We start from the raw sequence: 57,671 nt of genomic DNA on the forward strand, positions 1-57,671 counted from the left end.
GCCTGATGATCCGCCCGGTCCTGGGCGCAGATGTAGACCGTGGGACGCGCGCAGATTTCGCCACGTTGGAACACCGCTTCAAACTCATCCACATAATCGTCGCCAAAGAACACCGTGTGGTAGCCCAACGGGAATCCCTCCGGTCGGCCGACGGCGCTCAGCGTAATCGCCGACAGCGTGTAGCCTTGTTCGGTTCGCGGTTTAGCTCCCGACACCACGCCCCGGCCCAGCAAGCCCTCCACCAGTGCCTGGCTATCGCCATTAAACACCACCGCGTCAGCGGCAAGCTGCGCACCATCTTTGAGCGTGACCCCCGAGATACGGCCACCATTGGAATCGATCGCGGCAACCTCTGCCTCGCAGCGTACTTCGCCACCCGCGCTAGCCACCGCCGCCGCCATCGCGTCAGCCACGCGCTGCATCCCGCCGCCCACCAGCCAAACTCCCCGCCGCTCCGCCTCAGCGATCAGCATCAGCGTTGAGGGGGCAAGAAACGGACTGGAGCCGCAGTAAGTTGAGTACCGGCCAAATAGCTGGACCAGCCGCGGATCCGAGAAGATCTTGCTCAGCTCTTTCCACAGCGAAACGAACGGATTGGCGGCCATCAGCCCCGGCAGCCCTCGCAGGCCAACGCGAAGCCCGAGCTGCATCGCGTTGGGCCGGGACGCCCGCATGAAGCTCTGATCCAGCGTATCGAAGGTCTTGGCCGACTTGGCGACAAACTGGTCGTAGGCCCGCGCCTCGCCGGCGCCGGCAAACTCGGTGATCGCGTCGCGGCTGCGTCCGCTGTCGGTGAACAGATCCAGCCGGCTGCCGTCCAGCCAGCTGTGCCGAGCCAGGAGGTTCGAGCTGTTGAGCTCTACGTGCTCAGAAAACTTGAGGCCTGCGCGGGCGAACAGGTCGTCGAAAACCCAGCGCATGGTCATGACGGTGGGCCCCGAATCGATGGGCTGGCCGGCGACGGTCACCTCGCGCATCTTGCCGCCAGGGCGGGCCTGGCGTTCCAGCAGCGTGACTCTGGCGCCTGAGCTCGTGAGGTCCAGGGCTGCCGCCAGGCCACCCATGCCAGCGCCGATCACCACCACGTGCGGGGCGGTCATGCCCGAAGCCTCACGCGGCAGGCGATCTCTTTGGACGGGCGCGTTGTCAGGCGCGCCACGGGGCGAACCTCCGCAGGGTTTTCCGGCTCGAAGTCATAGCGACGAACGAGGCTTGCCAGAATCAGGCCGCTTTCGATCGTCGCGAACGCCGCGCCGATACAGACCCGTGGCCCGAGACCAAACGCCAGGAAGGTATTGTCTTTTTCCGCCTGCTCGCCGCCGCCGAGAAATCGATCGGGAACAAAGCGGTCCGGGTGGTCCCAGAGCAACGCATTTCGATGAGTGGTCCACGGCGAAATCATCACCATGGCGCCACGCTTGATGCGTCGACCAGCGATGGTCGTACTTTCGGTGGCGACCCGAGGAATAAAAGTGATCGGCGGGTACAGCCGCAGCGCCTCGCGAAACACGCTGCGCACGAGCGCCAGCTTCTTCACGTGCTCGAAGCGTACCGGGCCCTCGCCAACCACCTCGTCCACCTCCTCACGCAGCCGGGCCACCGTATCAGGCTGCTGCGACAGCATAAAAAAGGTCCAGGTGAGCACGCTGGCGGTTGTTTCATGGCCGGCAAGAAAAAACACCCCGATCTGATCGATCAGCTCCTCACGGGTAAACCCTTGACCACTTTCCTCGTCGCGGGCAGCCATCACGGCGCCGACGATGTCGTCCACCGGCTTAGCGTCCGGCGCCAGGCGAGGCGCCAGCATCTCGCCGATATGGCCGCGGATGCGTTCACAGGCGTCCAGCACCTGCTTGGGCTGGTCGACATGATCAAAGGCTTTGCCAAAGATCAGCCGACGAATTTCGACGCTCGCTACGGCGCGCTCAAACGCGGTAAACGCGTTGAAGACGTCTTTGGCGCGCTCGGACTCCAGCGACTGAGAAAAAATGGTGCGGCAAATGACGTCGGCCGTGAGCTGACTCATCGCAACGTCCAGCGACAGCGGTTCGCCGGTGGCGGCGTGCCGATCGAGCGTTTCCTGGTATTCCGCCACCGCGTCCGCCATCGCCGGAAAGGCCAGGTTGATCCGCATATGAGAAAACGCGGGGTCGATCATGCGCCGCTGGCGACGCCAGGTTTCGCCGCTGCTGACAAAGATCGAGTCACCCACCAGCGGTTCGAGGGCACCGACAAACAGATCGTTCTTGGGAAAGATCTCCAGCGGATCGGTCATCACGTCGCGAATACACTGCGGATCGTTGATCAGCACGATCGATCGTCGGGAGTATCCCAGCGGCGTGATCCGTTCACGATACGCTGCCTTGGGCACCAGGCTGAGCAGGTTGCCGTCCCCTTCGCCCATCACCCGGAGCAGCGACCGAAGGGGGCTCATAGGTATCGGCGCCGGCGGGCGGTACAACGAATCAGTCACTCAACCGCCTCCGTCGGCCCGGTCCATTCGATATCCCAGGTTGCTGCCTCGCCAAAGCTCATGTTCCCAAAAATGGTCCGCGACAGAATGGACCAGGCGGTGAACGGCAGCAAGAGAAAGGGCAGCGGGTCGCGAAGCTGGAAGCTCACATCTTTAGCGCGCAGCAGCTGGCCAAGCTTTTGTCGAAAGTGATCCCGGCGAAACAGGGACGCCTGAGTCTCCGTCAGGCACGGGTAGAACTGCTGAAACAGCCGCTGGCGCCGAAAGCGCAGCCCGCTGCAGCCAGCCGGCTCGAGCAGCGCCGCTGCAAGGTCCTTGGACTCAAAAAAATGAACGCCGCTCGTGGCGCGCGGATTACACTCCAGCCCGAACACGCCGCCGTCGGCATCCACCATCAGGTCCAGGCCGATAAACCCGCTTAAGGCCCCACCCTCGACAAACCGCTCAACCCAGTCAACCACCTGCGGCGGCGGGTCGATGCGCTCAAAGCAAACCGCCACCGTGCCCGACACGACCGTGCCCCGATAGACAACCGTCGCCAGCGCTCGGCCCTCGTGAGCAACCGTAAAGCTGCAGAGCTCTTCGCCCGCCACGCGCTGCTGTACCAGCCACTCCTCCGGGGCCTCGCGCTTTGGTAACGGCGCCCCCGCTGACACCTCCTCGAGCCCAACGCCGGCACAGGAAAACTCTCGTTTAACGATGACCGGCTGGTCGCGATTGAGCTCAGCGGCCTGGGGGTCACTGAGACGGGCCGTGGCGGGAACCCCGAGATCAAGTCGCTCGCAGAGCTCAACAAAAGATCGCTTCCCGTGCACCTGAAGCAGGCGCTCCAGCGGCATCGATCCAATTCGAACCTTCGGATCCAGCCGCCCGTGAAGGGCGGCCACGTGGAGGATTTCCTCCGATACCGGCAGCACCAGGTCCACGTTTTCCCGCTGAACAATGCGACAGAGCGCCTCGAGATAGGCTTCGGGTTCGCTGACAGGCGCAGGGACCTGAAAGCTTCTCGAAACCGCCCGCGAGCTGCCGCATAGGTGGCGCCGGCCCGGCTCCGCCACCAGCACGCGCCAGCCAGCCTCGGCCAGGCATCGAGCAAGGTCCAAGCCCTTTGGCAGGCGCCCCAGGGTGAGCAAAACGGTGCGAGATGGCGTCACGATGGCGGGCTTCGCCCATCTCCTGGCGCGCCGGCGGAGGCGCAGCCGCGGTGTCGAATCAACGGGATCCTGCCGACAGCTGGAGCGTGCATCGGGTTATCCTATCGGACTTGCAGCCATTTGAGCAGAGCCGCGTGTTTGCCCAGTTTGACAATACCTACCGCCAGCTGCCCGAAGGCTTCTTCGCCCTGCGATCACCGCGCGCGCCGGCAGCGCCGCAGCTGATGATCTTTAACCAGGACCTGGCGACCGAGCTAGGGCTGGACCTGTCTCAGCTGGACTCAGACCAGCTCGCAGAGATGCTTTCCGGTAAGCGTCTGCCGGACGACGCTGAGCCCCTGGCGATGGCTTACGCCGGTCATCAGTTTGGCCACTTCGTGCCGCAGCTGGGAGACGGTCGTGCGCTGCTGCTGGGTGAGGTTGTGTCGCCGGCCGGTGAGCGGCGGGATATTCAGCTCAAAGGCGCTGGGCCAACTCCTTTTTCCCGCGGCGGCGACGGGCTCGCCGCCATGGGGCCGGTGCTGCGGGAGTATCTGCTGAGCGAAGCGATGGCCCGGCTCGGCGTTCCGACCACGCGGGCGCTGGCCGCCGTGGCAACCGGGGAGCCGGTTTATCGAGAGCGCGGGGCGGAGCCCGGCGCGGTTCTCACGCGGGTGGCATCGAGCCACGTGCGGGTGGGGACGTTTCAGTATTTTGCCGCCCGCGGGGATAGTGCGGCGCTCAGCACGCTGCTCGACTACGTCGTTCGCCGCCATGACCCGGAGCTTGCTGGGGCAGATGAGTCAGACAAGGCGCAAGGCCTCATCAAGGCCGTGATCCAGCGGCAGGCAGCGCTGGTCGCCCAGTGGATGCGGCTGGGCTTTGTGCACGGCGTCATGAACACCGACAACTGCGCGATCAGCGGTGAGACCATTGACTACGGGCCGTGCGCCTTCATCGACCGCTTTGACCCTCGCACCGTGTTCAGCTCGATCGACCACCAGGGTCGATACGCGTACGCCAACCAGCCGGGCATCGCGCAGTGGAATATCGCCCGGCTGGCCGAAACGCTGCTGCCGCTGCTGGACACGGACGAAGAAAAGGCGCTGTCGACGGCCAACGAACTGATCACGGGCTACACCGAAGTTTGGCACGCCGCCTATCGCCGGGCGATGGGCCAAAAGCTCGGGATCAGCGAAGCAACGCCTGATGACGACAAGCTGATTGAGGATTTCCTGAGCCTGCTGTCCGACGGAAAACTCGACTTCACCGCCACGTTCCGGCAGCTCGCCGAGCTGACCGTCGAGACGGAGGAGGACGCGTTGCCGGAGACGATTGCGACGCGGGATGCGGGGCGTTGGAAACTGTGGCTGTCACGCTGGCGGCAGCGCTTGGCCGAACCCGCGGGCGCTGAATTCAATCGGATCACCGAGCGCATGAATCAGGTCAACCCGGCCATTATCCCGCGCAATCATGAGGTTGAGCTGGCGCTGACAGCGGCAGCCAGCGAAGGAAACCTCAAGCCGTTTCTGAAGCTGCACAAAGCGCTGCAAAACCCTTTTGAGAGCACGCCAGACAACCTCTGGCTGCAGAAGCTGCCTGTTGCGGGCCTGCCGCCCTATCGAACGTTCTGCGGCACCTGACGGGCACTGCGCCAGCGTCCGAGTGCGTCCCAGGCAAACAGCGCAACGCCACACCAGATCAGCGCAAAACAAATCGCCGTCGCCGGCGTGATGGGCTCGCCGAAATAGACGCCCAGCAGAAACTGAATCGTCGGCGCCATGAACTGCAGGAACGCAATAGCGGAAAGCGTCAGCCGCCGGGCCGCGACCGCAAAAAACAGCAGCGGCAGGACGGTCAGCGGCCCACCGAGCATCAGGCCGATGTTCTGGTTGGTGGCGGTGTTGAGAAACACCAGCTGTTCGCTGCTGACGAGCCAATAAAGGTAACCGACGGCCAGCGGCGCCAGCAGCAGCGTCTCGATCAACAACCCCGGCATGGCGCCGACAGCAACCTGTTTTCGGACGACACCGTAGACGGTGAAAGACACGGCCAGCCCGAGGGCGAGCCACGGAACCTGACCGCCGCTAACTGTCAGCACCGTGACACCGGCCGCCGCCAGCAGTACGGCCAGCCACTGCGGACGACCCAGCCGCTCGCCGAAAAACATCACGCCAACCAGGACATACATCAGCGGATTGATGTAGTAGCCGAGGGATGCCTGGAACACCTGTTCGCGCTGCACGGCCAGAATGTAGGTGATCCAGTTCAGCGCAATCACCGTGGCCGATAGGCAAAGCCATGCGAGCGTCGACGGCTTGCGCAGGATCCCAACAAGCTCACCAAGCTGCCGTCGAACGATCACTATCGCCAGCCCGAAAGGCACAGCCCAGACCACGCGATGGGCCAGCATCTCCAGTGCGGGCACAGTGACCACCCACTTGAAATAGAGCGGCATAAAACCCCAGAGCAGATAGGCTGCCACCGCCGCCGTCAGGCCGTCATTGGCCTGAGGCTGCTGAGCTGCGCGAGGTGTTGCGTTCAAAGCGAGAAGGTCCCGAGGAGGAGAGCGGGCACATTACCAGCTTTCGTGTGAATGCCCGGACAACAATTCGATAGCGCACGGCTGCCGGTGGACAGATCACGCTGAGCGCCAAACTGTGCTCGCGGTCACACGACGAGACAAAGGTCCTCGCTACCCTCGGAGATCAACGCTTGAGGTAAGCCATGCGCCTGACCCGGAATCGATCCAAGACCGCCGACACCCCCCGCCGCGCTCTAACTCCCTGGCCCGTCATACTGCTGCTGGCTCTACCCGGAGCCACGTGTCTCGCCGGCTCCACTTACGAACCGGGACAGCCAGCCACGATGGATCTGGCCGAAGTGGCCCAGGGGCTGGGCGACAACGGCCAGATTTTTCCTACAGACCTCGTGGCGTTCCCTGACGGCTCCGGCCGCCTGCTGATCAGCACACTGGGAGGCAGCATACGGTTAATCGACGGCGCGCTAACGGCCACGCCCTATATCGATACGGTCAGCGACGACACCATCAACGCGGAAAACGGCAACGCTTCGTTTGGCCTTACCACCGTGGCCTTTCACCCCGATTTTGCCAACGTGGGAACGTCGGGGTTCGGTCGCCTGTACACCGTTGAACCCGAGGTCACCCGGGCCAATCCACCGCCGGATTTTCCTGGTATTCGCAATGATTTTGTCGGCGGCAACAATCCGGCCCACGATCGGGTGCTCTATGAGTATCGGGCCGACTCGCTCGGCGCTAACGCGTTTGCCGGACTAAAGCGGGAGGTGCTGCGAATCCATGAGCATCGACGCGGGCACGACGTGAACGACCTGGCGTTTGACGCCGGCGGCTACCTGTACATCGCCGTCGGCGACACGGTGATCAGCGGCAGCGCCCAGGAGCTGGACAACGTGTTCGGCACCATTATGAGAATCGATCCGCTCGCGCCGGAGCAAACGCCAGGCAGCACCGATCCGGTGAGCGACAACGGCGCGTATCGCGTACCCGCCGACAATCCGTTTTTGAGCACCGCCGACGCGGTACCAGAGATTTTTGCGTACGGACTGCGCAACCCGTTTCGCATTTTTGTCGACCCGCTCACCGACGAACTGTGGGTCAGCAGCAACGGGGCAAGCTCACGCGAGTCGGTCTATCAGGTCAGCCTTGGCGACAACCTCGGCTGGCCGTTCTTTGAAGGAACGCGACAGAACAATCCGCCGCCAGCGGGGTTTAGCTACGTGCCTCCAGTCTTTGAATACACCCACAGTCTCGGGCAGTCCGTGACCGGTGTTGTTGTCTATAGCGGCAGCAACCTGTCGGGGCTCACGGGCCGGGTGGTCTTCAGCGACTTTCTCGGGAGCGGCTCGGGGGGCGCCCGCGTGTTTTACGGTGACCCCGAAACGGGTGTCTATTCCGACCTTGAGGCCAGCGGCCCGGTTGAGCTGCCCTCAACGCTTGTCTCCATCGGCCTGGACCAGGCGGGGGAGATGTACTTCCTCGGCGGGGACGGTCGCGTCCTGGGCACCAACCCGGACGGCCTCCTGTTTCGAAATGGCTTCGAAAGCAATTAACAGACTGCTGAAAAAGCCATCCATGGCCCATGTTTATGGAGATGGCAACGACGCCAAGTGAAAAATGCGATTTTCACTTGGCTCACATTTTCAATGGCTTTTAGCCATCGAAAATGTCGGCACATCCATGTGCCGAGCGCAGCACTCCGCGCGGCCCTCTAACGTTCGAGGCTGGTGCGACCGGGCTGGGTGCTGAAGGCTCCGGGCGACGGCCAGTGCGGCTGCCAGCTATCGCGTTTGGCGAGCAGCGCGTCGGACAGGAGAAAGCGAGGGTCGGTGATACGCGTCGGCATCAGAACCCCATCCAAGTGATCCAGTTCGTGCTGGAACACGCGCGCCGCAAAACCCTCCAGGCGGGCCGCGGCCGGCTCACCATGCGCGTTCAGCCCGCTGACCTCAATCTCCGCCGGTCGCGAGACCCAGCCTCGCAAGCCGGGCACTGAAAGGCATCCTTCCCAGGCCCAGCATGAACCGCTGCTGGTATCGATCACCGGATTGACCCAGAACTGAAGCGGAAACGCCTCCGCATCCGGATAGCGATCGTTGACGCCGCTGATTCCTAAACAAAACACCCGCGCTGCCCAGCCGACCTGCGGCGCCGCGATACCGATACCGCCGTAGGCATCCATACAGCGGGCCAGCGTGTCGAGACGATCAGACCAATCGTCTGCCGCAATGTCCTCCGCTGATACCGCCGGCTGCGGCTCCATCAGCGAGGCCTCACCCCAAAACACCAGGCCAGGCAGGTCCGGCGTCGAAGCTACCACTGAGCCATGTAACCCTGGCTGGGATTGTTTTGGCCGGCCAGCAGATCCAGATAGGTTTGGCCGATCGACTCGAGACCTTGCCTGACGGTCACCTCAAGCGCGCGACCGGCCAGCGGTAGAAAATCTTGCCAGGCGGTGGCTAGACGCCGCTGAAACTCCGCAGCGCCCCACTCAGCAACGCGACGTTCAACGTGATTGGGCGCAAACAGAAACTGCGGCTTAGGCCCGAAGGCGGGCGGCGTGTCGCTCCGCGACTGCCAGTGAGAGCCGCCGATGGCACAGCTGTACTTCAACCGGCTGTCCCACCGCTCATGAATCTGATCGCGCAGCGCGCCGTTCCCGGCAATGTCGACGTAAACCACCGGCATCTCCGAGTCCAGCGTCTCCAGCTCATCGTAGCTGACCACCTGGTCATAGCAGCCGAGTCCCTCGGTGAAGGCGACGTTGCCCGCTGACGTCAGGCCGATGCACGCCACCTCCGAGCGCGCCTGGAGTAGATGCGCAATGGCCATCGCGGTCTTGCTCGAGGCACTCGACAGTAGCACCTTTGCCGCCCCATAAAACTGCTGCTCGGCCAGAAAATCGTCCGCCACAAAAGCGGTGGCGAAAAGGGGTTTGAACAGCGCCTGCTGCGCCTCAAATTCGGGTCGGTAAAGCGGGTCGGCTGCTGTACGCATGTACTGGTTGTAAACCGCAGGGAGCTCGCGCCGATGTTCCGCGCCGTCTTCGATCATGGCGGGCGTTTGACGAAGCGGCGTCATCAGCAGGTGCGAGGACAGCGGGAAGAAGCCGAATAGGCGCTCCCCGGCAGCGATACCCTCAACCCGACTCTCCATCACGGTGCCAAACCCCCAGACCGGCAGCACGCCCCAGTCGTCGGCCGCGGGGAAAAACCGCCAGTAGCCGAGCGTCTTGCCGTGATCCGCGTAACTGATGTTGTTGGCCGTCAGCGCAAAGCGCTCAATGGTGCAGACCAGCTGACCGGCTTCGGGGACGGGCGCGGACGCACGATGCCATTGGGTCTTATCCAGCTGGCCTTGCTGGATCAACAGGGTGTTTTGGTTGCTCATAAAAGGGGCTTCGGGTGTTTTCGATATCTTAGCGTGCGCCGCCTGGCAGGGTAAGATAGCCGTAATCCACCAGGTTTTTTTGACATGTCATTGCCCCGCGAACTGAGCCCCGTCGAAGTACGCATCCTGGGTTGCCTGATCGAAAAACAGGCCACCACACCGGATCAATATCCGCTCACCCTGAACAGCCTGACCACCGCCTGCAATCAGAAGTCCAGCCGCCACCCCGTGACGTCTTACGAGATCGGTGAGATCGGTCATGCGCTCAGGCAGCTCGGTGATCTGCGGCTGGTCAGCGAGTCGCGAGCCTCCCGGGCCGCGAAATATGAACACCACTTTGCCGAGGTTGTTCAGGTCCTAAAAAAGGAGCTGGCGGTGCTGTGCATCCTGATGCTGCGGGGCGCGCAGACGCCCGGCGAGGTGCGGACCCGTTGTCAGCGGATCCACGAATTTGACGATCTCGATGACGTCGTTTATGTCCTGGATCGACTGATTGAGCGGGAGCCGGCGATGGTTCAGCGCGTGCCCAGGGGAGCCGGGCAAAAGGACGATCGCTACGTCCATCTGCTCAGCGGGGAGCCGTCTGCCGAGCTGCTGGCAGCGCCCGCTGCAAGCGCTACCTCGGCCGGCGCCCGAAGCTCGCTGGCTCAGCAGGTTGCGGACCTGACCGAGCGTGTCGAAGCGCTGGAGGAGCAGCTGGCCCGGCTAGGGCCGCGTCCGATGGACTAAGCACAGGGCGTTCAGGCGTGCCCGGACCCCGCACGGGGTCTGAATCTTCGGGCTTTCGGGAAGTCTGGCAGGCTAGCTGTCGTCGCAGGTCCAGCGCTCGAAGCGGCGGACGGCAATCTGGCTGCCCAGGTCGCGCTCGGTCTGGCTGATGTACTGGGCTACGGTCAGGGTATCCGATCGCACAAACCGCTGGCTGAGCAGCAGCGCATCCTGGCGCACCGGCCTTGCGTCGGGCCAGGCACGCTGCAGCGGCTCCATTTCAACCTGAGAAATACCAATCGGGTCCATGGCCGCAATATGGATTGCGAGATCGCGGGCCAGGGCGGCAAACTCTTCCGTGCGAGCGGTGAAATCATCGCTGGTTTCGAGCTCCACCAGCACCCCGATGCGGCCGTTGTGGACGTAGCTTTCGATGTAACGATACATGGCCCGATTGTGGCGTTTTTCGCCGCCGAAGCGCAATACCTTTGACGGGCGAAACGTATTCGTGAGCCGGGTCGGCGGTTAAGATTGGGCAGCGTCCAACAGGAGTCCACCATGGTTCAGTCAACCTCACATATCCACCGCGCCAAAGCTTTCTGGCTCGCCCAGCTGACCGTTCTGGCGGTTCTGGTGATCACCCAAGCGGCGATCGCCGCGCCCGTTGCCGAAGACGAGCGTATCGATCTCGATCTGCGGCGCACCACGCTGGTCGTCCGAGACATTGAGCAGTCCCTCAAGTTTTATCGCGACGCGCTCGGAATGGAGGTGATCTACGATCGGGATATCATCACGCCCAGCAGCGCCAAATCTGATGAAGAGGCTGAGCGAGCCCGGCAGCTCGTGTTTCTGCGCGCCAACGATGACTTCATCGGCGTGCTCGGACTGCTGCAATATCGCAAGCCGCTCAAGCAACCGGTCCACCAGGGTCTGGAGCCGTTTACGCCCGGGTCGATGGTGCTGCTGTTTAACACCGGCGATCTAAAATCCCGGTTTGCTGCCGCCGCTGCCACCGAGGGCACGCGGGTTTTGAGCAAACCCTCGCTAACCCGCTATCCGGGCTATGACGGTAGCGGCACGATTGAGGTCATGGTCAGCGTGTTAACCGATCCGGACGGCTTTGTGGTGGAGCTCAATCAGGTGTTGAGCGGGCTTTAAGCTAAACGCAACCCAAAAAGGATTCAGCCGTCCGCCAGATCGTTTTCGATGTCCTGGAGCATGCTGTTGAGCTCCTCCAGGCGCTGCTTGCCGAGACGTTTCTCAAGCTGGCGATAGATCTCGGACGAATGCGGCGCCACGGCTCGGTACAGGCGTTGCCCCTTGGCGGTCATCATGACCTGGGCGCGCCGTTGATCGACCCGCTGGGCGCGCTTTTTGACCAGCCCTTTGCTGATCAGGCCCCTTAAGATCCGAGACAAGCTGGGCGGCAGAATCACCGCTTCCCGAGCCAGCTTGGTCACGGTGATCTCGTCGTTCTCAATCAGCACGCGCAGCACCCGCCACTGCTGCTCAGTCAGCTTATGCTCGTGCAGCATGGGCCGGAACTCCGCCATACACGCTTCGCGGGCTCGAAGCAGCGTCATGGGAAGCGATTGTGCCAGCGGCCGGAGGTGGACCTCCTGCTCGGTGGACGACGGTTTTGGTGTGCGGGCCATAACGGCTAAACGGCCGGCAGGATCTGACAACGGACCTCACCGAAGCCGACGCGAACGCCGTCTTTTTCGGCGTGGCCCCGCAGGATCACGGTGTCGCCGTCCTCGATGAATTTCCGCTCCGACCCGTCTTTGAGGGGCACCGGCTTGCTGCCGGCCCAGGACAGCTCGAGCATCGATCCGTACTCGTGCGGCTCGGAGCCGCTGATGGTGCCAGAGGCCAGCATGTCGGCGACGTTGAGGTTGCAGCCATTGACCGTATGGTGTGCCAGCTGCTGACGCATCGACCAGTAAAGGTGCTTGAGGTTGGATTCGCTGACGCGAGTTTCGACCCCCGCGGGCGTTTCAATCCAGGCCTCCAGCGCAACGTTGTAGTGCCCGTCAGCGTCCTGCTGGAGGTATTCCAGCACCTTCGGCTCCTGCGTTGGGCCCGGGACAAGAAAGGGTTCCAGTGCATCCAGCGTCACCACCCAGGGAGACACGCTCGAACCAAAATTTTTGCCCAGAAACGGGCCGAGCGGGACGTATTCCCAGGCCTGAATATCGCGCGCGGACCAGTCGTTAAAGAGCATCAGACCGAAGATGTAGTCATCAGCCTCGGCCACCGAAATCGACTCACCCAGCTGCTTGCCGGCGAAGGTCACGAAGCCCATTTCCAGCTCAAAATCCAGCCGGGTGCTGGGACCAAAAAGTGGCGCATCAGCGTCCGGTGGCTTGCGCTGCCCTTTCGGTCGATGCAGCGGCACTCCGGAAGCGACAATGCTAGAGGCACGGCCATGGTAGCCGACGGGCAGATGCTTCCAGTTGGGCATGAGCGCGTTATCTGGATCACGGAACATGCAGCCCACGTTATAGGCGTGCTGTTCGCTCGCGTAGAAATCGGTGTAGTCGCGAATTCGCACCGGCATCAACAGATCCACGTGCTCGCTGGGGATCAACGCCTCGTTTCGCACCAGCTCCGCGCCACGCAGTTCGTCGTTTTCGGCGTTGAGCAGATCGGAGACTCGCTGGCGCAGCGCGCGCATGCCCGCCTTGCCCGCCGCCTGCATCAGCGCGTTGAGGTGCCGGGAGCCGTAGCAGGCTTTGGGGAACCCCAGCTCCCGGAGCAGGCCGTGGCTCGCCAGGACGTACAGATCGAGCACATAGTGACCAATCGCCACGCCGACCCGTGCGGTCTTTCCGGCGGGGCGGATGATGCCAAATGGCAGGTTCTGAATCGGAAAATCGCTGTTGGCCGGAACTTCAACCCAGCTTTTTAGTTCCGGGTTGTTAGCTGCAATCGTCACATCTGTTCCCCTTGAGTCCCCGTTTGAGTGGTGTTGTTGCGCCTGATGACTCCCCGGCGGCCGCCGGATGGGTGCAGCGCCAGCGACGGCACCGCACATGATACCCGGTCACCGTTGGCGGCCCAAACGCATCGCCGGGCGTTCGACCAGCCGAAACGAGGCATGCGCGAGGACAAAGACCACCGGCGCGGTTGCCGCCAGCGCCGCGAAACGCAGCGAGGCCGGCCAGCTTTCCGGTAGCACCCGAAGGACCAGGAGGATCACCGGCAGATGCCACAGGTAAACGCCGTAGCTCACATCCCCGAGCCAGCGCCACAGGCGCGAAAGCTTGAGCTCAAAAGAGCCATCGTGGGCTACATAGATCAGCGCCGCCAGCCCGACCGCGTTCACCGACTCCCATAGGTAAAGCAGCCAGCCGCCCTGCCAGTAGCTGTCCAGTTGCCAAAGCAGCAGATAATTCCACGCGACCAGCAGCGCCAGCGAGAGGAACAGCCAATACGCTCGCCCGCGGCTGGCCAGCCGGTGAGGGACCAGCCTCGCGGCGATCAGCCCCATCCCGAAAACGCTTAAGACGCCCGGCAGCTGCCCAATCAGGTTCGCAATCTCCGCGATAGAGCGGTCAGCCATCCCCGAAAAAACGGCCGCCCGGTAGGCGACCGTGCTCGCTACACACAGCACGGCAAACGGCAGTACGCCAAAACGGAGCACGAGCCAGCCCAGCGCCGGCAGAATCAGGTAGAAGGCAAATTCGATCGGCAGGGTCCACCAAACACCGTTGATCGGCTGTACGAACAGCGGCGGCAGGTGGAAGGCCATCACCACATGGGCCGCCAGAGCCCAAAGGTCGGGGAGCGCATAGAGCCCCCAGCCGAGGGCCAGCGCCAGCAGCAGAATCAGCTGGGCCCAGTACGCGGGAAAGATGCGCAGGAAACGTCGCCTCATGAAACCGCCGTAGCCGCCGGCCAAGCCGCCGCTGAAGTACTGATGTCCCAGCAGGAAAGCGGACAGCGCATAAAACAAATGCACGCCGTAGCCACCCAGCTGAAAGAAGCTGCCGCCGACCATCTCCGGCATGCCAGCAAAAAACCAGCAATGAAAGCTCATGACCCAAAGCGCGGCGAGCCCGCGCAGGGCGTGGAGTACGGGGAAGAACGTGTGGTTGGCTGGGGCAGCGGGCATCGGGCGCCATCTTACCGGACCGGGCGCGGCCGCCGACCCACCAAAAAAAAGACCGCCGGCAATCGCCGGCGGCCAGGTTCAGGCTTTGGGGGTCCCGCTAGCCTCGGGGAGCGCGGCGCTGCCGGTCTCCACGCTGGCGACCGATGGAGCGGCTGGCGCCGTTCTGCATGCGCGTCAGCGTCCGACGCTCATAGGGCACCACCTGACCATCGCGCTCAAAGCGACGCTCGGTGCGGGCAATGGCCCGCTGCTGACCCGCCAGCCGGGCGGACTCTGCGCGAGTCAGGCTGCCGTCGACAACCCCGTTGGTGATCCGCTGGCTCTGGATCTGCTGCCGGGTGTCAATTCGGGGGGTAACCGTGTCGGCGACCGCGACACCGGCAAACAATAGCGCTGCGGTAGCAATCCATACTTTCATCGTTCATCTCCTTGCATGATTGGGCGTTTCAATCATGACAACGCGCCGGCACGGACTTGGTTGACATGGGATTGACACGACGTGGCCCAACGGAGGGGCCGCCGCGCGGTCAGTCCTTGAACAGCGATGAAAGCTGGTCTAGCGCGTCCTGGGTGGCGTCACCGTCGGAACCCGCATACGCACCCTCACTGGGCGCAAAATAGTCGCAGAAGTTGGCCCGCTCAGTGCTGGACGGCGGCTCAGCCCGCTCCTCAGCGCACCACTGCTGACGGTTGGACCGATAGTGGATACACATCCGGCACACGTGGATCTCGGCGCCGCAGTTTCCACATTCCTCGCGCCGCGAGACCGGAAGAATCATGCCGGTAAGCGGGTTGCCACAGCGGTAACATTGATAGTCCATGGGCCTTCTCTGGGGTCTGGATTCACTGAACTGATCGGTTCAAACTGTCACTTTACCGTCACCGTCCCTATTCCTGGAACTTTTCATGGCCGCCATTTCCGAGTCCGACTTCATCCAGAGTGTTGCTGACGCCCTGCAGCACATTTCCTACTACCACCCCAAAGACTACATCCAGAACCTGGCCAAAGCTTACGAGCTGGAGGAGTCGACCCCCGCCAAAGACGCCATGGCCCAGATTCTGATCAACTCTCGACTCTGCGCCGAGGGGAAGCGTCCGATCTGCCAGGACACCGGGATTGTGACCGTGTTCGTGAAAATCGGCATGGATGTTCGGTGGGACGCCAGCAGCACGGTCACGGAGATGGTGAACGAGGGCGTGCGACGAGCGTACCTGCACCCAGACAACAAGCTGCGCGCCTCAATTCTCGCGGACCCGGCCGGCGCGCGCAAAAACACCGGAGACAATACCCCAGCTGTCGTCCATATCGACATGGTCCCGGGCGACACGGTCGACGTAACGGTGGCGGCCAAAGGCGGCGGCTCAGAAAACAAAGCCAAGTTTGTGATGCTCAACCCGTCTGACGATATCGTCGAGTGGGTCGTGAAAACGGTGCCAACGATGGGTGCCGGCTGGTGCCCTCCGGGCATGCTCGGGATCGGGATCGGCGGCACCGCTGAAAAGGCCATGGTGCTGGCCAAAGAGTCGTTGATGGATCCGATTGATATGGCGGAGCTAAAAGCTCGCGGGCCCAACAATCGTATCGAAGAACTCCGGATCGAGATCTTCGATAAGGTGAACGCGCTCGGGATTGGCGCGCAGGGTCTCGGCGGGCTGACCACGGTTCTCGACGTCAAGATCTTTGACTATCCCACCCATGCCGCTTCCAAGCCGGTGGCGATGATCCCAAACTGCGCAGCCACCCGTCACGCCCACTTTGTGCTGGACGGCAGCGGGCCGGCCAGCCTGGCCATACCCAGCCTGGAAGACTGGCCGGAGGTCACCTGGGAAGCGGGCGCCACCGCCCGGCGTGTGAACCTGGACGAGCTCACCCGGGAAGCTGTGGCCGATTTCAAGCCGGGCGAGACGCTGCTGCTCAGCGGCACGCTGCTGACCGGGCGTGACGCGGCCCACAAGCGACTGATCGACCTGCTGGACCGCGGCGAGCCGCTGCCGGTGGATTTCACGAACAAGATGATCTACTACGTCGGCCCGGTAGACGCGGTGCGGGACGAAGCCGTCGGCCCGGCAGGACCGACCACCGCCACCCGCATGGACAAGTTCACCGACCAGCTGCTCGCCAGCACGGGGCTGATCGGCATGGTGGGCAAGGCCGAGCGAGGCCCGGCGACCATCGAGTCGATATCCCGCCACGGCGCCGTGTACCTGATTGCGGTGGGTGGCGCGGCTTACCTCGTATCGAAGGCCATCCGTAAATCCACCGTTCTCGCGTTTCCGGAGCTGGGGATGGAGGCCATTCACGAGTTTGTCGTGGAGGACATGCCGGTGATGGTGGCCGTGGACACCCAGGGCGATTCGGTTCACACCAGCGGGCCCAGCAAGTGGCGATCCAAGATCGGTGACATTCCCGTGCTGGTGGAAAGCTAAGCCGCGAACGCACTGACTCGGAGCAGACCTTGAGCCGCAAGCCTTCGCCCAAAGCCGGCGCAGGCTGTCGAGTGGGCCGCTTGAAAAGAAAGGTGGGTTCAGTCGCCAGCTGGGCCTGGCTGGCAAGGCGCGAGCCGCCGCCAATGGCCGTAGCCCTTGGCAAGGCTTGCAACGCCGCCAGGCTGGCCCAGGTGGCGACCCGCAGGGCGAGCCCGTCATGCGCCATGCCGGCGTTGATCCGCCGCGGCCATAGCTACGGCTATGACCCCGACGAATCGCCTTGGCCTGACGCATGACACGCTCGCTGAACGTACCTTTCTTTTCAAGCGGCCCACTATGTCTGTTCGGCGGGGTCTTTGCCATCGCGGGTCTGGTGCCTGGCGGCATGGGGCTTCTCATGCTGTTCAACGCCTGGCAGGCCAGCAGCTGGACCGCAACGCCGGCGACCCTGACCCAGCTCGAGCTGGCGACCTCACGATCGGACGATGGCGGCAACACGTACACCCTGCGCGGCCGGTTCAGGTATGAGTACAACGGCCAGCGCTATGTCAGCGACCAGCTCGATTTCAGCCTCGGCAGTGACAACATCGGGGACTACCATCGGGATAACTACAGCCGGCTTCAGCCGAGCCTGAACGTTCCGTCCGGGGTGACCGCCTTCGTCAATCCCGACCGACCTGATCAAGCGGTGCTGCTGCGCGAGGTGCGCTGGGGCATGGTGGCGTTTCTGCTGATGTTCCTGGCCATCTTTGGGGGCGTTGGGATGACCATCATCGGTGTTGGCGTGGTGGGCGCACGCAAGCTCAAAGCAGAGCGGCAGCTCCAGCAGGCCCATCCGGATGAGCCATGGCGCTGGGAACCCGAGTGGGAGCACGGGGAAATCCATTGCGCCGGGAAGGCCCGGATGTGGGTGGCGGTGTCCATGGCCACCTTCTGGAACCTGATCAGCTCAGCGGTCTGGTTTTTTGTGCCGGAGGAGCTTGCCAAGGGCAATTACCTGGCGCTCATCGCGCTGCTGTTTCCCGCCGTGGGAATAGGCTTCATCGTCTGGGCAGCCGTTTCAGTCGCGCGCTGGCGCCGCTACGGCCGGAGCACGCTGGTGCTACCGGAACTGCCGCTGCGCCTGGGTGCCCGGCTCGAAGGTCACCTCAGGGTCAGCACATCGCTGAACGCTCGGCAGGTGTCGCTGACCCTGACCTGTGCTGAGGTGCGCACCTCAGGCAGCGGGAAAAACCGCAGCACCCACCGCACCGTGCTGTACCAGGACGAAGCCGAGGCGACGGTTCAGCCCGCGGCGGGCCACCGTCGGGTGCCGGTGAGCTTTGCGCTGCCAGCGGACCAGCCGGAGCGCGATGTCTCCGACAGCCGGCATAAAATCGAGTGGCATCTCAAGGCAACCGCCAGGGTCCGTGGCCCGGATCTTGACGTGTCGTTTGAGCTGCCGGTCTTCGAGGCGGACATGCTGAGCCCCATCAGCAACCTGGGGCAGGTCGCGGAGAGTAACGCTGCGGACGCCGACGATCGTCCGGTTCTCGCTGCCGCCGAAGATGGCGGTGACGCAGCGGCGACCGGCGTTGACATGCATTATCGCGGCGGAGGCCTCCGCTACTATTTTGCGCCGGCCCGTCACCTGGCGGTTGGCACCGGCTTCGCCGGTGCCGGACTGGTGGCGGGCGGCATCGCCGTCTTCGGCACTGCCGCTGGCAAGCTGCCGTTGGTGGGTACGCTCGTCTGCGGCGTGCTCGGCAGCGTATTTTTGCTGGTGGGCTTGAATGAGCTGCTCATGCGCAGTGAGGTTCAAACGCGAATCGGTGAGCTGGGGGTCCGTCGCGGCTGGTGGCTGGGTCGAGACCGCTACTATCGACTAAGCGACATCGAAGATCTGCAGGTCACTGACGGAATGCAGGTGGGCGAAACCCGCTACTACCGGCTGTCCCTAAGAACACGTGACGGTAAGCGGCGGGTACTAGCCGGAGGTTTAAAAGGCCGCCGCAACACGGTCGCGCTGCGCAACCTCATCGCGGATGCCGTGGGACTCAAATAGCTCGGCTTTACGCGGGCAAAAAAAAGGGCCAGCCAACCGGCTGACCCTTTGTAAGACTTCAAGCTTGAATCAGGAGGCTTTGTTGGCGGCGATCGCTTTTTGCAGCTGATCGAGTCGCTCCTGCTCCTTCACGATGTAGTTCACCCACTGGGATGCCATCTTGCTGTTGGAGCCCTTGCCGCCGACCTGCAGGAAAACCTTCCGCGCGGCCTCGAGCTTGTCCTGCTCGTAGAGCGACATTCCCAGCGTAATCTGGGCGTCAGACTTTTTCTTCAGCCCGCGTTTGATCGCTTCCCGTGCTGCTTCCTCCGACTCTTTAAATCGGTCGAGGTTGAACAGAGAGTTAGACAGGTGCATGTATAGCTCCCCGTCGTCGTCCAGCTTGGCCGCGGCGCGCAGCGGCTCGATCGCTTTCTTGTCTTCCTGGGCGACCACGTAGGCCTGGGACAGCAGGCGCAGGTTGTTGACGTTCCTTTCGACGTGGCCTTTTTCCATGCCGTCTTCCAGGACCCGAGCTGCGCGATACGGAATCTCGTCCTGAATCAACAGCTGCGCGAGGTTGGTGTACTCAGAGCCGCGGCTGAAAAAGCCTTGTTTGTAGGCCAGGTCGAGCACGATCAGCTGCTTTTCCTGGTCGTCCAGCTCGCCGAACATGCCGGCTAGCTGCATCCAGTAGTCTTTGCGGGGATAGAGCCGGATCAGCTTTTCCAGCACCTTCGCCGTGTTCTCATAGTCCTCAAGCTGGTAATACAGCACTCGCTGCAGCGAGTACCAGTTTTCGTCCGCTTTACCATCTTCAGATGCTTCCGCCAGCTCGATGGCGGTGGTCATCGGCACCAGCGCGCTGGCGTACTCCTCCATGGAGTAACGGGCCTGGCTCAGCATGACGTAGGCCCGTGGGTTCGGGTTTTCCACCAGCTTGAACCAGTCGACCAGCATGCTTTCGGCCTTGCGATAGTTCTCCTGCACGAAGTACAGCTGGGCGAGACTGTAGCTAGTCGCCAGCACCATTCCCTCGGGCAGCTCCGGCTGAGCGAGCACGGTCTCATAGGCCCGGGTTGCGGCCGCATAGTCTTCTTTGGAGTAGTAGATGAAAGCGTAGAAGTTGTAGAGCTGCGCCGTTTCGTAGGGCGTCAGGTTCTTCACCTTCTCAACCGCGGCGAGCTCTTTCTCCGCCGTCGCGTAGTCTTCTGCTTCGGCTGCCTCCTGGGCTGCCGTCAGGCGCTTGTATACGGCTTCGCGCATGGTCTGCGCGCGCTTGGTCTTTCGACCATCCAGCTTGCTTTTCTCTTCCTCTTCCTGGGCAAAAACTACGCTGCCGAGATTGGACCACTGGCTCAGCGGATTGGCTGACAGGGTAAGAGGCGCGGCCAGCAGGGCCGCTGAGGCGATAAGGGAAGCTCTAACTACTTGCATCACACGCTCCGTGGGCTTTCAAGCCCAATCAGTCCTCGAGTTCAAATCGAATTAGGTTTTGCACACCCGGTACCGCAATGGCTTCCCCTTCCACCACCCGCGGCTTGTACTTAAATTTCGACGCTGCGGCGATCGCCGCGCGGTTAAAGATGTTGGGCGGATCGGCCTCGATCACCACCGGGTTTTCCACGGTCCCCAACCGGGTCACGGTGAATTCCAGCAGCACATACCCTTCGATGCCCCGTTCCAGCGCCCGCCGCGGATAAACCGGCGCGACCTTCACAATCGGCAGATACTCACCGTCAGCGCCCGAGAATCCCAAGCCGATGTTCATGCTGTTGTTGGGGTTGATGCTTACCGGAGAAATACCGACGGCATCCATCGACATGTCCATGTTGTCCATCTGAGGCTGCGGCATGTCCGGTGGCGGCTGATCAGGCTGCGCGGGCTTTTTCGGCTTGGGCTTCTTTCGCTCGACGGTTTCGTCACGCTTCACGCGGACAAAGTCGACGATTCGCCCACTTCGGTTGTCGGTCTGGGCGTCGGCGCCGATGGCGATCAGCAGCTGCATCAGAAAGAGCAACCCGAAGGTCACTCCAACGGCCATCAACAAGGCGGTTCCAGCTCTGGCTACCATGGCTCTTACCTCAAATGTTCAGCGAGCGGCAAATTATTCTTCGTTGGCCGCAATCGACACGTTAAACACGCCAGCCTGGCGGGCCGAGTCCATCACGCCAACCAGAATCTTCGTTTGAGACAGCTCGTCTGCCTGGATGATCACCGCACCCTGAGGGTTTTCGGCGTGCATCCGTTCGATGTTGGCTCGTACCGAACGCGGATCCACCCGGCGACGATCAATCCAGATCTCGTTTCGTTCGTTGATGGCCACCAGGATGTTGGCGTTTTCCTGCACTACCGCAGTCGGCGCGTCCGGCCGGTTGACGTCGATCCCCGACTCCTTCACGAACGTCGCCGTCACGATGAAGAAAATCAGCATGATAAACACCACGTCCAGCATGGGGGTCAGATTGATCTCCGACTCTTCTTCCTGCTGGGCCACCATTTGCATCATCTGACGCATAACTTTACCTCTAAGTTCATCAACGAGCGGGGCCCGCTGATGGGGTTAAATTTTTTTGGGCGCCCGTCCAAGGACGGAAAGCGCCCATCAAACGCTGCTGGCTGCAACCTCGTCTTCGAACTGGCCGGACAGCTGGTCCGCCTGACGCTCGAGATAGATACTCGGAAACAGCCCGGAGATCGCGGCAACCATCCCGGCCATGGTCGGAACTGTAGCCTTGGAGACACCAGCGGCCATCGAGCGGGCGTTGCCGGTACCGGAGATGGCCATGACGTCAAATACCTCGATCATGCCGGTCACCGTACCGAGCAGCCCCAGCAGCGGACACAGCGCCACGCAGGTCTTGATGACATCGATTCCCTTGCGAGCGTTCCAGTTCACCTCGGCCACCAGCGAATTGCGCATCTGGTGCGCCGCCCAGCTGGTGTGGTCGCTGCGCTGGTTCCACTGTGACGCGAGGGTCTTCGACTCGCTCTTCAGGCGGGTCTTCAGGTACAGCAGGCGCTCGAGAATCAGCGCCCACATAAAGAAGACCAGCAGCGTGATGAGGGTGAGTACCCCCCCACCGAGCTCAAGAAAATCGCGGACCGCCTCGAGCGCTTCTTGAATTTCAAAAAGCATCAGCTAAGGCCCCCTATTTGGGGTTACGTTCGATGTGCGCCGCCACCAGGCCCGCGCTCTGCTCCTGCAGCACGTGCAATATCCGCTTGCTTCGGCCGGCCACAATGGTGTGCAGCAGAACGATGGGAATTGCCACCACCAGACCGAGCACGGTGGTCACCAGGGCCTGCGAGATACCGCCGGCCATCAGCTTCGGATCACCGGTACCAAACAGGGTGATGGCCTGGAAGGTTTTGATCATACCGGTCACCGTACCCAGCAGACCCATGAGCGGGGCCACGACGAAGATGATTTTGAGGAAGGTGACGCCACGCTGTAGCGCGGGCATTTCCTTGAGAATTGCCTCGCCCAGCCGGACTTCGATGGCCTCGGTGTCCAGGTTCGGGTTGTCCTGGTACACCTTGATGACGCGGCCAAGCGGGTTGCCGGTGCTGATCGAATCGCTCTTGAGCTGGCTGGCCACTTTGCCTGACGTGATGGTCAGCGTAATCAGCCGCTCCAACGCAATGAGGATACCGATGGCGCCTAGCGCCAGAATCAGATAGCCCACGAGCTGGCCCTGCTGGATACGCTCCATCAGGCTCGGCGCCTGAATCAGGTTGCCGAGCAGCGAGCCGCGGGTCGGGTCCATCGCAAACAGCGTCAGGCCCGACTGAGCACCGGCCAATGCCGAGGTGGTGCTGACGTAGCGCGCCTGCGGCTGACGACCTAGCTCCTCCACCGCACCGTTCTCGGGCACGTATTTAAGGTAGGCGCCGTCGGATGCGAGGTTGAAAGGACCCACTCGGATAACCTCACGGCTGGCGAGCTCGCCGTTGGCGCCGATCACCTGAGCCTGGAAACGCGCTACCTCGCCGGTCGCGGTCATCTCCTGCTGAATGAGGAACCACAGTCGCTCCATTTCTTCGATGGTCGCAAGCTGAGAGGACGTGCCCATTTTCTTCGCCAGGTCCGTCAGGAACTGGGTGCGATCCGGGTACTGGGCGCTGGTGATAGACGCCTCCAGGTTACCGCGGGTATCGCCGGCAACCTGCTGCAGCACGCCAAACAGCTCTTTGAGTGAGCCTAGACGCCGATCCAGGGCTTCCTGCTTCTCGACAATCACCTGTTCGTTGACCTCGAAGGACTCCTCCAGGCGCTGACTCTGAGCCTCCAGATTGCTTCGCTCGGTGCGAGCCTCGTTCAGCAGCTGTTGCTGTTGACCGCGCGCCTGCGCAAAACGCTGCTCGCGCTCCCGGTTGTCGGCGGCTTCCGAAGTTCGGCCCTGCTCGACCGCCCGCAGCAGCTCGCTAAGGGTTTGCGCTTCCTGGGCGGTCGCGCTGCCGGCCAGACCAAACATCAATACGGCTGTAAGTAGCTTCTTCATTTATCCGGCCTCCGGTGCAGCGACAGGCAGGGTCAGCAGATCCGGTGCCGTCTGCTGGCGGGCGATGCGTAACCCGTCGCGAATCTGGCCACGCGCGTCGTTACCGACGGGCGTCCAGGAACGGGCCGACTGATCCCACGCGCCGGACAGCGTCGTATCACTGGTTTGATAGTACAGGCCGATTCGACCGACCCGCAGGTAGTCCACGGAACGGTCGGTGCCGTCGATGCTTTGTGTGCCGACGTAGGCTTCGATCGTGCGGCCGTAGTCGTTCTCGATTTGATAGGCCTCGAGCACGCGGCGGAATTTCTCCGCGGCGGTCACGTCAGCCCGGTCCATCATGGCGCGGAGGTTACCGATTCGCTCGGTGCGCTCTTCGAGCAGGAACGGCACGTCGAGTGTGATGAAGTCTTCCAGGCCGTCGATCATCCGGATCATCAGGGGGATCACCTGACGCTCAACCACGGTGACCTGATCCATAGACTCATCGATCTGGCGGATCTCGCGGTTTTGGGCGTCAACCTGGGTTTGCAGAAGCTGGTTGTAAACCTTCAGACCATCGATCTCTTTCAGCACGGCTTTGTAGTCGCCGGTGATGTAGCGGGTCTGATCGACGATGTTGTCGACGCGGTCTTGGGAAGCCTGAGAGGCGGAGTTACCCTGATTTTGGGCGCCGATCAGATCCGATAGGTTCTGGGCCCAGGCAGAAGCTGCGACAAGGCAGGCCATCAGCGCGGCGATGGCCGCGTTGCGTAGTTTCATTGTACCCCTCCGTACTATTTTGATTTTTTGCGAGTCGTCGACGCAATTAAGAATTTTTTACGCGACACACCCAGGGTATAAAGGGGGGTATCGCACCGGGCGACCAGTTATACCGTGATTTAACATGAGATAGAAGAGAGAGGGGCTATGGATTTTGCTGATGTCGTTATCATATTCATTGAATTCGGCCCGCTCCGCCCCATGTAGTGCCATGGATCCAACGATATCGAGAATTAAGCATGACCCCCGATCAACCTGAACTGAAGATGGATGCCGAAAACCTCTATAAAGAAGAGGTTTTCAGCGATCAGCGCCTCGGCACCATCCGTAAAATGACGCCCGTGAACGCCGACGGAGAGATCGACAGCTCCCGCGACGTGCAGTTCATCGGCGCCGCGCAGCTGATGACTCCCGCCGGCCCGCTTCCGCTGAACTTTGTGATCGAAGCCGACAGCCTCACGGCTGCCGTTGAGGCCTTCGGTGACCACGCCCAGCAGGCGCTCGACCAGACGATGGAGGAGCTCAAGGAGCTGCGACGTCAGCAGCAGTCATCGATTGTGGTCCCGCAGGTCGACCCGACCGGCGGCCTCGCTGGCGGCCCGCCCGGCGGCAAAATCCAGATGCCCTAAAAACAGCCGCTCGCCGCGCAGCTTTGAAAGCGATCCCGAGGTTTTCCGCTCTTCTCTACCAGTGAAGCAACCCAACTGGTAACGCGATGCGATCATGGGCACTCCTTATAGTACTAGTCACCCAGCCTGCGCTGGCTGACGTTCAGGTTCTTGACAGCGGTTCGCAGCGAGTTCATCTCGTTGAACTGTTTACCTCCGAGGGCTGCAGCAGCTGTCCACCCGCCGATCGATGGCTCCGCGAACACCTCGACGACCCAGCCCTGTGGCGGGACGTGGTGCCCGTCGCGTTCCATGTGGACTACTGGGACTACCTCGGCTGGCGCGACCCATTCGCGCGTCCTGAGCACAGCGCCCGCCAGCGCAGCTATGCCGGTCAGGGTCTGGCCTCAGGCGTTTATACGCCCGGTTTTTTTGTCGACGGTGAAGAATGGCGCGGATTCTTCCGGCGCCAGCAGCTGAACCCAGCCCCAGCGTCAGCACCGCGCCTGGTGTCCACCATCGATCAGGATCAGGTACACATTTCTTTGTCTGCCCGCGGACTGGCGCAACCGACGGCCCACGTGGCCATTTTGGGTTTTGGCCTGCAGACCCAGGTGCCTCGCGGAGAAAACCGCGGCCGGCGCCTGTCCCATGACTTTGTGGTGCTGGGCCTCGAAACGACGGCGCTGGAGGTTAGCGACGGCGACTATCAGGGTACGCTCGACCTCCCAATCAGCCGCCGCCCCACCCAGCGGCAGGCGGTGGCGGTATGGGTCAGCGACGGTACTCAGGCCCCGCTGCAGGCGGTCGGTGGCTGGCTGAACCCCTAGTGGGACGCAAACCGCGCCGCGCAAAGCTCATGACCGCCTTTGCGTCGGGGGGCCGGCCCACTAGCTGAGGTCGGGCTACAATTGAGCCATGTGGACCGAGGAAAAGCTGGCCGAGCTGCCGCAGGTCAATGGATTCCGCCAGCGGGGCATGGATATGACCCGGCTGGAAACCTTTACCGACGCAGCGTTTGCCTTCGCGCTGACGCTGCTGGTCATCTCGTTCGACAACATCCCCACGAGCATTGCGGAGCTGAATGCGGCACTGAAGAACATCCCGGCCTTTGCGGCCAGCTTCCTACTCATCGCCATGTTCTGGTACGCCCACCATAAATGGAGCCGGCGCTTCGGGCTCGATGACGTGGTAACGGTTGTCCTCAGCCTGATATTTGTCTTTGTAACGCTGGTGTTTGTCTTCCCCCTGCGGCTCATGGCGTCAGCATTCCTGTCGTGGATCACGCAGGGCTGGGTTCCCTTTGAGCTCGACGAGGCCAGCGGAAACGTGGTGGCCTACGTGTTTGTGGTGTACGGCGCGGGCTTTGTGTGTATGTCCACGATGATTTGCCTGCTTTACGTGCATGCGCTGCGCGTTAAGGAGCTGAACCTCAATTCGCTGGAACGTTTTATCGCTAAAGCCGAGCTGCAGGCGTGGCTGATACTGCTGAGTTCCGGCGTCTTATCCACCTTGATCGCGACGCTGGCGCCACCTCAGTATCGGGCCTGGGCCGGCCTGGCGTACGCGCCGCTGGGCATCATCATGCCAATCTGGGGCTACTGGAAATCGCGGCAGGAGGCCACGGCATGACCGACGGCCCATTGACGGCGTGAGCCCGGTCGTCGATTGTGCGGCTTTCGCCGGAGCCGCGCCATGTCCCCAGTCAGCCTGCACCACCGTCGCCAGTTTCTTAAGCTAGCCGGGGCCGCCGGCCTGCTCGCCGCGGGCGCCAACCTTCGCGCCGCCGACACCAAGCCAGACCCCAAACATCTGCTGATCCTCGGAGGAACCGGTTTTCTCGGCCCGCATATCGTCAAGAGCGCCCTGAGCCGCGGGCACAAGATCACCCTCTTCAACCGCGGCAAAACCGCCCCGGATATGTTCCCCGACGTCGAAACGCTGATCGGCGATCGCGACGGCCAGCTGGATGCCTTAAAGGGCCGCGACTTCGACGGCGTCATCGACACGTCAGCTTACGTGCCGCGGATTTCGGGGATGTCCGCTGAACTGCTCAAAGAACGCGTCCCACACTATCTCTTCGTTTCAACAATTTCTGTTTATCAGGGTTTCGCCGAACCGGGGATGACCGAGGACGCACCGCTGGCCCAGCTCACCGAAGAAACCGAACAGGTGACCGGCGCCACGTATGGCGCCCTGAAGGCACTTAGCGAGGAGGCGGTTCGACAACACTACCCAGAGCGCACGACGGTTGTGCGACCGGGGCTCATCGTGGGCCCGCTGGACAAGACCGACCGCTTTACGTACTGGCCGGTTCGCGCCCGTCGGGGTGGCGAAATCCTGGCGCCCGGGGAAGCGGACACGGCCATGCAGTTTATCGACGTGCGCGATCAGGCGGACTTTATCGTTCTGTGCATGGAAAACGGCGTCACCGGCACGATGAATACCGATCGACCCGCCGGTTCCTTGACCACCAGCCAGATGCTCGACGCGTGCCTGAAGTTTGCGCCGGCGGAGTCCAAGCTTACCTGGGTGCCCGCCGACTTCCTGGCCGAACAGAATGTTGCACCCTGGCAAGACCTGCCGGCGTGGATCCCACCTGCCGGAAACTACGCCGGTTTTGGGCGCGTCAGCGCGGCGCGCGCTGAGGCGGCAGGCCTCACCATCCGGCCGCTGTCCGACACGATCAGCGCAACGCTCAGCTGGTTCGACGAAGCGGGCCGCACTTCGCTGCGAGCCGGGTTGAGCGCCGAGCGGGAAGCTGAGGTGCTAAAAGCCTGGCACGCCAGCGCTTGATCGATAGCGGGGCCGGGCGAGGGCCAGCCAATTGCGCTTGTTTCGAGCAGATGGCACGATGACCGCCCGCTGTACGAGACCGCCTGATGCGCGCACTTTCCGGCCTGGACACCGCCTTTGTTTACCTTGAAAACGCCCGATCGCCGATGCACATCGGCGGCGTGTACCTGCTGGACGCTGCCGACGCGCCGAAAGATTTTGGCTACGAGGCCTTCTGTGAACACATCCACCGCTGCCTGCCGCTGGCGCCGATGCTGCGCGAACGACTCCTTGAGGTCCCACTCCACCTAACCCACCCGCAGTGGATCCGCGATCCGGATTTTGAGCTGTCGCTGCATCTCCCGCGCTGGGCCCTGCCCGCGCCCGGCGGGCGCAAGGAACTCAGGGAGATGGCCGCACAAAGCTTCTCCCGACCGCTTAACCGCAGCCGGCCACTCTGGGAGCTGGCTTTTGTTGAGGGCGTCAACGGCATCAAAGGCGTATCCCCCGGCTCCTGGGCGATGATCAGCAAGGTCCACCACGCAGCGATCGACGGCGCTTCCGGCGCAGAGCTGATGGGCGTACTGATGGATCTCACCAGCAAGCCGCGACCCGCGCCAATCGACGACGACTGGGAGCCTGAGGAGATACCCAGCGCCGCGCGTCTGGCGATCAGCGCAGCCGCCAGGCTAGGGCTGAAAACCCGCAGCCTGCCCGCGCTGGCGAAGGAAGTCGGCAGCGGCGCAGCCAGGCTCTACGGTCTTTCCCGCGTGACCAAGCTACGTCCGCCGACGCTGCCGCTGAGCGCACCGCCCAGCCGCTTCAACGCCCCCGTGTGTGCTCAGCGCACGTTTTCCGCCGTTGACCTCGGACTCAACCGGATCAAAGCGATCAAAAACGCGGTGCCGGGAACCACGGTCAACGACGTCGTTCTGGCGGTTTGCGCAGGCGGTCTGAGATCGTACCTCCAAGCACATGACGACCTGCCCGATAGGCCGCTCGTCGCCATGGCGCCGATCTCGGTTCGCAGCGAGCAGCAGCGAGGGAAGATGGGCAACCAGGTGTCTGCCATGCTGGTGGGACTGGAAACCCACCGGGATGATCCGCTCGAGCGGCTGAACCAGATTCACCAGAACACCACCAGCTCCAAAGCCTACTCGGGCGCCCTCCCCGCCAACCACCTGATTGAGCTCATCCCAACTTCAACCGCGGCGCTGGCTGCGCGGCTCTATTCACGCACGGCCCTGGGCGACGGTAGACGGCCTTTTTTCAACCTCGTGATCACCAACGTGCCCGGACCGCAGCAGCCGCTGTATCTCGGCGGCGCCCGGGTGTTGAGCACCTACGGCACGGCACCGTTAATAGATGGCCTGGGCCTGATTCTGGTAATCTTTAGCTATGCAGGGCAGCTGTCGATCGGAATCACGTCCTGCGTCAGCCTGGTGCCCGACCCCGAACGTCTTGGCGAGCTGTTTCGACAATCGCTAAGTGAGCTCGAAGAAGTTGCGGGCACTGCAACGCCGGAGGAATCCGGATCGCTGCGCGAGCAGCTCAGCAGCCTGAGCCAGACTGCGGATCGGCTGGAAGCGTATTTGAAGGAACAGGGATGACACGCAAGGTAAAACCGGCTGCAACGAAACGCCCACCCTCTCTATTGCTGCTGGCGCTGGAAGGCCGAGTCGCCGTAGACGCAGCGACAATGGCGCCGATGTTTGCGCTGCGACGATTTCTACCTAAGGGTGACGGCCATCCGGTGCTGTTTCTCCCGGGTTTTTTAACCAGCTCCCGGGCCACCTGGCCGCTGCGGCGCTTCTTCGCGGGCATGAACTATGCCAGCCATCGCTGGAAGCTCGGCACTAACATGGGCTACTCCGAGGAGCTGCGTGGCCGCATCGGCGACCGAATCGCCAACCTCCACCGACGCTATGGCCGCAGGGTGAGCCTTGTAGGCTGGAGCCTTGGCGGCATCTATTGCCGCGAGCTCGCGCGCGACATGCCGGACTGCGTTCGTCAGGTCATCACCATGGGCAGCCCGTTCCGGTGCAACCCCGAATCCACGAACGTGCTTCGCATCTACAACTATGTGACCCAGAACTCGCTGGTTCGCGATCGCGCGATGCTCGACGGGCTGGCAACCCCACCGCCGGTGCCGACCACCGCGCTGTATACCCGCACGGACGGCATCGTTGCCTGGCAGGGAACGGTGGAGAACTCGGCGCGTCACGACGTGCAGAATATCCACGTCGGCGGCCCGCACGTGGGTCTGGGATTCAACGCGCGCGCGCTGATCGCGTTGGCCGATCGCCTGGCCCAGCCGGCGGATGACTGGCAGCGCTTTCGCCCCAAGGGCGTGCTGAAAATGATCTATCAGTCTCACTATCCGGAATGGCTGGTGGGAGCGCCGGAGCCCGACTGGGTCGGGTGACCACGACACAGCAGCCAACCGAACAGGATATCGCCCCATGGACGCCGTACTTCGCACGCCCGACGAGGCGTTCTCCGATCTGCCCGACTATCCCTTTTCACCCAACTACCTGACGGTCACGGATCCGGCGCTCGGCGAGCTCCGCGTTCACTATCTCGACGAAGGCAACGGCCCGGTGGTTCTGCTGCTCCACGGCGAGCCGTCCTGGAGCTATCTCTATCGTAAGATGATCCCGCCGCTGGTAGCCGCCGGCTTTCGCTGCGTGGCGCCCGACCTGGTCGGCTTCGGCCGCTCGGACAAGCCAGCACGCCGCGAGGACTATACCTACAGTGGCCACCTAGACTGGCTGACCCAGACCCTCAACGCGCTTGAGCTCGACCAGATTCATTTGTTCTGCCAGGACTGGGGCGGCTTGCTCGGCTTGCGGCTCGTAGCGGCCGAGCCCGAACGCTTCGCCTCCGTGTGTGCGTCGAACACCATCCTGCCGACCGGCCAGGGTGAACCGTCAACCGCCTTCATCCAGTGGCGCGATTTCTCGCAGTCTGTGCCGGAGTTTCCCACCGGCAAGATCATTGAATCCGGCTGCGCGCGCCCCTTCAGCGATACTGTGAGGGCCGCTTACGATGCGCCATACCCCGACGAACGCTACAAGGCCGGGGCCCGGGCGTTCCCGCCGCTGGTGCCCATCACGGCGGACATCGACGGCGCAACAGAAAACCGGGAAGCCTGGAAGACGCTCGCCGCCTATGAGCGGCCGTTTCTGACGCTGTTTGGCGACTCAGACCCCATTATGGCGGGCGTGGAGAAGTTCTTTCAGTCACGGGTTCCCGGATGCCAGGGCCAGCCACACGCCATCATTGAGCAGGCGGCACATTTTATTCAGGAAGACGCCGGCGAGGAGCTGACGACCCACCTGATTCCCTGGCTGCAGAACCCAAACGCCTGACGCTGGGCCGGTGCCGCTGAGCGGCCCGCTTCAGTCGACCGGCCAGTTCTCCAGCGCGTCGACAAACGCAGCCAGCCACGCATTGGTTTGGAAGGCGTCGAGCGCGCGGTGGTCGATAGAAAGCGTGACGTAGCAGCTCGGCACAATCTGGACCTGGTCCTCGCCGTCCACCTCACGCACGCGAACCCGCTTCTCCAGCTTTCCGACGCCCAGGATGGCCACCTCAGGTTGATTGATGATGATCGGAGCCGCGAGCAGGCTGCCCGACACCCCGTGGTTGGAAATCGTAAAGGTGCCGCCGCGCAGGTCGTCCTGCGTTAGGCCGCCGGTGCGGGCCCGCTCGGTTTTTTCGCCGAGGTCGGCCGCAATTTCGGCCAGCGTGCGGTCCTGAACCCGCTTAATCACGGGCACGATCAGCCCCTGTTCACCGAGCGCAGTGCCGACACCGATATTGACGTCGTCAAAGAGCTGAAGGTGATCGGAATGGAATCGGCTGTTGACCTGGGGCACCGCCCGCATGGCGGCGGCCGCCGCCGCCACAAAATACGCGGTGTAGGTGAGCTTGATACCCTGCTCAGCGAGCGCCGCCTTGTGAGCCTGACGATGTGCGGCCACCGCACTCATGTCGGCCTCGAACAAGCTCGTCACGTGCGGCGACTTCTTGATCGAGTCCATCATGTTGCGGGCAATCGCCCTTCGCATGGCGCTGTGCGGCACCCGTCGCCCTTCCGGCACGCCGGCCTCCGGCGCACGCTGCTCCAGCCAGGAGAGCAGGTTGTCGCGGGTGACGCGGCCGCCTTCGCCGGTACCCGGAATCATCTTCAGGCTGTGAATGGCGTACTGCTCCATCAGCCGGCGAACAGCCGGGCTGATCCGGTCGGCGCCCGGCGCCTCGGCATCAGCGGGCGGAGTCGGCGTGGGCGCGTCGACGACGGCGAGATGTGCGAGAAGCTGGCCGGGGCGGAGCTCCTGTCCAGCCTCAGCGGCCAGGCTGTGAATCGCGCCGCCATCAGACGCCACAATCTCGAGCATCACCTTGTCGGTTTCCACCTCCGCCAATGGCTGACCGGCGGACACCTGCTGACCGGGCTCCACCAGCCAGCGGCCCAGCGTTGCGGCGGTCCCCTCATTGTCTTCGGTGACAAACAGCACCTCGGTCAGCGAGGCGTCAGCGGCACCCGCCACCGCCTCTTTCGTAAGCCGACCGAGCACCGTCCCGGGCTCCAGCTCCTGATCGAGCTCCACCAGCTGCTCTGCGAGAAAGCCCGCGGCAGGTGCGGCGATTTCCACCGTAACCTTATCGGTTTCCAGCTCGGCAACCGGCTGATCGGACTGGACCGCGTCACCGACCGATACCAGCCACCGATTCAGGCGCGCCGTTGTGCCTTCGGTCTGCTCGGCAAAGACGATGTCAAGCTCACTCATAGCGCCAGCAGACGGGCGACGGCCCGCTCGATTTCGTCTTCGCGAGGCACCGCGGCGTTGAGCAGGCCGAGGTTATGGGGGTTGGGAATGTCCGGCATGGTCAGGCGGCGTACCGGGGCGTCGAGCGACCAAAACAGCTCGTCGGCGAGTACGGCAGCCACCTCGGCGCCAAAGCCGGCGGTGAGATTATCCTCGTGAACAATAAGACAGCGGCTGGTCTTCTTGACCGACTCGAGCACCCCTTCCTTATCCCAGGGGCTGATCGTTCGCAGGTCCAGTACCTCGACCGACCCTTCGCGTTTTCGGGCAACCGTTTCGCAACGCTCCACCATGGCGCCCCAGGTGACGATGGTCAGTTTGTCACCCTCAACCACCGTCGCTGCTTTGCCGAACGCGAGCACGTAGTCATCACCCGGATACGGGCGGCGCGACCAGGCGTTGTCGTAGAGATGGCGGTGTTCAAAAAACATCGTGGGGTTATCGCCACGCAGCGCGGCGCGCAGCAGACCCACCGCGTCCTCAGCATGCGAAGGCATCGCCACCTGCCAGCCGACCTTGTGTGCCCATTCCACCTCGTCACACATGGAGTGCCAGGGATCCCCCCGCCGCGCAAAGCCGCCGGGTACCCGCACAACCATCGGGCAAGCAAACCGATTGGCCGTGCGCCAGCGCATGGTGCCCGCATCGGTGATCTGTTCAGCCGCGGGCTCAGCGTACTTGCGGAACTGGATCTCCGGTACCGGCATCAAGCCGGCCACCGCCATGCCGACCGATCGGCCGATAATGCCTTCTTCCGACAGGCTGGTGTCGAACACGCGGCCGTCGCCGTGAGACTCTGCAAGCCCGAGCGTTGCTCCGTGCACACCGCCTTTGGGACCCACGTCCTCGCCAAAAACCAGCACGCGAGGGTTGCTTTTGAGTTCCGCGTCCAGCGTCCGGCGAATGGCCGTAATCAGGTTGATCCGCTGCCCGCTGGGCTGCGGGGTGGTGCTGGACTCAGGAAAACGATGTTGGTCAGCCGCCAGGCCACCCATCATTGGCAGCTCGATACCGCCGTCCGTCTTTTTCTCCGCCATCACGTACCGGCGCAGCTTGCCGGTATCGGGCTCAGGTCGGGCCTGAGCCGCTTCGAGCGCAGAACGGACTTCCTGTTCAACTTCCTGCTCCAGCTCCGCCCAGCCGGCAGCATTGAGCGAGCCCTGCTCTTCTAACCAGTCTTTAAGCTTCGGCAGCGGGTCTCGAGTCTGCTCTTCGGCGATAAACGCCTCGGTCTTGTAGGTCTGCGTATCCTGAAACGTGTGCCCACAGAGGCGTGGCACCTTCAGCCGAAGCAGACAGGCGCCACGACCATCGCGGCAGTGTGCAACCGCCTCGTCGATCAGGCCGGGTGTCACTATCGGGTCGGTACCGTCGCCGTCGAGAATCTTGAGTTCGGGCCAGGCAGCGAGGTTAGCGACATGATCACCGCCCGGGGTCTGGAGCGGCGCCGGCACCGAGATCCCGTAGCCGTTGTCCTCCATGTAAAAGAGCATCGGCAGCTTGAGCGTAGTGGCGATGTTCAGCGCCGACCAAAACCCGTTGGTGGAAGCCGAAGCGTCGCCGCCGGTTGCCACCGCGATCGCGCCGCGCCACTGCGCCTGCTTCAGCTCGTCTGTGCGATAGGCAATCGCCTGCGCCCAGCCCACCGCCGGCGTGTATTGAGCGCCCACGCCGCCACTCATGGGCAGCAGCGTTGCGCCGCGCCCGAGGCGTCCTGCTCCCGGCAGATTGCAGACCACACCGATGTCGCGCCCGTCGCTGTAGCCGCCGCTGCGCGCCAGCGGCGCGGCGAAGGCGTCCTCGGACGTGAGCCCCAGCGCCAGCGCAAGGGGGCGCGACCGGTAGTAGCCGGTGGCGCCGTCGTGCGTATGGGTCAGTCGGCTCCCTAGCAGAATCTGCGCAAAATCATGGCCGCGGGCAGAAAATTGATTGAAGACCTGACGAGCCGGCACCAGCTCCGTCTCTTCGATATGATCGATGAGTCGACTGGTGAGCAGCAGACGTGAGATCTGCAGCCAGTCGACGGCAGTGGGATCCGGGATGGTGTCTAGGGCGGCCTGTTGGTCCATCAGTACCTCCAGCACGTGCGCCAATTCAGCTTGTCGATTGGCGGCGCGCAGCGGGTTTACGCTACATTTCAGATCAGACCATAATGGCTCCCATGGCCAACCTGATACCTGATTACCAATGCTAATGAGATTTTCTGTATCATAAAATTGCTATGTTAATCAGGAAACAACCATTCTCATGACGCTTCCTGCCCTGGCCCAGGACACGCTCGAACCCCTGATCGCCGCTTTTCGCAGCCGCCGACCGCTTCGCGCCGGGTCGCTGATCATCACGGTGTTTGGCGACACCATCTCGCAGCACGGCAACTGCGTCTGGCTAGGCAGCCTGATCCGCGCCCTGGCGCCGCTCGGTCTGAGCGAGCGCCTGATTCGGACCTCGGTCTATCGCCTGTCCCAGGACGACTGGCTGACCAGCGAGCAGATTGGGCGTCGGTCTTACTACAGCTTCAGCGCCAAGGGCCTTCGTAGCTACCGCAGCGCCGCCCAGCGGATTTACAACCTGGGGCAATCGGTGTGGGACGGACAATGGATGCTCGTGCTGGCCGGATTTCTGACCGACCGGGAGCGCGACGCGCTGCGGCGCGAGCTGCAGTGGCTCGGCTACGGCACGCTCTCTCCGGGCATGATGGCGCACCCGAGCCACGACCGCACCGCGCTCGATGAAACCCTGGCCGACATGAATCTGGCTGGCAAGGTGACGGTCCTTAGCGCCCAAACCGAGGACGATGCCTCGCTGGAAGTGCTCCAGCAGCTCGCGGTGAAAAGCTGGAAGCTGAAGGAGCTGGGTGAGAGCTACCGGGCGTTTTGCAGCGCCTACCAGCCGTCGCTGCAGGCGTTGGAAAACGGCGAGCTGCTGTCAGACCACGCTTGCTTCCTGCTGCGCACGCTGCTGATTCACGACTACCGGCGGCTGCTGCTCCGAGACGCAGACCTCCCCGAGGAGCTTCTGGCCAAAACCTGGCCCGGTCGCGAGGCGCTGGCGCTCACGACCCGGCTCTATCGGCTGCTTGGCCCAACCGTATCGGACTATGTCTGCCACCACCTCGAAGGCAAGTCAGGCCTGTTGCCGGGGCCGGGAGCCGATTTTGCTCAGCGCTTTTCGGCAGGCAGCGCCAGCCAATAGCCCTGCTCCCGGATAACGTGCACGGACACGTCGTATAACTCGCTCAGGCGCGCCCCCGTCAGCAGCCGCTCCGGCGAATCATCCGCTTCGACTCGCCCGGCCTTGAGAAAGATCACCCTTTCAACCTGCGGCAGGATCTCGTGCACATGGTGGGTGGCCAAAACGAGCTTGATGCCGCCGTCCAGCAGCCGGTGAAACTCTTCGAGCAGCGCAAACGCTGCGCCGGGATCAAGGCCAGCCAGCGGCTCATCCAGCACCAGATGCCGGGGCTTTGTCGCCAGCGCGCGAGCCAGCAGGCAGCGGCGCTGCTGGCCGGTCGACATACGGGCATAAAGGGATCGGCCGTTCAGCGAAAAACGATCGAGCAACACATCGGCGGTTTCCTGCTCTTGATCGCTGTAGCGATACACGATGCCCGAGGTACCGAGACTGGCGGAAAACCTAGACAGCACGGCTTCCCGAGCAGTCGCCGCGCTGGGAAAGGTCTGCTGCAGGTCGTGCGAAACCAATCCCAGCTTCGCCTGATAGCGTCGGGTTTCAAAGCGGCTTTCGCCGAGGATCTTCAGCGACGACTCAGGCTTGGGGGCTGGATAAATCTCTCGCGCCAGCAGCTTAAGCAGCGTGGACTTGCCGGCGCCGTTAGGGCCCAGGATCGCCACGTTTTCGTGCTGACCGATCGTGAGGGAAAGGCTAGCAAAGACCTGGGTCGGCCCTCGCCAACATTCGACATTTCTCAGCTCGATGAGCGCGGGCTCTGACACGGCTTGGGTGACCTAAATGCTGCACGAGGAAAACCAGTGTCCTGTTTGGCAAGTTCGTTTTATTTCCGCGCGCGCCTTGGCCCGGGTGGTCCCCGGGCCAAGGCTCGCAACGGGGCTCTGAAACGCAACGAACTTGCCAAACAGGACACTAGACCGGCCGCCATGATGCGCGTCACACTTCTGCGCCGCAAGGCTTCGTAAGATGCGGCTACTGCAGTTTGGCTGGATGTCTTGATGACGCTTCAACTACTCGTGCGCACGTGTCTACGGGCCGCCCTGTTTACCGGGCTGCTCGCCTTTGCGGTTGCGACGGGCCAGGCGGGTCAGAACAGCTCGCCTCGGATCCTGGCGTTCAGCAAGACCGAAGGCTTCCGTCATGGCTCAATCAGCAGCGCGCTGACCGCCATCGAAAACCTAGGCGCCCAACATGGTTTCGCCGTGGACGCCACCGAAGACGCGACGGCTTTCACCGACGCCAACCTGGCGAACTACGCCGCCGTGGCCTTTGTGCTCACCAGCGGCAACGTGCTCAACGACTCACAGCAGGAGGCTTTTGAGCGCTACATCCAGGCGGGCGGCGGCTATGTGGGCGTGCACTCGGCCAGCGATACCGAGTACCAGTGGCCATGGTACGGAGGCCTGGTGGGCGCCTATTTTCAGCGACACCCGGCGCAGCAGACGGCGACTCTGACCGTCGAAGACCCGGACCATCCGTCTACCCGTAACCTGCCTACCACCCTCAGCCGTTTCGACGAATGGTACGACTTTCGAACCAATCCCCGCGGCGCGGTCAACGTACTCATGACCATCGATGAATCGACTTACAACGGCGGTCAGATGGGCCCGGATCACCCGCTGGTTTGGTTTCACGAGTATGACGGCGGCCGTTCCTGGTACACCGCCATGGGCCACACGAGCGCCAGCTATACCGAACCTGAGTTCGTTTCGCATTTGCTCGGCGGCATCCAATATGCCGCCAATCTTGAGGGTCCGCTGACCGTCGACGCCAGCGGTCAATGGTTTGTCCGCCAGAACTCGGGGCGGCCGTTTTTTATGGCGGGCGCCGGCGGACCGGAGGGTTTTCTTTATGAGACTGACGCCCGAAAACAGGAGATTGTGGATCAGCTCGTGGCCAGCGGCGCCAACGCGCTTTATATGCACTCCATCCGGTCATTCGAAGGCGACGGCTATGATTTTGAGGATCCGTTCAACGTCAACAATGACCCCACCAGCGGGATCGCTCCTGGCGTGTTCGACAACTGGCGAAGCTTTCTAACGCAGCTCGATCAGGCCGAGATCGTCACGTGGTTCCACGTGATCGACGACACGGCGCGACCGTGGGGCTGTGACGTGCCGCTCAGCCAGGATGCTGTCGACTACATCGAAGCGCTCGTCAACGCCTTTAAGGACCTAGACCACCTGGTGTGGCTGGCGGGCGAGGAGTACCTCATGGGACGCTGCACCACCGGGGAGGATAATGATCTGATGTCCGCCATCGCCGCGGAAATCCGGCGGCACGACCCGGTGCACCCGATCGGCGTCCATCACAACAACGGCCAGGCCATGCAGTTTGGCACGGATCCCAACGTCAACGTGTTTGCCCAGCAGATCTGCGGAAACGCCAGCACCCGCAGCCCCGCCGGCGTCCACGGCGAGGCTGAGCAGGGCAGCTGGGTGTACGTGATGTCGGAGTGCCACCCCTGGCACCTGAACCTCCTCGGCAATGGGGATCGCACCCCCATCCGGCAATCAAACTGGGGCAGCGCCATGGGCGGGGGCTACGTGCTCCTCTACAACGCCTACGAGTGCGCGGAAGCCGGCCGCCTGTGCAGCCGCGACTCGAATGGCAATCCCACGAGCGCTGTTGACCCACACGACCCCACGCCCGAGATGCTGGCCGATCTTCGCCGGCTGCGCGAGTTTATGGAGGCATCAGGCTTCAGCACGCTGACACCACGAGACGACCTGGCGGCGGCGGACACGCTTTGGGTGCTGGCCAACACGACAACTCAGAATTACGTGCTGTACGACCTCGACTCGCCGGGTTCGATGGGCGTCAGCGGCCTCGCCGTCGGAGGCTACAGCCTGACCTGGTTTGACCCGAGCAGCGGAGCTTCCCTGACCCAGACGCGAAATGCCAGCGACGCGCCGTTTGCTGTGCCTGCGCAGTTCGGTACCGAGGTCGCGCTGCATCTGGCGCCCTCCGGGACGCTCGGCAACCGGGCTCCGCTGGCCAGTCCGGACAGCTACAGCACCGACGTAGACCAAACGCTCATCGTTGCAGCGCCCGGTATCCTGGACAATGACAGCGACCTCGACGGAGACGCGCTGACGGCGGTGCTCGTGGACGACCCGGCGAGCGGCACCCTGGATCTGTCGGACAACGGCGGCTTCAGCTTCACGCCGGCAGCCGGCTTCAGCGGCGCCGTCAGCTTCACCTACGAAGCATCGGACGGCCTGCTGAACTCCCCAACTACCAGCGTCAGCATCAGCGTTGGCCAGCAGCCCATCACGCTGGAGCTGATCGACGCCGCCGGTGACGTCGACGCCGGCCCGCTATCCAACGGCTCAAACCTGGCGCTCGCCACGCTTGGCTTCTCGGAGTTTTCGGTAAGAACCGAACGGCTGCCGCTCGGCACTGCGAGCGTCCGTTTCACGCTGACTGGCCCGGTCTCCGAGAGCCGAACCGAAAACGTTGCGCCCTACACGTTGTTCGGCGACAGCAATGGCGACTTTGCCGGAGCGGTCATCCTGACGGGAAGCTACGCGCTGCGGGTCGAGGCTTTCGCCAGCGCCAACGCCAGCGGCCAGGTACTGGCCGATGTCACGGTGAATTTTTCGGTCAGCGATCTCAGCACGCTCATCTTTTCAGACGGCTTTGAATAGCCCCGCGCCACGCGGCGATCTGGCCGCGCGCCTACGCTGGGGTGGCGCTAAGCGTCAGAGTCCTGCCAGGCCTTGAGCTGCTGAAGAAGACGGTGCTGGACCATGCCGCTGCGCTCAAAGTGTGCAACCGCGTCAGCAAGCGGCGCGGTGGGATCCTCCGCGCTGCGGTCGACCTGGTAGCGGGCATAGGCCAACGCCGCACGGTAGTAAGGTATGAACGGTTGCTGCCTCGCCTGCTGATCTTCGACGCAGACCGCATAGGCGGCGACCACCGCGGGCCAGTTCTGCTCATGAATCATCAGGTCGCCGAGCTGACGGTACGCCGGCAGCCGCGCCGGGTCGTCCGCGGGTAACTCAAGCAGCATCGCTCGGAGCGCGTCAATCGCCGCCTCGGCCTCGCCGAGATGGTAGCGGCTACCCCAATCGGCAACGCGCATAATCTTCAGGCGGGAGTGGTCGGCTGGCAGACTGCCAGCCAGCAGATTCCTGGCCTCGCCGAACGTTGTCACGGCCTCCTGATGCCGATTCGCCCACCCCAGAACGTGCCCCAGGCCCTGCAGCACAAACCCCATGCGGACCGACTGACCGTCGCCGGCGGCTTCCAGGATCGCCGCCGCCTTCCCCTCGTTTTCGATGGCGGCCTCGTAGTCTCCGACATTGGAAAAAGCGGTAGCGACGTTATGGTAATCCACCGCCAGCCTGATGCTCTCAGGCCCGTAAACCTTCTCGCGCTGCGCGAGCACCTGCTGATGCGCCCTAAGACCACCCTGCATATCTCCGCGGCGCCCGGCCAGCGTCGCGAGGCGGTTGTAGTTTACGAGCTTCCGCGCCGCAGCTTCGGTCTCCGGCAGCTTGTCCAGCTCCTGCAGTGAGCGCCGCACCGCCTCCTCGGCCCCATCAAAGTCCTCCCGATCCATCAGCAGCCCGGAGAGCACGGACCAGCTGTAGCTGAGGTCTTTCGGACTCGCGTTTTCCAGCTGCAGCATCAGGTCATGCCCCTGCCGGGCAATGCCGAAGGCCTGTTCGGTGCGTCCGAGCTGCCATAGCCCCTCGGCCGCCACCAGGCTCATGTCGGCAAGCCCGGCCGGATAATCCTGCAGCCGCTCTGACGCCAGCTCGGCCAGGCGAGTGTAGGCCGCCTCGATGACGGCCGGGCCCGACTGATCGTTGGGTGACGTTGTTCGGATCGCATCCACAACCAGATCCTTGACGCGCTCGGTGCGCTCGCGGCTCTGTTCGGCGGAACGATAGGCCAGCGTTGCGGCCACAACACCCGCCGCCAGGGAACCGATTACCACGGCTGTCGCCAGGCGTATGAGCATACGCGGCCGCGCCGTGGCAATTGCCCTGAGCTGTTCCACCACCTCTGATGCGTCGGGACGCTCGTCAGGATCGGCGGAAAGCATCCGCCGCAGCAGCCGCCGCCAGCGCCGGGCAACAGATTCGAAACTTACCGTGGCTCCACCCCGGTGTAGCGCGTCAAGCGATTCAAAAGACTCTGCTTCAACCGGAAACCGACTCAGCAGCGCAAAATAAAGCGTGGCGCCCAGGCCGTAGATGTCGGTGGCAGCCGTCGCGGGACCGCCGGTGAACTGCTCCGGCGCCATTACCAGCGGCGAGCCGGCGCTGGACGTTTGCTGTTCCAATCCCTGAGCAGCCCCGAAGTCCATCAACACCGGCGTCCCGTCGGTCTGAATCATGATATTGGCAGGCTTGATGTCGCCATGCACCATGCCGCGGCGGTGGATCAACGTGAGCGCGTCTCCCAGCCCCAGCGCCATCTCCACCGCCCGCTTCGGGCTCAGATGACACTGATCGTCGATGACCTGCTGCAGCGTGCTGCCCTCGAGCAGGTCTGACCAGATGCCGGTACGGCCATCTGCGCTGTCGGCCCCGTGCACCGCCAGGATGTTGACGTGGCGCACCCGGGCCATCTGCTGTGCCTCGGCGATCAGCTGACGGTCGCGGCTTTCGCTGACGCGGCCGTCGCGGATCAGCTTCAGGGCCACGCGCCGGCGCAGCACGGTGTCCCAGGCCTGATAAACCGTGCCGAACCCTCCCTGCCCCAGCTCTCGTTCGACCCGCAGGTGGCGCCACTCAAAAAGACAGGGGGCCTCGGATTCCGGCATCGCCAATGCGGCTCGATGTGCATTAGCGATCCGGCCCAGGCCGGCCAGGTTGCTGCTGACTCGGTCGGTATCATCGACGCCCTCCGGCAGGGACTCGCCGGCTGTGGCGCCAGCCGCCGAGTCAGCGATACGCGCCGCCAGCGCCTCCTGTTCAGGCGTCATCGTCGGCGGGACCGGTCGGCATGTTCTCCGCGAGTTCGGCCAGCGCCCGCACGATCATCATACGCGTCGAGTTGGCTGAGGAACGCTCAAGCTCCCGGGCGATTTCCTCGTACGTCATCCCAAACTCGATGCGCATGATGATAGCCACCCGCTTTTCCTCCGGCAGCTTGGAGAGCGCGTCTTCATAGGCGGACATCAGCTCCCCGCCCACGGCGTTTTCCACCACCGAAACCTCGCTGGCGATCCGCTCCTCGGTGAGCGGCAGCTGGTTGGGTCGACGGGTGAGGCGCCGGATTTCATCGCGTAATACGTTCATCAAGATGGCCCGCAGATAGGCCAGAAAAGCGCCCGGCTTCTCCGCTTCAAAACTGTCCAGCTTGTTTAACGCTCGCATGAACGTGACCTGCACAAGATCGTCGGTTTCCGACAGATCTCGAACGTATGCCGGCAGCCGGCCGTGGGCCCACTGGCGCATTAATGGCAGATAGCGCTCGACCAGACGATCGCGCGCGGCGCTATCGCCGTCTCGATAAAGGCGGATCAGCTGGGTCGTATTGGAAAGCGCTTCAGCCAAACGTCGGGCCGAAGAGGTGGGCGGCGGCCATGCTGCCCGGGGATAAATCGATCACTGGCTTGCGGCTTCCCTGCGGGTTTGAAGCTCACATTCTAGCGACTCGCAGTAGGAATTCGACCGAGCCCGAGTCCACCGCAGATCTGAATTGATGGGGTCAGAGTAAAGGGACAGAGTAAACGCGGTTTACTCTGTCCCTTTACTCTGACCCCAAAGAACATGGCCAGTGTCTCCATGACCCGGAAGAACGCCCCGGTCGCAATAGCGGCCGGGGCGATGACGGATTGGGTCCGTCGAGAGGAACTACAGCTCAGCCAGCCACTCGTCGTCCGACTCTTCCGTGATGCCTTCGAACAGCGGCGTCGTCATATAGCGTTCGCCGGTGTCCGGCAGCATTACCAGGATGGTGTCGCCGGCGCTGGCTTTCTCGGCGACCTGTAGGCCGGCAGCGAGCGTGGCGCCACCGGAGATACCGGTAAAGATGCCCTCGTGCGTCGACAGGTGACGTGAGGCCGCGATGGACTCCTCGTCGGTGACCAGCACCATATCGTCGTACACCTCGCGGTTGAGCACCCCGGGAATGAAATCCGGCGTCCAGCCCTGAATCTTGTGTGGCGCCCAGTCGTTGCCGGACAGCAGCGCGGCACCCGCCGGCTCGGTAGCCACAATCTTAACCTCGGGTCGCGCCAGCTTGATCATCTCTCCGGCGCCGGTCATGGTGCCGCCGGTACCCCAGCCGGTCACCCAGTAGTCCAGCTGGCGGTTGGCGAAGTCGCGCAGGATTTCCGGGCCGGTGGTGTTGCGGTGGTAAGCGGGGTTCGCCGGGTTTTCGAACTGGCTCGCCCAGAACCAGCCGTGCGTCTCCGCCAGCTCTTTCGCGCGCTTGACCATGCCCGTACCGCGTTCAGCGGCGGGCGTCAGAATCACTTTTGCCCCCAGGGCTTTCATGATCTTGCGCCGCTCGATGGAAAATGTTTCGACCATGGTGGCCACAAACGGATACCCTTTGGCAGCGCAAACCATCGCCAGCGCAATACCGGTGTTTCCGGAGGTGGCCTCTACAACGGTCTGGCCGGGTTTCAGCGCGCCGCGCTTCTCCGCGTCTTCGATGATGGCGTAGGCGAGTCGGTCTTTCACCGAGCTCAGCGGATTAAACGCCTCACACTTCACAAAGATGTCCACATTATCCGGGCCGGTGCGCGTGAGTTTGACCACCGGCGTGTTGCCAATGGTGTCCAGAATCGAGTCGTAAATCATGTTGTTTCCTTCACTATTCTTGTTGAAAGCTGCCCTGGCCGGAGCCGGTTTGCCGTCGCTGCCGCTGAACGGACCTGACCGAGCAATCCTTATGCCGCTTGACCCCTAGGGCTCACACAACAGCCAGTGGACCTATTCGATTTCTTGTCTGAGCAGCCCACTACGCTGCTTTGTGGCCCACAGACGCCAGGGCTGGTGCAAATGTCTCAGTGACCTTCGATTCTGGCATCTTTTGCAACACCTGACCCAGGATCAGCAGCGCTGGCGACTGGACGTCGAAACGCTCCGCCGCCTGATCCACGGTTTCCAGCGTCGACCGAATCACCCGCTGCCCTTTTCGAGAGCCATTTTCAATGAGTGCTGCCGGAGTCTCCAGCGCTTTGCCATCGGCAATGAGGCGCTCTTTGAGAATCGCCAGCTGCCGGATCGGCATATAAAACACCAGCGTTTGGCCGTCGTGCGCCATCCCGCGCGTATCCAGGCATTCTAGCTGCTTCTGACAATGGGCCGTCGCCAGGACGACCGAGTGCGCCAGTTCTCGGTGAGTGAGACTGATCCCAGCGGCAGCGGCACAGCCGGCGGCTGCCGTGACCCCCGGAACCAGCTCGACAGAAATGTCCGCTTCGTGCGCAGCATCCAGCTCCTCTCCCGCGCGGGCGAAGAGCGTGGGATCACCGCCTTTGAGCCGGCAAACGACCTTGCCCGCCTTCGCGTGGCTGACGATCAGTTGATTGATCTGCGCCTGACTGAAGGAGTGGTGGCCCGCCTGCTTGCCAACATTGATGAATTCTGCGTCGCGCCGGGCTCGCTCCAGGATGCCCGGACCCACCAGCCGGTCGTAAATGACCACGTCCGCCTGCTGCAGAACCTGAGCGGCCTTGAGCGTCAGCAGGTCCGGATCACCAGGACCCGCTCCCACCAGCCAGATCCGCCCGTTATCGGTTTCCGCCTGCTGCAGCTCTTCATCGATCACCTGTTCGGGATCAGCGTCACCCTGTAAACCACGCGTCACGATCCGCTCCCAGACGTGCCGTCGCGGCAGAAGGTCCGGAATCTGCGCGGCGATCCGATCGCGTGCCCGGCGCGCTGCCAGCGCCAGTTCGCCGAGCCGGTCGGGCAGCAGGTTTTCCAGCCAGGCACGCACGCGCCGCGCCAGCACGGGCATGGCACCACCAGAGCTGATCGCCACCACCAGCGGCGAGCGATCGACGATCGCCGGGGAGATGTAGTTACAGAGCGCCGGTTGGTCAACAACGTTCACCAGCAGGCCGCGCTCGCTAGCGACCTTAGCCACCTGAGCGTTGACGGAGTCGTCGTCGGTGGCAGCGATCACCAGCGCCACGTCCTCCAGGTGGTCCGGGACAAAGCGCTCCGCGAACCAGGCCAGCTCGTGGCGGTCGACGCGCTCCTGAAGCTCCTCACAGAGCTCCGGCGAGACCACCGTGATGCGGTCCGCGGCCCTCGCCAGCAGACGGATTTTGCGGGCGGCAATCTCACCCCCACCCACGACCAGGCACTTGCGCCCCTTGAGGTCGGCAAAAATTGGCAGGTATTCCATGGAAGTTTTCGGGCGATATGACGGTCCTACACCATAGGCGGGACAATCACCGGTTGGGAAATAATCTTTTCCCCCGCGCTTTAGACGATTTGGTTATATTGGACCAGCGGAACTTGCGCCGGAATTCCTCCCGCCGTTAACTGCGCTTATGAAGCTTCGACAACTCGAATACCTCCTGGCCATCGTCGACAACGGTTTGAATATCACCGCTGCCGCCGAGCGGCTCTACACCTCACAACCGGGGGTCAGCAAACAGATCCGCTTGCTGGAAGACGAGCTGGGCTTCACGCTGTTCGCCCGCAAGGGCAAAGCGCTCGGGTCGCTGACTGCCGAGGGCAGCCAGGTGGTGGATCGGGCCCGCCGGGTGCTGCAGGAGGTGCAGCACATCCGGTCGCTGTCGGACGAGATCTATCACCAGAAGCGCGGCGCACTGCATATCGGCACGACCCACACCCAGGCCCGCTACGTGCTGCCAGAGGTGATCAACGCGTTCCGCCAGCAGTATCCGAATGTGTCGCTCAATCTGCATCAGGGCACCAGTGAACAGATCGCGGACATGGTCACCGAAAAGCAGGTGGACTTCGCTATCGCCACCGGCGCCCATTCGCTCTTCCCTTCGCTCGTGATGCTGCCCTGCTACCGGTGGGATCGGTCGATCATCGTGCCGACCGACCACGAGCTTGCGCAGGACGACGAACCACTGACGCTCGAACGGCTGGCGCAGTTTCCGCTGGTGACCTACGTCTTCAGCTTTAGCGGTGAATCGTCGCTCAAGCGGGCCTTCACGGATCGAGGGCTGGTGCCCGAGGTGGTGTTCACGGCACGCGACGCCGATGTGATCAAGACTTACGTGAAGATGGGCATGGGCGTGGGCATCATCGCCTCGATGGCACAAGACTGCGAAGAGAGCGGCCTAAAGGCGCTGGAGATTCCCGGACTGTTCCCACGCTCCACGACCTGGATCGGGTTCCGCCGCGATACGGTGCTGACCAAGTTTATGTACGACTTTATCGAAGGGTTTGCGCCGCACCTCGATCAGGACCGAGTTCGGGAAGCAGTTCAGCTTCCGGAGCAGACCGACATTGAATCGCTGTTCGAGGGCACTACGTTACCACTTAAGGGGCGCTGCGCCGAGGACGTGGCGGAAGCGGAGTACGCCGCCACGCAGTAACCATCGCCCGCTGGCGCGGTCTTGGAAAATGTGTATGATGTCGCTCCCACCTCGGCGGGCGATTAGCTCAGTTGGGAGAGCGCTGCAGTCACATTGCAGAGGTCACTGGTTCGAGCCCAGTATCGCCCACCAATCAATTCAATCGGATAGACAATTCTCTGCTTTGAACAGCCTTCCATACGAAGGGATTTAAGAGGACTTTTCATCCGTCCCTCGGATCATCGTCAGGGTTGGCGACTCAGCTTCGCTAACAAGTCGATCTGCTGAAATGTTTGTGGCGTGACATGCCCGCTTTTGAACGGACGTGGCACTGAGTCCTGGCCCATTGCATTAGGAATCCCTGGTTTTTCGGGTAGAAGTGATTGACTCGAATCTCGTTGCTCTCGAAAACGATGTCACTTTCGCTGAAGGTTGCTTGAGCGACAACGCCGCCTGCTAACGATAATCCGATCAATCAGGCAGGCAGCGTTCGCCGGCCCGCAGGGATAGATGCCCTTTTTTTATCTCAGAAAAGTGAACCGCGCCTAGCAACGAGCGAGATATTGCAATTCCAAGTCAGCCGACTGTGATCGAATACACGAAGCTCAAAGACCGCTCGATCTCGCGCAGACGATCTCCTTACCCACGGGAAGAACGGAGCTGGTCATTCGTCGATCGATCATAGATTGCGGTAATGCGTCGGCAAACTGCCGACCATTTTCGGTTTCCGGTTCTGCCGGTGGCGGCTATCGCTAGCTCGCTGGCTTGCGCATCGCTTTGAAGCGATCGAAATTGCGGACCACGCCTTCCCAAGGGTCAGCCTTGTCGAAGTAGTTGCTTTGTTCCTTTTCGATGTAGCTGAGCAGCGGCCGCGGCGCATCTTGGTAGCTGCGCAGCTTGGCTCCGACGCCGCGCCACATCACAAACCCCGGCTTTCCATCCATCAAGAGCCAAGGTTCCCACGACAATACGGACGACCAAAAAAGCGTGTAGTCGGCCTGAGTAAGCTCAGGGTTGGCGAGTTGGTCGACTGTCGATGAGTAGGTCGTCTCGCTGGCAAAACGAAATGCGTCACCCGATGATTCACGGGGCCAGGTTTCCCGCGGCAACGGAGACGGAAATTCGCCGCCACCGCCCTCCGTTAGCCAGATCTGATTACCCAGGGATTGCCAATCCAGGTCATACGGTTTTGCTTCCTGAGTGTCCCCTTCCCCGGATATGGCTGATAGGCCCGCTTCGGTGAACAGCTGCTCGCCACCGCCATACTTATAGTGGAATGGCTCCACCGTTTCTCCGGTGAACGGATTGACCATCGTATCGATCGGTTCGCCGCTTTCCAGATCACTGAAGTAGCCAACGTCGAACGATTTGCGGCGATAGCTTTGGCCCTTTGGATTCCATTGGTGGCGAGCAAGACCGCCGAAACCACACAGCGCTTCAGGGACTCGGTCAGGCGCCATGCCCCACAAAGTGCCAGAAAAAGCGACATAGACATTCGACTCCCTGAGGCTCCCCAACAGTTTGATGTAGTTGTTGAGGATTCCGCCGGGTGTCGCCAAATCCAGGCTCTTAAGGCCTTGCGCATTTGCCGCTGAGTCGATGCCCACGGTCATTGCAAGGCCTAGGCCAGCCCCAGACTGCAACAAAGTGCGGCGCTTCATGGTAGCAATTGACATACGTAGCTCCCGTTGAGCCTAGGTACGGTGTTTCTTCATCGAGTTGTTATGACGCTATGTCATTATAAGTAGGGGACGAAATCGCCTCTAGTCCAAGCGCCGGACGGTGTCTCGTGTAGCGTTACCGCGACCGCACCCCCCGGAGCGTTTAGGAATGAATACCCGTGTTCAGCCTTGTGCCTATCCTGGCCTTCGGCCACACCTTGACCTAGAGCAACGCTTCAACTGCTCCTAGCATCGCTTGCCAGTCAGCCTCGAGTGCTTCAAGAGTCTTTCCTGTGACTGCTTCTAAGTCGGTGCCGTGATAGATCCGAAAATAGGCGTCCAAACCATAATTCTCAATCAGGAACTGCGTAAAGGCGCCTTCCTGAAGATAGGCAAGCTTACGACCGGTACGGCTTTTGGTTTTGCGCCGCGTCGCTTCGGTTTCGGCTAGCTTCAGGTAGCCACCATGTTCGGAAGCAACTCTGGCAGTCGCAACATAAAGATCCTCGCCAAAGTCCGGGTAATTGGGCGTGGGCCCAAACCTATGCTGAAGAAAGACAGCCAGACCATCGTCGTAGAATCGATCACGATTTTGGCGATTGAAGCTGGCGGCTAAGACATGCGTAATTTCGTGAATCAGGCCGATATCTGTGCGCCCATCTTTCACCTCGTTGTAGATATTCAGGATACGAGCTTCCGGCAGGCGAATTGTTGCGCCTCGCTGGTAAGGGGTTTGCTGGTCAGGATCGATCAGGATCTCGATCGGCGTATCGTACGGCTCACCCGCATAGGTCTCCGCCTGAGCGAGAAAGGCTCTGACGACCGCAAACCCAGCTTCAGCCCGCGTCGCCACCATTTCGACTGCCTCGACCGGGATCGCCTTCGTGTAGCGCAAGGTAAGCTCGCCATGAGTTTTCGTAAGTTCTAGCCCGCACGCAGCCAAAGGCGTGAGGCTCAGGATCAAGCCGAAAAAAACTAACCGATGCATGTGCATAGTCGACTCCAGAAATCTCATCTCGCTGAGCGTAACCCATCAGATCAATAGATCAATGCTCGGCACCCAAGTCGCTTAGCCTCGGGTTGGCGTGTCGTTCGACCGATTCTTTGGCCTTCGCGGGGGCCAGCAAAGTTTTGGTCGACCAATTCGTATTGGGTCGGACGGCGAACTCTGAACCTGCCCCTCAAATTGACGCAGATTGGCTCACTCGGAAGAGGAGTATCGAAGGAACTCTGTTGGACCTAGTTGTACTTGGCTGTGCGAAATCCGCAACGGATCGCTCGAGAATGGCTAATAAAAACAATCAGTTAACGACACAATCGGGCTGTCACATTGCAGAGATCACTGGTTCGAGCCCAGTATCGCCCACCATCTCCAGTTGCCTGTGCTGACGCCGCTCAACACGATCTTGCGGCGTCGGCTGAGCCTATGCTCACTTACCGAACCTCAAACCATTCGTAGCGCATACTCGCGAGATCACCTTTACCGACCGCCTGGACACAGTTGAGCCAGCCGTAGCGTTTGTCGGAAGTTTCAAAGGTCGGGGCTACGTAAAACGGAGCAGAGCCGATTCCTTTTGTCACATCGGATCGCCCGCGATATTGAAGGTATATGAGCGCGCCATCGTTCGTTTCGACCGTCGCTCGAACGTCGACTGTGGCAACGCCCCCCGCAACGGTCAGCCAGTCTGCGGCAGCGTCTCCAACCAGCTTCGCGTTCAGACGGTCGCCAGAGATTGCCATCGATAGGATGCGCACAACCGTACGATTGCCGCTCGGGCCCTCACCAATGGTTACCGGAGACGCGAGCGTGAGGTCGACGGCGCAAAGGGGAATCAGAACCGGATTTGAGGTCGAGCTAGTGTTCATCATTCAATGGTACCAAGACACTGCGTCAGTGCTTCGGCGCCAGTTCTAGCGAAGAGGTCAATAGCCGTGGGGTCAGGACCAAGAGCGAGGTCAATCTGTTACGGCTCGTTTCGGGGTTTCTTTCCTGTTCTTTGACTTGGCACTTGGAGCCGACCCAGTTGCAATCTGAAACTGACGATTTGCCCGAGTAGTGAGAGCAACTAGGGCCATCCGCCAGTTAAGATCAGGCGGCCATGTCTCGCAGGGTCCGCTGCAGGATTCGGTGTTCAGCCTCAAACACAGCAACAGACCAGTCGATGCCAGCCCGCTTGGCCACGTCGATCTTTAGCTCAAGATCGTGGAGCCGGCGCTCGACGTGAGGAACCAACTCTTTCGCTCGGATCTCGGCAGGCAGGTTTTTGCACAGAACCCCTATCAGGTAACTCTGTGCCATGACGGTGCCTTGTAGCGAAGGCATCGTTTCGTCTTCGATCATTGGTGGGGGCGCTCCGATGTGCGGATCTACTCATCAGGAGATGAAATTACCGCTTACCGGCGACCATTTCTGTGATGGGTTTGCCTTGTCGCGACCTGGTTACAATCTTTCACCCGGCTCGGGTTTTCAAAGAGTGGAAAACAACGGTTTAGCCGAGGGGTCAGGGGCCCATTGCCTTCAGTCATGCCATGTGGACGTGTTTCAAGACAGCTAGCGAAGAAAACGCCTCAGTAACCGCTTCTGAGAAGCGTTCCATGGTGTTCGGGGATGACCTGATGTCCCCAAGAACAAGGTTAAAGCGGTGAACGTCATCATGACTGGGCAGATCCCTCATACGGCGAAGCCACGCCTGCATGCGTTCCATGCCTGATAAATCCAACAGATTCGCTTCTTGCAGTTGCCAGATCTCTTCATAGCAGGCTAGATCCGCAATGGTGGCGTGGGAGGTTCCGGCGATAAACCCGTGATCGCCGAGATAGGCCTGTTCGAGGAATTCAATGACCTGAGCAAGCAGCTGTTGCCCGGTCGCCAAACCATCTTGGTCATCCATGGATGACTGAATACAGATGTCGTTGACGTAACTTAGCGGGTTAGAGGTGGGGTTTCCGCCGAACGCGACGAGCACATGGGGAGCCATGAGTTTTGTTGTTGCGAGCCGCGTGAGCGTGTGATGCACGTGAAGGTACTGGGCTACCCGTGCCCTTAGCCGTAGGTCTTCAGGATACATATCTCTCCAGTGATGTTTCTCGGCGAGATAGCTTAGGATCGCGGGCATTTCGGATAATACGAAGCCTTCATCATCGATGACCGGAAGCTGTCCTCGTTGACTGATAGACCTTTCTTCATTTGGGTCAGGCGCCACCAATCTGATCGGCAGCTCGTGAAGAACGCAAGCCCAGATTACTGATCGGGACGGTTGGCTGGCCGGGTGTCCGTATAACTTGAGCACATCTCCTCCTGAAGTGGCGAGCGTTCCATCTTAGCGGACTCCCACAGCCGCTCCGTTCGGTAGCCGACAAACAGAAAAGCCAGTCATATGGATAGCTCTAGCCGAGGGTTCGGGACCAGGTGCCAGGTCAGAATGTTACGAGTCGCTCTGGATTTCTTTCCTGATCTTGAATACCTGGCTTCGCAAACGATACATACTACTAGGATGCTCGCCGGGTGCCGGGCCTGCTCTTTAGCAGACGGGGTACTTGGTGATGACCCCTCGGCTACTCGTAGACAAGTCTTCCCGCTGCGATGTCTGCGGGACGCCAGAGAATCTCCGCCCCCAAAGCTCTAATGGCGTCTCGAGTTTCTCCTGCGCGCCCGCAGGGCGCGCAGGAGCGCCGGGTGGATCGCGCCAGGCTAGCGAAACCGCATGGCTTTCTCGGCGACCGGCGCCAAGGCCTGACACAGCGCCTCAGTGCCCGGAATAACCCGCTCGATGGGGAATTCGCCGGCACCACCCGCATCGAATGCGTAGGTCACGGTGGCAGCGTTGCAGCCCGAAAACTCGAACCGCATCGTGCCGACCGGCACCGTGTCTACCGCGGTTTCCTCGTCGAAGCGCCCACCGCTGGACTGAAAGAGCATGGCGTCTACAGCGTTGCCTTGATAGTCGCCGCTGGCGGTATACCAGCGGGTAGACCCGTCGGCGCCTTCAGCATCATTGGCGTAGGTGAACCAGGCGGCGAAAAAAAACGCGCTGTCTGGGTTAACGTCCAGGAGCAGGCCTGATCCGCTGGTCACCGGGTAGAACCACGCGCCCGATACTCCCTGGTTGATTTCAAACGCATTGCCGTCAGAGAGGGTAATCGCTCGAACCCCTCCGTTGGCCTGGAATTCCGACACATAGACGGTGCCCAGATCGGGCGAGACCGTAATTCCATTGGTTCCCAGAAACGTGGCGGTAGCAGCGTCACCGTCGTTGGTTCCATTTTGCCCAGTGCCGGCGAGTTCGTTGATGGTGCCATCAAGCGTAACGGTCACCACGCGATTGACACCGAGCGTGGCGTAAATGGTGTCGGCTCCTATGGCGATGTACCCAACCTGATTACCGGGTTGGGCGATGAGTGTTTGATTCCCATCACCGTCAAAGCGAATGATCTTTCCGTCGTTAAAATTTCCGGTGTAGAGCCGCCCCTGGCTGTCAAAGGCCACGCCTGCGGGCCCGTTGATCTCCCCCCCGCTGGCAAAGACCGAGACAGTGCCGTCCGAGGCGACGCGGGAGATGCGGCTGAGATTGTAATCCGCCACAAAGAGGTCGCCGCCCTCATCAAACACCAGGCCTGCGGCCAAAGAAAATCCGGTGGCGTAGTTGGACGTCTGCCCGTCCGGCGTACGCTGCACCACACGTTGACTGCTGGAAACATAAAAGTTGCCGTCGCCGTCGAATACGGTGCCAAGCGGAAATTCCAGATTGGTCAGAAAGGTCTGCACATCACCATCAGTAATGCGAAACACCCGATTGCCATTGGGTTGGGACACGTAGACTGACCCGTCAGGCCCCACCTCCAGCCCGTCAAGGCCGCCCTGGCCTGTGGTGATCGTCGAGACGGTTGTTGCCCCAGTGGATCCTGCTGCCCCAATCGCCACGCACAACACACCCGCCGCCAAAATTCTCTTTAGATTCATCCCCGTTGTCTTCCTCGCTACGAAAAGAACGGTAGTTGTTTCACAGGGGTCGCAGCACAACAATGAGCATGGGCCCAAATGGCGTGTTGATGGGACGAATCGCGTCCAGCAGGGGGTGAACACAAATCTGCTTGAACCCAGGGGCGCGCTGTACGACAGTGCGCAGCAGAAAAGGCAGTCATCTAAGGGTGCATCCAGTCATTCCCGCATTCTCCAACCCAACCGAAGTCCGCAGGGATACCTCTGCTCTCATGAGTGCCACTCCACTCTCAAGGGGAGTCTTGATTGCGGTTGGCACCTTCTGGATGGCGGTCGGCGGCTTGTATCTCCTATCGGTCATTCTGAACGCTCAGAAATTTGATCAGCCGTTCGAAGTGACTTTTCGAATATTCCTGGGCAACCAGGGCATCTATCTGTGCTGGGCAGCATTCAACATCCTGATGATCAGCGTTCTGCGGCGCGTGAGCCGCGATGGCGGCTGGGCTCAGCTTGCCGTTTTGGTCGGCACCGTTGGCCTGGTTTGGCTGCCCGTTAATCTTTGGCTGGACGGCACCATTGCGGACTGGACCTTTCAGCGCGACTCCCGGTCGGCTTTGGAACTGTTTGCACAGACCAACTTCTTCTCCGTCTTTTTTGTCGTGATGCTTTATCTCCTGGTGGTGTTTGCCAGCCTGGGGTGGACCTACATTGAGCGGTGGCAAGCGGCGCGGGAAGCGGCGCTGCGCCTCGAAGGCGAACGGGTTTCTGATCAGCTGGAGCTTGCCGACCTGCGCATGCAGCTGCTCAGGTCTCAGCTAAGCCCCCACTTCCTGTTCAACGCATTAGGGTCCATCAGCGGACTCATCCGCACCGCGTCATCTGCCGAAGCCAATACGGCGATCCAGAACCTTGGCGACATGCTGCGGTTTTCTCTAGCAACCAGCGATGAACCGCTGATCCTGCTCGAAGACGAACTCACGTTCTGCAACCGCTACCTCGCGCTCCAAAAGCTGAGATTTGGCGGCCGTTTTGAATCCATCATCGACGCAGGGGACATCCCGCCCGGCACAACCTGCCCGCCCTTTGTGCTGCAGACCCTGCTCGAAAACGCGTTTGTTCATGGCGTCGAAACGCGTCAGGAGCCATCGATAATCAACACCCGGATTCGGGTTAACGACACCGCAGTGTTTCTCGAGGTCAGCAACCCGGTAGCAGCGACGTCAGTCAAGAACGGTGCCGGCCTTGGCATAGCGCTCACCAATCTGCGCCATCGGCTTCGCCTTTTGTTCAGCGAAGAGTCGACGGTTTCGGCAGAGGTAGCAGATGGTCGCTTTGAAGCAACTGTAACGTTGCCCCGCAGCATCAGCGACGACCCATGAGTCGCAACGAACCTCAAACCATCACCGCGGTCATCGTCGACGATGAGCCACTGGCCCGGACCAATGTTCGGGAGGCGCTTCGACCATTCCAGCAGTGGCAGGTTGTTGGTGAGCTAGCCGGCGGCGAGGGGGTTTTGGAGATGGTGCAGAAGCTACAGCCACAGGTGATCTTTCTGGATGTGCAGATGCCTGGCGCCAGCGGCATTGAGGTGGGTCGACAGCTGCTCACCCTGAAGGAGCCACCGCTCATCGTCTTTGTTACGGCGTACGATCAGTACGCCATTTCCGCTTTTGAGCTGTTCGCCTTCGACTACATCCTGAAACCCTTCGACGACGAACGATTCAACCGCACCGTCGAACGTATCGAGCTTTGTCTGGCAGAAGACGAAACCCGCCGCAGCGTTCGGCGTCAGCAATCCGGCTACCGCGATCCCAAGAAGCCGCTAGACCGACTCGTGATTCGCTCGGTGGGCTCGATCCGCATTATTGATGTCGTCGACGTGTTCTGGCTTCGGGCCAGCGGGAATTATGTGGAAGTGGGGCACAGAGACGGAGTACACCTGCAGCGGGTGCCGCTGTCTTTTCTGGAAGATCATCTCGACCCCAACCGCTTTTGCCGCACGCATCGCAGCGCCATTGTGGCGCTGAATGAGGTGAAAGAATATCGCCATGTTTCCGATGACAGCGGCCAGGTGATTACCCGCGACGGTACGGAGATTCCGGTGAGTGCCAGCTATCGGTCGGTCCTATTCGAAAAGCTTGGTATCGACTGATCTGGCGTCTGGTGAACCTGAATGCTTTGGAGCTATCGCGCGGCCTGTCCGGAGGCAAATAGTGAAGTGGGCTGCGCCGTGTAGCGAGGACTGGTGAAATCCTGAGGGACAGGACCCGCGGATTTGTTGTTACCTAGTTCGATTTTTCTCAGAATAGCCGTTCTTCAAACCCGTCGGTAAACGCCTGTTCATTTGAGGAAACCGCGAAATTCACGACGGTGTCTCCAAACTCCATTCCCATGGCGGGAACGGGCGGCGCGATCCAGGTCTCAGACAGCAGGCTGACCACCACTGCCCCAGGGTTCACCACAAACTGATAGGCGCCGACGCTGTTTGATATGGCAGCAACTTGACCGTCTTGAAGCACAATGACACCAGGGACGGGGTTGCCGTTTCCCTGTTCGGTGATCGTCCCCCGAATCCTTGCCACACCGGGAGCCGGAGGCGGATAGGCCGTGGCAGTGCAGGTTCGATTGCGGCTAAACGCGTCGGTTTTATATCGCTCCTGAAACTGATAGTCGACGGGGTCTGAAGCCACAATGGCAACGCTCGGGCAGTTCCTAATCCTGACCAAGCCTGGCTCATGAGAAAATTCCAGCGGAGCGCTGACACCACATGAACCCAGCGTCTGATTAGGCTGCGCCCGGGGGTGGGTGAAGATTGCAGGCCCAAAGAACTCTACGATTGGTTGGAAACGCGGGTCGGCGTCAGGCGAAGACAACAGATACCCATCTACGCGGGTCTCATCATCGGCATCGAGAAAGATCCAGTCCACATCACTATCACTGTGAAAGGTCCGATCAACACCGTCGGGGAATTCGACGGGCCGCGCGCTGCTGGCAAGGTTGTCATTTTCGAAGCGGTCCCGTGACAGCGGCGCCAACAGATTGAGTCTCTCTACCTGGGATGGTTCCAGGGCAGAATCAAAGAGCTGCAGCCGGACCACCGACAGGTCGAGATTCTGAGAATTGGCCGTGACTTGATCATCCCGGAAAAAGTGCAGCTGCCCATCGCCGGAGATCAACCCATCGCCCGGGGCCTGGAGTGAAAACTCCAGCTCTCCATCAACGTAAACCCGAATCTCGTCAGATAAATCTCCGAAATTCGGCTCGCGCTCGGAGGCCCGTGAGATCACGATCTGATGATAACCGGCAGCAGCCAGTGCCAAGCTGTTGGCTCCAGCAGCCGCGCTATCACCGAGAAAGTTGATCGAGGGGCCAGTCGCCCCACCGGCCACGTAAATGCCAGCATCGGATGTGAGATTGGAAAAATCCAGCAGCTTGGCCTGCTCTCCCTCAGCCACTGAGCCGAAATTGATGGTCATGACCACGGTGTACTCTGCCGCAAACAGTAATGATCCAACGTCGAGTCGCAGGCCCGTTCCTGCATCCACGCTCAGCGCCGGGCGACTCTCATCGTTTACGGTATCCAGCGAAAAAATGTTGACGCCCAGATCGATCAGCGCCGGCGCGCTCGCCAGGCTGCTGCTCAGCGATTCTTGAAAACGATAGTCTGCTACCGGAGTGGGCCCGTATTGAGCGAAGCAAGCCTGAAAACCAATATCGAAGCCGCCCTCTACGATGGGGTCTGCTCCAGGAGAAGGGCAGCCGGGCGAAAAAAGATCAGCGCCGCCCGCGTATTCGTTTGCGGCGTTTCTGATTGCCGCACACCGAGGCAAAATGGCGTAAACCCGGTGATCAAAGGGAACAGTCACGCCGTTGGAGCCACGACTGTATTCATAGCAGTTGGGCACCGGGTCAAGCTCCAGGCACGCTTCGAGCAGGAATTGCGGCGCCAAATCGAAGACCGCCAGCGCGTCGGCGCCGGTAGCGGCCTGGCTGGTTGTCGGCAGCTGGTCGTAAATGTAGATTTCCGCAGGTGGATCGACCTCAGCCGAATCAAAATCGATGACCAGACGCTGAAGCGTCACCTGACCGTTGAACCCCCGCGGTGGCCCAACCGACTCATTACCCCGAACTGATGGCGTAAAGCTTTGACCCTGAACGAAGAACGCGGAGTTAGGCGTCTGATTGCCGATTTCGTGGGCAGTCAACGAACCGGCCGTAACCATCGCAGCACAAAGCAGGAGTCTTTTTAGGCGGAGATACATGTTCAATTTGCCGGTTCGCTGCAGAGGCGTGCCGCCAGGCTATTCAACCTCTTTTCGTCAAATTACCCCATCAGACGCAGCAAAGGCGCGGTTAATGAGCCAGATTCTGCTGAAATGCTCGCCTGGCCACTGAACGGTTTGCTGGAAATCAGCATTCTGCGAGGCAACACAAATTTGCCGCCGCAAGCTAGAGCGCATTGTGGGGTGTGCGGGTTTCTCGTTCAATGCCGTTGTTATGCATAAAGCTTTAGTAGAGTAACCCCATGACAAGCCATACCGGACTGGATTTCAAACAACGAAGTGGATTCTTCAGAGGACTACTTTGCATCCATCTGCTGGCGATCGCGTTCCCGCTTAGCAGCAGCGCCCAGATTGTGCTGCCCACCTATCTGCAGGTGGTGGTTGGGACAACATCGGACGGCGCCAACGCGACGGGCTGTTCTTTGCGCCAGGCTCTGGCGACGGTTGCAACCGATGCCAACGTGGGGGATTGCCAGCGCCAACGGCTGGCGGGGGATCGGCCCAATCAGATCCTCTTTGACGCCGCCATCGTGCCCGGCCAGATCATTTTGACGCAGCAGCTAGATGTCACCGCGGATACGGCGATCAACGGACCGGGCCAAGAGGTATTCCAGATCTCTGGCGTAGGAGCCCATCGCATCTTCCAGGTCAGCACCGCGGAGCTTGTCGTGCGCAATATCACCCTGACGCAGGGCAGCGCCATAACCGACGGCGGCGCTATTCTCAGCGATGGACCGGTGACCGTTTCCAACAGCCGAATTATCAACTCCAGGGCCGCGCCCATCGGAGGTTTCGGGGGTGCCATTGCGATTGAGAGCAGTGGCTCC

51 protein-coding genes and 1 tRNA gene (2 of these 52 cut by a window edge) are annotated in these 57,671 nt (G+C 61.6%); 20 read left to right on the forward strand and 32 right to left on the reverse strand.

What is annotated here, in order from left to right; translation table 11 throughout:
* The 3 genes in view from crtD to AAF358_05200 are tightly spaced (at most 35 nt apart) and all read right to left on the reverse strand, a layout consistent with a single transcriptional unit that may run on beyond the window.
* Positions 1-1,100, reverse strand: partial view of a 1-hydroxycarotenoid 3,4-desaturase CrtD gene (gene crtD, locus AAF358_05190; GenBank protein ID MEM7704924.1) — the 5' portion only. 382 nt of this gene lie to the left of the window's left edge; only the first 1,100 of its 1,482 coding nucleotides appear in the window; its start codon is at positions 1,098-1,100; its stop codon lies beyond the left edge, outside the window.
* Complete coding sequence (locus AAF358_05195) at positions 1,097-2,434, reverse strand: cytochrome P450 (protein ID MEM7704925.1); 1,338 nt, start codon at positions 2,432-2,434, stop codon at positions 1,097-1,099. Before AAF358_05195 ends, crtD begins: the two co-directional genes overlap by 4 nt.
* Before the next feature lie 35 nt (positions 2,435-2,469).
* A complete protein-coding gene (locus AAF358_05200) occupies positions 2,470-3,627 on the reverse strand; it encodes an ATP-grasp domain-containing protein (protein ID MEM7704926.1) in 1,158 nt (385 codons plus the stop codon).
* A 50-nt stretch (positions 3,628-3,677) separates the two neighbouring features.
* Between AAF358_05200 and AAF358_05205 the strand changes: the two genes are divergently transcribed.
* Positions 3,678-5,249 carry a YdiU family protein gene (locus AAF358_05205; GenBank protein MEM7704927.1) on the forward strand — a complete coding sequence of 524 codons (1,572 nt, stop codon included), beginning with the start codon at positions 3,678-3,680 and terminating at the stop codon, positions 5,247-5,249.
* On the opposite strand, the gene rarD is transcribed toward AAF358_05205, so the two are convergent.
* Positions 5,225-6,151 carry an EamA family transporter RarD gene (gene rarD / locus AAF358_05210; GenBank protein MEM7704928.1) on the reverse strand — a complete coding sequence of 309 codons (927 nt, stop codon included), beginning with the start codon at positions 6,149-6,151 and terminating at the stop codon, positions 5,225-5,227. The two genes, AAF358_05205 and rarD, sit on opposite strands and share 25 nt — an antisense overlap.
* Positions 6,152-6,333: 182 nt before the next feature.
* Here rarD and AAF358_05215 point away from each other — a divergent pair, with 182 nt between their 5' ends.
* A complete protein-coding gene (locus AAF358_05215) occupies positions 6,334-7,698 on the forward strand; it encodes a PQQ-dependent sugar dehydrogenase (GenBank protein ID MEM7704929.1) in 1,365 nt (454 codons plus the stop codon).
* A gap of 158 nt (positions 7,699-7,856) precedes the next feature.
* On the opposite strand, the gene AAF358_05220 is transcribed toward AAF358_05215, so the two are convergent.
* Positions 7,857-8,465: a peptide deformylase gene (locus AAF358_05220; GenBank protein ID MEM7704930.1), complete on the reverse strand. Its 609-nt coding sequence runs from the start codon at positions 8,463-8,465 to the stop codon at positions 7,857-7,859.
* Positions 8,459-9,535 carry a DUF2855 family protein gene (locus AAF358_05225; protein ID MEM7704931.1) on the reverse strand — a complete coding sequence of 359 codons (1,077 nt, stop codon included), beginning with the start codon at positions 9,533-9,535 and terminating at the stop codon, positions 8,459-8,461. The genes AAF358_05220 and AAF358_05225 overlap by 7 nt, the downstream gene beginning before the upstream one ends.
* A gap of 84 nt (positions 9,536-9,619) precedes the next feature.
* On the opposite strand from AAF358_05225, the gene AAF358_05230 reads away from it, so the two are divergent.
* The gene (locus AAF358_05230) at positions 9,620-10,264 is read left to right on the forward strand and encodes a YceH family protein (GenBank protein ID MEM7704932.1); all 645 of its coding nucleotides are present in this window, start codon (positions 9,620-9,622) and stop codon (positions 10,262-10,264) included.
* A 72-nt stretch (positions 10,265-10,336) separates the two neighbouring features.
* Here AAF358_05230 and AAF358_05235 read toward each other — a convergent pair whose 3' ends face one another.
* A complete protein-coding gene (locus AAF358_05235) occupies positions 10,337-10,690 on the reverse strand; it encodes a hypothetical protein (GenBank protein MEM7704933.1) in 354 nt (117 codons plus the stop codon).
* 111 nt (positions 10,691-10,801) lie between these two features.
* Between AAF358_05235 and AAF358_05240 the strand changes: the two genes are divergently transcribed.
* Positions 10,802-11,401, forward strand: coding sequence for a VOC family protein (locus AAF358_05240; protein MEM7704934.1), 600 nt, complete (start codon positions 10,802-10,804; stop codon positions 11,399-11,401).
* Between the two features lie 23 nt (positions 11,402-11,424).
* On the opposite strand, the gene hpaR is transcribed toward AAF358_05240, so the two are convergent.
* From hpaR to AAF358_05265, 5 genes are all read right to left on the reverse strand, one after another.
* Complete coding sequence (hpaR, locus tag AAF358_05245; GenBank protein ID MEM7704935.1) at positions 11,425-11,898, reverse strand: homoprotocatechuate degradation operon regulator HpaR; 474 nt, start codon at positions 11,896-11,898, stop codon at positions 11,425-11,427.
* 5 nt (positions 11,899-11,903) lie between these two features.
* Entirely contained in the window at positions 11,904-13,181 is a 1,278-nt protein-coding gene (fahA, locus tag AAF358_05250) for a fumarylacetoacetase (protein ID MEM7704936.1), read from the reverse strand.
* A gap of 108 nt (positions 13,182-13,289) precedes the next feature.
* Positions 13,290-14,360: an acyltransferase gene (locus tag AAF358_05255; protein MEM7704937.1), complete on the reverse strand. Its 1,071-nt coding sequence runs from the start codon at positions 14,358-14,360 to the stop codon at positions 13,290-13,292.
* 97 nt (positions 14,361-14,457) lie between these two features.
* Positions 14,458-14,778 carry a hypothetical protein gene (locus AAF358_05260; protein MEM7704938.1) on the reverse strand — a complete coding sequence of 107 codons (321 nt, stop codon included), beginning with the start codon at positions 14,776-14,778 and terminating at the stop codon, positions 14,458-14,460.
* A gap of 109 nt (positions 14,779-14,887) precedes the next feature.
* Positions 14,888-15,181, reverse strand: coding sequence for a hypothetical protein (locus tag AAF358_05265; protein MEM7704939.1), 294 nt, complete (start codon positions 15,179-15,181; stop codon positions 14,888-14,890).
* Between the two features lie 85 nt (positions 15,182-15,266).
* On the opposite strand from AAF358_05265, the gene AAF358_05270 reads away from it, so the two are divergent.
* Positions 15,267-16,787, forward strand: coding sequence for a fumarate hydratase (locus tag AAF358_05270; GenBank protein MEM7704940.1), 1,521 nt, complete (start codon positions 15,267-15,269; stop codon positions 16,785-16,787).
* A gap of 292 nt (positions 16,788-17,079) precedes the next feature.
* Positions 17,080-18,831: a DUF3592 domain-containing protein gene (locus AAF358_05275; GenBank protein MEM7704941.1), complete on the forward strand. Its 1,752-nt coding sequence runs from the start codon at positions 17,080-17,082 to the stop codon at positions 18,829-18,831.
* A 69-nt stretch (positions 18,832-18,900) separates the two neighbouring features.
* On the opposite strand, the gene AAF358_05280 is transcribed toward AAF358_05275, so the two are convergent.
* The 6 genes from AAF358_05280 to AAF358_05305 all read right to left on the reverse strand — a co-directional run bounded on the left by AAF358_05280 (position 18,901) and on the right by AAF358_05305 (position 24,077).
* On the reverse strand, positions 18,901-20,247 hold the full coding sequence (locus AAF358_05280; GenBank protein ID MEM7704942.1) for a hypothetical protein: 1,347 nt from the start codon (positions 20,245-20,247) through the stop codon (positions 18,901-18,903).
* 28 nt (positions 20,248-20,275) lie between these two features.
* Positions 20,276-20,884, reverse strand: a complete 609-nt coding sequence (locus tag AAF358_05285; GenBank protein MEM7704943.1) for an energy transducer TonB — start codon at positions 20,882-20,884, stop codon at positions 20,276-20,278.
* Between the two features lie 33 nt (positions 20,885-20,917).
* A complete protein-coding gene (locus AAF358_05290) occupies positions 20,918-21,328 on the reverse strand; it encodes a biopolymer transporter ExbD (protein MEM7704944.1) in 411 nt (136 codons plus the stop codon).
* 87 nt (positions 21,329-21,415) lie between these two features.
* Complete coding sequence (locus tag AAF358_05295) at positions 21,416-21,949, reverse strand: MotA/TolQ/ExbB proton channel family protein (GenBank protein ID MEM7704945.1); 534 nt, start codon at positions 21,947-21,949, stop codon at positions 21,416-21,418.
* Positions 21,950-21,962: 13 nt separating this feature from the next.
* A complete protein-coding gene (locus AAF358_05300; protein ID MEM7704946.1) occupies positions 21,963-23,315 on the reverse strand; it encodes a MotA/TolQ/ExbB proton channel family protein in 1,353 nt (450 codons plus the stop codon).
* The gene (locus AAF358_05305) at positions 23,316-24,077 is read right to left on the reverse strand and encodes a DUF3450 domain-containing protein (GenBank protein MEM7704947.1); all 762 of its coding nucleotides are present in this window, start codon (positions 24,075-24,077) and stop codon (positions 23,316-23,318) included.
* Positions 24,078-24,316: 239 nt separating this feature from the next.
* Here AAF358_05305 and AAF358_05310 point away from each other — a divergent pair, with 239 nt between their 5' ends.
* The 7 genes from AAF358_05310 (at position 24,317) to AAF358_05340 (ending at position 30,831) form a co-directional block, all read left to right on the forward strand.
* Complete coding sequence (locus tag AAF358_05310) at positions 24,317-24,706, forward strand: hypothetical protein (GenBank protein ID MEM7704948.1); 390 nt, start codon at positions 24,317-24,319, stop codon at positions 24,704-24,706.
* Positions 24,707-24,792: 86 nt separating this feature from the next.
* On the forward strand, positions 24,793-25,515 hold the full coding sequence (locus AAF358_05315) for a DUF1223 domain-containing protein (protein MEM7704949.1): 723 nt from the start codon (positions 24,793-24,795) through the stop codon (positions 25,513-25,515).
* Between the two features lie 88 nt (positions 25,516-25,603).
* Positions 25,604-26,317 carry a TMEM175 family protein gene (locus AAF358_05320; protein MEM7704950.1) on the forward strand — a complete coding sequence of 238 codons (714 nt, stop codon included), beginning with the start codon at positions 25,604-25,606 and terminating at the stop codon, positions 26,315-26,317.
* Positions 26,318-26,380: 63 nt separating this feature from the next.
* Entirely contained in the window at positions 26,381-27,481 is a 1,101-nt protein-coding gene (locus AAF358_05325) for an NAD-dependent epimerase/dehydratase family protein (protein ID MEM7704951.1), read from the forward strand.
* Positions 27,482-27,567: 86 nt separating this feature from the next.
* Entirely contained in the window at positions 27,568-29,070 is a 1,503-nt protein-coding gene (locus AAF358_05330; GenBank protein ID MEM7704952.1) for a wax ester/triacylglycerol synthase family O-acyltransferase, read from the forward strand.
* Positions 29,067-29,885 (forward strand): alpha/beta hydrolase, encoded by an 819-nt coding sequence (locus tag AAF358_05335; GenBank protein MEM7704953.1) that lies wholly within the window; start codon positions 29,067-29,069, stop codon positions 29,883-29,885. The genes AAF358_05330 and AAF358_05335 overlap by 4 nt, the downstream gene beginning before the upstream one ends.
* Before the next feature lie 37 nt (positions 29,886-29,922).
* Positions 29,923-30,831 (forward strand): haloalkane dehalogenase, encoded by a 909-nt coding sequence (locus AAF358_05340; protein ID MEM7704954.1) that lies wholly within the window; start codon positions 29,923-29,925, stop codon positions 30,829-30,831.
* A gap of 30 nt (positions 30,832-30,861) precedes the next feature.
* Here AAF358_05340 and AAF358_05345 read toward each other — a convergent pair whose 3' ends face one another.
* Both AAF358_05345 and AAF358_05350 read right to left on the reverse strand, forming a co-directional pair.
* Positions 30,862-32,256 carry a 2-oxo acid dehydrogenase subunit E2 gene (locus AAF358_05345; GenBank protein MEM7704955.1) on the reverse strand — a complete coding sequence of 465 codons (1,395 nt, stop codon included), beginning with the start codon at positions 32,254-32,256 and terminating at the stop codon, positions 30,862-30,864.
* Positions 32,253-34,364 (reverse strand): transketolase C-terminal domain-containing protein, encoded by a 2,112-nt coding sequence (locus AAF358_05350; GenBank protein MEM7704956.1) that lies wholly within the window; start codon positions 34,362-34,364, stop codon positions 32,253-32,255. Before AAF358_05350 ends, AAF358_05345 begins: the two co-directional genes overlap by 4 nt.
* A gap of 178 nt (positions 34,365-34,542) precedes the next feature.
* Between AAF358_05350 and paaX the strand changes: the two genes are divergently transcribed.
* Complete coding sequence (gene paaX / locus AAF358_05355) at positions 34,543-35,487, forward strand: phenylacetic acid degradation operon negative regulatory protein PaaX (GenBank protein ID MEM7704957.1); 945 nt, start codon at positions 34,543-34,545, stop codon at positions 35,485-35,487.
* Here the strand turns inward: paaX and AAF358_05360 are convergent.
* Positions 35,454-36,248 carry an ATP-binding cassette domain-containing protein gene (locus tag AAF358_05360; protein MEM7704958.1) on the reverse strand — a complete coding sequence of 265 codons (795 nt, stop codon included), beginning with the start codon at positions 36,246-36,248 and terminating at the stop codon, positions 35,454-35,456. The genes paaX and AAF358_05360 overlap by 34 nt on opposite strands.
* Positions 36,249-36,482: 234 nt before the next feature.
* On the opposite strand from AAF358_05360, the gene AAF358_05365 reads away from it, so the two are divergent.
* Positions 36,483-39,134, forward strand: a complete 2,652-nt coding sequence (locus AAF358_05365) for a ThuA domain-containing protein (GenBank protein ID MEM7704959.1) — start codon at positions 36,483-36,485, stop codon at positions 39,132-39,134.
* 47 nt (positions 39,135-39,181) lie between these two features.
* Here AAF358_05365 and AAF358_05370 read toward each other — a convergent pair whose 3' ends face one another.
* The 4 genes from AAF358_05370 to cysG form a co-directional block, all read right to left on the reverse strand.
* Positions 39,182-41,425 (reverse strand): serine/threonine-protein kinase, encoded by a 2,244-nt coding sequence (locus AAF358_05370; GenBank protein MEM7704960.1) that lies wholly within the window; start codon positions 41,423-41,425, stop codon positions 39,182-39,184.
* Positions 41,415-41,999: a sigma-70 family RNA polymerase sigma factor gene (locus AAF358_05375; protein MEM7704961.1), complete on the reverse strand. Its 585-nt coding sequence runs from the start codon at positions 41,997-41,999 to the stop codon at positions 41,415-41,417. The genes AAF358_05370 and AAF358_05375 overlap by 11 nt, the downstream gene beginning before the upstream one ends.
* 300 nt (positions 42,000-42,299) lie before the next feature.
* Positions 42,300-43,253 (reverse strand): cysteine synthase A, encoded by a 954-nt coding sequence (gene cysK, locus AAF358_05380; GenBank protein ID MEM7704962.1) that lies wholly within the window; start codon positions 43,251-43,253, stop codon positions 42,300-42,302.
* Positions 43,254-43,413: 160 nt separating this feature from the next.
* On the reverse strand, positions 43,414-44,811 hold the full coding sequence (cysG, locus tag AAF358_05385) for a siroheme synthase CysG (protein MEM7704963.1): 1,398 nt from the start codon (positions 44,809-44,811) through the stop codon (positions 43,414-43,416).
* A gap of 148 nt (positions 44,812-44,959) precedes the next feature.
* Here cysG and cysB point away from each other — a divergent pair, with 148 nt between their 5' ends.
* Together cysB and AAF358_05395 are read left to right on the forward strand one after the other, a co-directional pair.
* Positions 44,960-45,982, forward strand: coding sequence for an HTH-type transcriptional regulator CysB (gene cysB, locus AAF358_05390; GenBank protein ID MEM7704964.1), 1,023 nt, complete (start codon positions 44,960-44,962; stop codon positions 45,980-45,982).
* A 56-nt stretch (positions 45,983-46,038) separates the two neighbouring features.
* A tRNA-Val gene (locus AAF358_05395) sits at positions 46,039-46,114 on the forward strand.
* A 599-nt stretch (positions 46,115-46,713) separates the two neighbouring features.
* On the opposite strand, the gene AAF358_05400 is transcribed toward AAF358_05395, so the two are convergent.
* The 6 genes from AAF358_05400 to AAF358_05425 all read right to left on the reverse strand — a co-directional run bounded on the left by AAF358_05400 (position 46,714) and on the right by AAF358_05425 (position 52,582).
* Positions 46,714-47,637, reverse strand: a complete 924-nt coding sequence (locus AAF358_05400; GenBank protein ID MEM7704965.1) for a DUF1838 family protein — start codon at positions 47,635-47,637, stop codon at positions 46,714-46,716.
* A 208-nt stretch (positions 47,638-47,845) separates the two neighbouring features.
* Positions 47,846-48,616, reverse strand: coding sequence for a hypothetical protein (locus AAF358_05405; protein ID MEM7704966.1), 771 nt, complete (start codon positions 48,614-48,616; stop codon positions 47,846-47,848).
* A gap of 440 nt (positions 48,617-49,056) precedes the next feature.
* Positions 49,057-49,491, reverse strand: a complete 435-nt coding sequence (locus tag AAF358_05410; protein MEM7704967.1) for a DUF3237 domain-containing protein — start codon at positions 49,489-49,491, stop codon at positions 49,057-49,059.
* Positions 49,492-49,711: 220 nt separating this feature from the next.
* Complete coding sequence (locus AAF358_05415) at positions 49,712-49,963, reverse strand: hypothetical protein (protein MEM7704968.1); 252 nt, start codon at positions 49,961-49,963, stop codon at positions 49,712-49,714.
* A 181-nt stretch (positions 49,964-50,144) separates the two neighbouring features.
* Positions 50,145-50,912 (reverse strand): glutathione S-transferase family protein, encoded by a 768-nt coding sequence (locus tag AAF358_05420; protein ID MEM7704969.1) that lies wholly within the window; start codon positions 50,910-50,912, stop codon positions 50,145-50,147.
* A 401-nt stretch (positions 50,913-51,313) separates the two neighbouring features.
* Positions 51,314-52,582, reverse strand: a complete 1,269-nt coding sequence (locus AAF358_05425; GenBank protein ID MEM7704970.1) for a hypothetical protein — start codon at positions 52,580-52,582, stop codon at positions 51,314-51,316.
* 251 nt (positions 52,583-52,833) lie between these two features.
* On the opposite strand from AAF358_05425, the gene AAF358_05430 reads away from it, so the two are divergent.
* Entirely contained in the window at positions 52,834-53,940 is a 1,107-nt protein-coding gene (locus AAF358_05430; GenBank protein ID MEM7704971.1) for a histidine kinase, read from the forward strand.
* Positions 53,937-54,713: a LytTR family DNA-binding domain-containing protein gene (locus AAF358_05435; GenBank protein ID MEM7704972.1), complete on the forward strand. Its 777-nt coding sequence runs from the start codon at positions 53,937-53,939 to the stop codon at positions 54,711-54,713. The genes AAF358_05430 and AAF358_05435 overlap by 4 nt, the downstream gene beginning before the upstream one ends.
* 148 nt (positions 54,714-54,861) lie before the next feature.
* Here the strand turns inward: AAF358_05435 and AAF358_05440 are convergent, their stop codons facing one another.
* On the reverse strand, positions 54,862-56,766 hold the full coding sequence (locus tag AAF358_05440; protein MEM7704973.1) for a hypothetical protein: 1,905 nt from the start codon (positions 56,764-56,766) through the stop codon (positions 54,862-54,864).
* Positions 56,767-57,086: 320 nt separating this feature from the next.
* Here AAF358_05440 and AAF358_05445 point away from each other — a divergent pair, with 320 nt between their 5' ends.
* Positions 57,087-57,671, forward strand: the 5' end (the start) of a protein-coding gene (locus AAF358_05445) for a right-handed parallel beta-helix repeat-containing protein (GenBank protein ID MEM7704974.1). The gene runs 864 nt beyond the window's last position; only the first 585 of its 1,449 coding nucleotides appear in the window; it begins with the start codon at positions 57,087-57,089; its stop codon lies beyond the right edge, outside the window.

The sequence above is a fragment of the Pseudomonadota bacterium genome (genome assembly GCA_039033415.1).
Taxonomy (GTDB): Bacteria; Pseudomonadota; Gammaproteobacteria; order Xanthomonadales; family SZUA-38; genus JANQOZ01.

Excerpts from the sequence above, each read along its gene's own strand:
- AAF358_05370 (MEM7704960.1), bottom strand. The coding sequence starts at position 41,425 with ATGACGCCTGAACAGGAGGCGCTGGCGGCGCGTATCGCTGACTCGGCG.
- AAF358_05365 (MEM7704959.1), top strand. The coding sequence starts at position 36,483 with ATGACGCTTCAACTACTCGTGCGCACGTGTCTACGGGCCGCCCTGTTT.
- AAF358_05300 (MEM7704946.1), bottom strand. The coding sequence starts at position 23,315 with ATGAAGAAGCTACTTACAGCCGTATTGATGTTTGGTCTGGCCGGCAGC.
- AAF358_05275 (MEM7704941.1), top strand. The coding sequence starts at position 17,080 with ATGACACGCTCGCTGAACGTACCTTTCTTTTCAAGCGGCCCACTATGT.
- AAF358_05335 (MEM7704953.1), top strand. The coding sequence starts at position 29,067 with ATGACACGCAAGGTAAAACCGGCTGCAACGAAACGCCCACCCTCTCTA.
- AAF358_05235 (MEM7704933.1), bottom strand. The coding sequence starts at position 10,690 with ATGTATCGTTACATCGAAAGCTACGTCCACAACGGCCGCATCGGGGTG.
- hpaR (MEM7704935.1), bottom strand. The coding sequence starts at position 11,898 with ATGGCCCGCACACCAAAACCGTCGTCCACCGAGCAGGAGGTCCACCTC.
- AAF358_05270 (MEM7704940.1), top strand. The coding sequence starts at position 15,267 with ATGGCCGCCATTTCCGAGTCCGACTTCATCCAGAGTGTTGCTGACGCC.
- AAF358_05325 (MEM7704951.1), top strand. The coding sequence starts at position 26,381 with ATGTCCCCAGTCAGCCTGCACCACCGTCGCCAGTTTCTTAAGCTAGCC.
- AAF358_05415 (MEM7704968.1), bottom strand. The coding sequence starts at position 49,963 with ATGATCGAAGACGAAACGATGCCTTCGCTACAAGGCACCGTCATGGCA.
- AAF358_05195 (MEM7704925.1), bottom strand. The coding sequence starts at position 2,434 with ATGAGCCCCCTTCGGTCGCTGCTCCGGGTGATGGGCGAAGGGGACGGC.
- AAF358_05430 (MEM7704971.1), top strand. The coding sequence starts at position 52,834 with ATGAGTGCCACTCCACTCTCAAGGGGAGTCTTGATTGCGGTTGGCACC.
- AAF358_05330 (MEM7704952.1), top strand. The coding sequence starts at position 27,568 with ATGCGCGCACTTTCCGGCCTGGACACCGCCTTTGTTTACCTTGAAAAC.
- cysB (MEM7704964.1), top strand. The coding sequence starts at position 44,960 with ATGAAGCTTCGACAACTCGAATACCTCCTGGCCATCGTCGACAACGGT.
- AAF358_05425 (MEM7704970.1), bottom strand. The coding sequence starts at position 52,582 with ATGAATCTAAAGAGAATTTTGGCGGCGGGTGTGTTGTGCGTGGCGATT.
- cysG (MEM7704963.1), bottom strand. The coding sequence starts at position 44,811 with ATGGAATACCTGCCAATTTTTGCCGACCTCAAGGGGCGCAAGTGCCTG.
- cysK (MEM7704962.1), bottom strand. The coding sequence starts at position 43,253 with ATGATTTACGACTCGATTCTGGACACCATTGGCAACACGCCGGTGGTC.
- AAF358_05265 (MEM7704939.1), bottom strand. The coding sequence starts at position 15,181 with ATGGACTATCAATGTTACCGCTGTGGCAACCCGCTTACCGGCATGATT.
- AAF358_05435 (MEM7704972.1), top strand. The coding sequence starts at position 53,937 with ATGAGTCGCAACGAACCTCAAACCATCACCGCGGTCATCGTCGACGAT.
- AAF358_05295 (MEM7704945.1), bottom strand. The coding sequence starts at position 21,949 with ATGCTTTTTGAAATTCAAGAAGCGCTCGAGGCGGTCCGCGATTTTCTT.
- AAF358_05310 (MEM7704948.1), top strand. The coding sequence starts at position 24,317 with ATGACCCCCGATCAACCTGAACTGAAGATGGATGCCGAAAACCTCTAT.
- AAF358_05320 (MEM7704950.1), top strand. The coding sequence starts at position 25,604 with ATGTGGACCGAGGAAAAGCTGGCCGAGCTGCCGCAGGTCAATGGATTC.
- AAF358_05340 (MEM7704954.1), top strand. The coding sequence starts at position 29,923 with ATGGACGCCGTACTTCGCACGCCCGACGAGGCGTTCTCCGATCTGCCC.
- AAF358_05215 (MEM7704929.1), top strand. The coding sequence starts at position 6,334 with ATGCGCCTGACCCGGAATCGATCCAAGACCGCCGACACCCCCCGCCGC.
- AAF358_05260 (MEM7704938.1), bottom strand. The coding sequence starts at position 14,778 with ATGAAAGTATGGATTGCTACCGCAGCGCTATTGTTTGCCGGTGTCGCG.
- AAF358_05345 (MEM7704955.1), bottom strand. The coding sequence starts at position 32,256 with ATGAGTGAGCTTGACATCGTCTTTGCCGAGCAGACCGAAGGCACAACG.
- AAF358_05410 (MEM7704967.1), bottom strand. The coding sequence starts at position 49,491 with ATGATGAACACTAGCTCGACCTCAAATCCGGTTCTGATTCCCCTTTGC.
- AAF358_05230 (MEM7704932.1), top strand. The coding sequence starts at position 9,620 with ATGTCATTGCCCCGCGAACTGAGCCCCGTCGAAGTACGCATCCTGGGT.
- AAF358_05350 (MEM7704956.1), bottom strand. The coding sequence starts at position 34,364 with ATGGACCAACAGGCCGCCCTAGACACCATCCCGGATCCCACTGCCGTC.
- AAF358_05405 (MEM7704966.1), bottom strand. The coding sequence starts at position 48,616 with ATGCACATGCATCGGTTAGTTTTTTTCGGCTTGATCCTGAGCCTCACG.
- AAF358_05290 (MEM7704944.1), bottom strand. The coding sequence starts at position 21,328 with ATGCGTCAGATGATGCAAATGGTGGCCCAGCAGGAAGAAGAGTCGGAG.
- AAF358_05255 (MEM7704937.1), bottom strand. The coding sequence starts at position 14,360 with ATGCCCGCTGCCCCAGCCAACCACACGTTCTTCCCCGTACTCCACGCC.
- AAF358_05315 (MEM7704949.1), top strand. The coding sequence starts at position 24,793 with ATGCGATCATGGGCACTCCTTATAGTACTAGTCACCCAGCCTGCGCTG.
- AAF358_05280 (MEM7704942.1), bottom strand. The coding sequence starts at position 20,247 with ATGCAAGTAGTTAGAGCTTCCCTTATCGCCTCAGCGGCCCTGCTGGCC.
- AAF358_05240 (MEM7704934.1), top strand. The coding sequence starts at position 10,802 with ATGGTTCAGTCAACCTCACATATCCACCGCGCCAAAGCTTTCTGGCTC.
- AAF358_05225 (MEM7704931.1), bottom strand. The coding sequence starts at position 9,535 with ATGAGCAACCAAAACACCCTGTTGATCCAGCAAGGCCAGCTGGATAAG.
- AAF358_05400 (MEM7704965.1), bottom strand. The coding sequence starts at position 47,637 with ATGTCAATTGCTACCATGAAGCGCCGCACTTTGTTGCAGTCTGGGGCT.
- paaX (MEM7704957.1), top strand. The coding sequence starts at position 34,543 with ATGACGCTTCCTGCCCTGGCCCAGGACACGCTCGAACCCCTGATCGCC.
- AAF358_05285 (MEM7704943.1), bottom strand. The coding sequence starts at position 20,884 with ATGGTAGCCAGAGCTGGAACCGCCTTGTTGATGGCCGTTGGAGTGACC.
- AAF358_05305 (MEM7704947.1), bottom strand. The coding sequence starts at position 24,077 with ATGAAACTACGCAACGCGGCCATCGCCGCGCTGATGGCCTGCCTTGTC.